Genomic DNA, 57671 nt, shown 5'->3' with positions numbered 1-57671 from the left:
TCACAGCCAGAGGTGAAGAAACTGCCAAAGCTAAGACTAAAACTTTGATGAGGTTTTTCATCGTATTTCCTAATTTCTGCTCGATGAGTTGATGATTTAAATATGCCAGTTACTTATGTCATTTGCTTGTTTTTGATATGGATTTTGTGTGAATTTGAGAAATTTGATCAGTATAAAAAAACTGCCGTTTTTCACAGCAGTTACTATATGCTACAGGGCAACATAGTATAAAAAACAAATTAGGAAAATAAATTTGAAATTTATCTGTTGAAGAATCTAGGATTTGGACAAAAGGTTAGATTTTAGAGTTAATACTGTAGCCTCCTGGAAAATTTTATTTAGAGAAATGGCTGATTAGTCTCCTCTAAAATGCAGATGAAAACAAATAAACATCTTGGAAGTTGAGAAGACTAAAGCCGGAGTAACCTTGAAGCTAATTACTTAGCGAGAATGGACATCTCATCAGTAACTTACAAACAAAACTATCGCAAAGCAGTGTGTCATTATTTTGTTCTGCATATAAATTTTCTGTGTCAAATTGGGCAAAAATGACCAACTGTTTACCACCTGGTTTCTAGATGCTTAAACAACGCTCACAGCCAATAACTGTTCTGACATATCAAAATTAGATGTGACATTCTGCACATCATCTAAGCTTTCTAGAGTATCAATTAATTTGAGGAGCGATCGCGCCTGATCAGAATCTGTAACTTCTACATTATTACTGGGAATCCAGCGCAATTCGGCATCAGTGACTTTAAAGCCTTTGTCTTTCAGGGTTTTGTTGAGAATTTCTAAATTAGCAACCTCGGTGAATACTTCCGCCGTTTCATCTTCGGTCATTTCATAAGACTCAGCGCCGCCTTCTAAAGATGCTTCTAAAAGCTGGTCTTCATCAACCACACCCTGGACAACACACACGCCTTTTTGGTCAAACATCCAGCTAACGCAACCAGTCTCACCCAAGTTACCGCCGTTTTTACTAAAAGCCACCCGTAAATCAGCCGCCGTGCGATTGCGATTATCAGTCAAGGCTTCAACTAAAATTGCCACACCACCGGGGCCGTAACCTTCGTAGCGAATTTCTTCCAGGCTATGGTTATCACCGTTAAATGTACCTGCACCTTTAGCGATCGCTCGCTCAATATTATCATTGGGGATACCCGCCGCCTTCGCCTTTTCAATCGCTGTACGTAGTTGAAAATTCCCCGCCGGGTCTGGTACACCATTTCTCGCCGCCACAATAATAGCCCGCGATAACTGCGTGAAAGTTTTTCCTCTTTTAGCATCCACTACAGCCTTTTGGCGCTTAATATTAGCCCATTTACTATGACCTGCCATAACTTGTAACTATTTCCGCTATCTCCAAAGATTAGGATATACAAGTGAAGTATGAAGTGTGAAGTCTGAAGTCTGAAGTATAGAAATTTAACTTTCATTCTTCAAGAGTTGCTATTCCCTGTTAAATTAATGATTCATCTTCTCCAACGAATTTTGGCACGATTTTTGCGTACTAGTCGCACATTTAGGCGCAGCAAAAAGAAATTGCCACAATATCTTCAGCAATCACTTCTATTACTGCTCATAGGCATAGTTGCTTTAAGTGGATGTCAAACTCTGCGTTCTAGAGTAGAAGCAGGTAAGATTACTCATATTACTTTATGGCATGGGGTGAATCCACCACAAAATCGAGATGTCTTACAAAAGTTGGTAGATAAATTTAACCAAACCCATAAAGATATTCAAGTCGAATCTTTATACATTGGGCAACAGGATCAGCAAACACCAAAAATTTTGGCTGCTGTTGTTGGCAATGCCCCACCGGATTTATTGTGGTACAACCCAACTATTGCTGGACAATTGGTGGAACTAGGGGCGCTAATTCCTGTAGATGAGATGTTAGCCAATTCCCCAGTTAAAAACGAAATTGACCCAACTTTATATGCGGCAATGGAATACAAAGGCCAGTTATGGTCAGTTCCCTTTGCTACCAATAACCTGGGCATTTTTTACCGTCCAAGTTTATTTAAAGCGGCAGGAATTACAGAAATTCCGCGCAATTGGCAAGAATTTCGCCAAGTGGCCCAAAAATTAACCCGTGATTTTAACAATGATGGGCAGATAGACCAGTATGGAATGTTTCTGCCCTTGGGTAAAGGTGAATTTACAGTTTTTAGTTGGTTGCCATTTATGTGGAGTAGTGGCGGTGAGTTGGTGACTGGTGATGCCCAAAATCCCGCAGGTGTGAGATTAACGGAAAATGCCGGAGCGATCGCAGCTTTACAATTTTGGCGTAACTTAATTACAGACGGTTCCACAATGTTATCTGCCCCAGAACGAGGTTATGAAACAGACCCCTTGTTATCGGGTAAAGTCGCAATGCAAATCAATGGCCCTTGGAATTTAGGTCAATTTCAAGATACTAATGTTGATTGTGGGGTGTTTCCCCTGCCAGTAAACCAAAAACCCGCTACAAATATTGGCGGTGAAAACCTCTTCTTATTCAAAACTACGCCAGAACGCCAAAAAGCAACCTTCAAATTTGCGGAATATGCCATGAGTGCTGATTTTCAAACAGAATTAGCCCTCGGAACAGGTTATCTACCAATTAACTTAAAATCCCGCCAAAGCGCCAAATATCAAGAATTTATCGAGAAAATACCACAATTACAAGTCTTTTTAGCACAGGCAGAGTATGGCCGGAGTCGCCCGATTTTTCCTGGTTACAATCGCATTTCCGATAGTATCGGACGGGCAGTAGAAGCTGTGTTACTGGGTAAACTTTCGCCAACAGAAGCACTTCAAACTAGTCAGCAACGGCTAGATTTAATCTTTAAATAACTCCAAAATAACCATAATCAAGGGAAAAATCTGAGCAGTGACATCTTCCGCTCAGATTCTGTTGGTGCTGTTCTGTGTCACTATTAACTTCAGCCGCATTCACCAACTTTACGCAAATTCTAAAAAAATAATCTGTAAATTTACTCAATTGACTCTCACATACCACAGAACTTACACAATAAGACGAAAAATCAATTACTTACTCAAACCCTTACCCAATTCTCCACAGACAACCTTTGTGCATATTTATATTGACGTTAGCCATATAAATAAATTATGATTTTAGATTGTCTGTCTTATTCCTGCTCGGATCAGGTAGACACACCACAAAGGCTAACCACAGCGATTCATCAAGTTTTGATATATCGCCTTCTCTACAAGAGATTTTTGTTAGCTACCTGTACGGCAACTCCAAGGACAATTTAATGACCTACGCAATTATTGAAACTGGTGGTAAACAACTTAAAGTTGAGCCTGGTCGTTTTTACGACATTGAACTGCTAACTGCCCAACCAGACGAAAAAGTTACAATAAATTCTGTACTACTAGTACAACATGACGGTGGACTCAGCATCGGTCAGCCTCTAGTATCTGGGGCAACTGTAGAAGGAACTGTATTGCGCCATTTCCGAGGACGCAAAGTCATAGTCTACAAAATGAAGCCGAAGAAGAAAACCCGCAAAAAACGTGGTCATCGCCAAGAAATTACCAGACTGTTGATTAACTCCATTACTCTCGATGGTCAGGTATTTACAGCATCGGAAGCGGCGGCTGTAGCTGATGATTCCTCTGCGGAAACCACTGCTGAATCATAGAAAAATAAGCATAACAAGGAAATTATGGCTCATAAGAAAGGAACAGGTAGTACACGCAACGGTCGTGATTCTAATGCCCAGCGTCTAGGTGTCAAACGCTTTGGTGGTCAAGTTGTGCGTGCAGGTAATATTCTTGTACGTCAACGTGGCACAAAATTTCACCCCGGTAACAATGTAGGTATCGGTAGCGATGATACTTTGTTTGCCTTAATTGATGGCGTTGTCACCTTTGAAAGAAAAGGCAAATCTCGCAAGAAAGTCAGCATTTATCCAGTCGCTGCACCCACTGAAGCCGTAGCCAGCTAAATGCTTGGTTATGTGATTAATTAGCCAGAATGGTTGATAACAAATGAGGGTTGGTCACTTCCACCCTCATTTATTTATCAATGAAGGCAGGAGTTAGGAGGTTATACACCGCACCAAATTTTTAATTTGGTGGCTATTATTCAGGAGGAGTCTGAATCCTATAGCTGAATAAAAACCTCCTGCCTTCTGCCTCCTTCAACGCATAGATGTGTATATAGCAAATTCCTCGTGGAGAATTGCACCGCAAGCTATACCTACCAATGAAAATAAGGATGTAATTAAAAAGGCTGATCTACCATTAAATCCGGCTGTGTAAAAATCAATTTTTGCTAAAATTGCCGCAGCAATAATGAGTAAGGTATCGAGAAAGAGGCGAAACCAAGCAACCATCAGGAAAAATAAAAATGCCCCAAACACGGCAATAAAAAAAGTTTTGATACTAGACTCAAAAAATACACTAGAGTAATTAGCCATTGCTAAAAAGGGAATAGCTAAACTTGATAGTAAAACTAATATCCCAACTACGATGACTATCCAAAGAGACAAAGGCATGTGTGCTTCTGATAACACCCAGCCCAGGGTACTATAACTAATCAGTACTAATAATAGTGATGTCCAGGGAAGGTTTTTGAAAATAGACATAAGTTGCTCTCATGATGAATAAGTAAAGTGATGCTTTAAATAAATTTTCCATGACCAAAAACTTCAACTGATGCAGCAGATTACCAGTCAGTAAACTATACAGGTTGAGTCATTAAAGCTAGATAGAAACCATATTCTGATTTCTGATGTATCATAATCAACTACTTGGTTTTGATATGGGTGCATCAGTGGGTAAAGCGCAAAAGCCTTGACTCTAATCTCCTGCGGTGTTGCTCATGTGTCTTTTAGCCGACATGACCATAGTTGTAGGAGTTGTGATGCTGGCGGGAGTAAAGGCGATCGCTTTCTTCCAGAAAGCTGGGTTAGTTTGAGTATATTTCGACGAGAATGACTTAGACTATATGTTTATCATCCTATTTTTGCCAAACGTAATCAATAGTCCGTCCGCAAATTCTCTAAATTTCCCAATAATTACGGTACAAACTAGTTAAATATTTTCGTAAACATTTGTAAACTGTTAGCAGCAGAGTAGCAAAGTATCACATCTGATTAAGGAATTGTCATGAAACAACTTGTTGTCGTTGAGCGTGTAAGCCTCATCGGTCATATTGTGTCAATGGTGTTTGGGTTAGTAGGAATATTATTGGTTGTACCCAATGCCGAACTCATTTTGAACTTGTCTGAATTTGGACAGACTGCCATGCAGTGGAGTATGGCTGGTGGTGGTGTAGTTTATATGATTTTGGGTGCAGCAGCTGTATTGTTGTATGCCTTGCGGACATTGGGTGTGGGTCGTGCTATGGCATTTCTGCTGCCTGCTGTATTAATTTCTTTAACTAGTGAATTATTAGGAACCAGTACAGGCTTTCCTTTTGGTCACTATCAATATTTAAGCGGCTTGGGATATAAAATAGGTGGTTTAGTTCCCTTTACAATTCCCTTATCGTGGTTTTATTTAGGCTGTGTATCTTACTTGTTAGCTCGTGCTGGCTTAGAAGTAGATACAAAACCAAGCTTGTGGCGGCATATTAGCGCAATTGGCTTGGGTTCTTTGCTGCTAACCTCCTGGGATTTTGTGCTAGACCCAGCCATGAGTCAAACTACCCTACCCTTCTGGTATTGGCAACAACCAGGCGCTTTCTTTGGAATGCCTTATCAAAACTTTGCTGGTTGGTTAGGTACTGGTGCAGTATTCATGACAGTAGCAGCATTGTTGTGGAAAAATCAGCCAATTAAATTTGAGCGATCGCAACTAAATCTACCTTTAGTAGTCTACTTAAGTAACTTTGGTTTTGCTACCGTGATGAGCTTGGCTGCTGGTTTCTCTATTCCCGTATTGCTGGGTTTAGTTTTAGGTGTTACCCCCGCGATTATCTTGTGGTGGAAAGCATCCGCAGCGAATAATCAAGTTACCCTTGAACCAGCAACTAAAGAAGTTTCTGTAGCCAGCATCGAAGTTGCTTTGAAGTAGTAAACACTTGGCAACAGGCGGGGATAAAGGGGAAATTCCTCTCAGTACCCCATCCTCAATCATTGACGAACAACTAGATCCCCGACTTCCTCAAGAAATCGGGGATCTAAAACTGATTAAGCATAGTTCTTGAGGATAAACATATTCTAGTTAATTTACTTAAAACCTAAAAATTACCGTCTTTGAGCATATTTAAGAGATTCATAGCTGAAAGTACAGATATTGTGGGAACCGTTCAATTATTATGGTCTATGATTGGCTTACTCCTAACAATGGGTGGCACATTTTTGGAAGCATATAGTATCACCTGGCCTTGGAGTTGGACTCAACATGGAATTCAAACCTTTTCTTTAGGTGTTAGCTTTCAAATTGGTGCCGTCTTACTAGTAGGTTGTTTGGGAGGGCAGAATGCTGGGGCGCTCTCACAAATTGCGTACTTAGTTATGGGATTAACTTTATTGCCTGTATTCTCCGAAGGTGGAGGTCTAGGTTATGTCAGACTGTCCCAGTTTGGCTATCTTTTAGGCTTTATTCCTGGAGCGTGGATTTGTGGATTTTTGGCGTTTCAAGCCAGGCCAAAACTAGAATCTTTGGCATTTAGTTGTATTTGTGGCTTGTTAACCATTCACTTCTGCGGTATTACTTATTTGACCATGAGTTACTTTTTTCAGTGGCAAGGTACAGAAAATCTCTCCTTAATCCAAGCAATTCTGAAATACTCGTGGTTTGCCGTACCAGGACAATTAGCTGTAGTTTGTGCTGTTACCTCAATCGCTTATTTATTACGCCATTTAATGTTTTATTAGTTATTAGTCCATTGTCATTTGTCCTTTGTCAAAAGCTAATGACTAATGACCAATGACTAATGACGCTGAATTAACTCACTATGAATTTAAAAAATCGCCTGTTTTGGATTGCTGCCTTTATCGCTTTTTTCTTAGATCAACTGACTAAATATTGGGTTGTCCAAACCTTTAAATTAGGAGATACATTACCACTCATCCCAGGGGTATTTCACTTTACTTATGTGACTAACACTGGCGCAGCTTTTAGCCTATTCAGTGGCAAGGTGGAGTGGTTACGCTGGTTATCTTTAGGAGTCAGTTTAGTATTAATCGCCTTGGGTTTGTTCGGCTCAATGCTCAGTCGTTGGGATCAGTTGGGTTATGGTTTAATTTTAGGCGGGGCGATGGGTAATGGTATCGATCGCTTTGTTTTAGGCTATGTAGTAGATTTTCTAGATTTACGGTTGATTAATTTTGCTGTATTTAATATTGCCGATTCATTTATCAGTATAGGTATTGTTTGTTTACTGATAGCCTCGTTTCAAAAAACACCCACTCCCCCCCGGAGAAGGTGATTTTAATTTCTAGCAAAAGACCGCAGGGGAGTAGGGGAGAGCTTGGTGTTATTGACCATTAACCAATGACGAATGACCAATGACTCTACTCAACCATGCTGTAAAAATTCTACTTTGGGTAAAAGAGGGTCAGTAACAATCGCTACTCCAAGAAAACCCCAGCGTTTGAGCAAGCTGCTGAGTTGGCTTTCAGGGAGAGACTCTACAGCAAAGCGGCTTGCTACCTCTGCTGCATGAGTATTGAGATAGCTTAAAGCATCAAAATTTTCTCGAAACAGTAATATGTAACCTAACTCTTCCGAGTTGGGACGTGCTGTTAAATAACGACCATCTGTTTTGGAACGCACTAGATAATAAACGTCGGAAAGCATATTGATAGTTCCAGACTTGATATCAGTCAATTTGAGAGCTAACGCTTCTGATACTCCACAACCAGTAAAACAGAATATAGGCTCTTAATGGGGAATAGCTTGCAATGCTTGATAGATAGCATCGGGATTAGCAGCAATGACTTTGAGGTATGCCTTTGCAGTCTGGTCTGGCTCACTGCGTCCTTGCTCCCAGTCCCGCAATGTGCCAAGGGGAATTTGATAACGCGCAGCAAATTCTTCTTGTGTCAATCGCAAGGCGCGGCGTATAGTTTTAACGCGGGGAACACGTCTAGCGTTGCTTAACTCAGTTTCTGTCATCGGACGAGCATCAGGGTCACTCACAGCTGCCGCATGAATTTCTTCTTCAGTCATATCACGCATAGGCTGTTCTGGAAATGGTCTTTCGCTACCGTCTGGCAAGACCTCAAGTATCGTCCCATCCTTGTGCATTTTCGCGGTAATAGTCGTTTCGTTCATGCTTCTCTGCCTTTCTGGCTGATATTAATCGGATGCGCTCTCCGCGCTCGGTATAAGTGATATGCAGCAATACTCCATCACACATACCAATCAGATTGATCCTCTCTTCTCCATAATTTTCACGCTCATCAAAGCGTTCTATGGCAAATGGGTCGTTAAACGCTTTGATTGCCTGAGAAAAACTAACGCCATGCTTCTGCCAATTGGTAATGGCTTTCTGATTATCCCATTCAAAGTTATCTGCATCATTCATCATATACGGGATATCAGTAGTTTAGTCAATCGTCTACTGGATAAGACAAGATGAACCCCTTAACAAATCAATAGGCTAATGACATAATTTTTGTTTATTTGTACCCTAATTCTTCGGCTTGTGTCATATTAGTTACCCAATTTACATGCTTAGAGGATTTATTTGAAACTACTGTTTGATAATTCCCATCGTAGTTAAGCATTTTTAAATTAATACGAATTAAAATATCGTGAAGATGCTTAAGATATCTAACTACATCTTCAAAGTCATATTTGCTATCAAAGTTAAAGTAACCTTCGTGAAATACAGCTCCTCTGTAATAAGATAAAATTCCAGCAAAAGATTTTCGACCATCTGTGCGCGGATTTCTATGATAATGGTCGTCGATGATAGTAGCATCTTGTAATTGAAATTCAGGACGATTGAGTAAATAAACAACGGCTAATCCAAAATCATTGTCTTTTTTTGTACTGTTTCTTATTCTCTCTGCAATTCTATTCAGAATATTTCTTTCGCTTCCTGATTCAGTAATACTTTTTATTTGTGTAACAACATCATTAATAATTGTATTCAATTGAGTCTTTTGAGCATCATTTAAACCACTGTTCAAAATTTGATTATTAACTTCATATTTTTTACACAAACTTTCTAAAGCTCGAATTAATAAATCTTTTCTATTTGATAAACGCTGTTTTGGATCTCCTGCCTGAATAGTCAACTCTAAACTACCGCGTAAATATGATTGTCTAAAATGAGATGAAGATAAAGATTTTTCTAGTAATGTTCCGATTCCACTATTCGGGTCAGGTTCATTACCTTTGATAGCAACATGACCTTTAATATATGGTAAAGGATATATATTATGGTGAATTCGTTTTACAAGTTTATAATTTTCATCTCTAAATTCAATCCAAGGCACTTGTACTTCTGTTCCCGTAGCTAATCCTAAAACATATAATAAATCAAAGGGAAAATTTCTTTCTACATCAGCAGTAGCAATAGACATAGAACCTACTTCACCAACCATGATTGATGTTATAGTACAATGCTCTTGTTCTAAATTTAATCTATTTTTTCTGTGGTCATAATCAGGTAAAGGTTCTATCCAGCATTGACTATTGTTATATTTAAAGTTGATTAAACGATGAGGATAAAATCTATTTACATCTGTTTCTAAAATTTCTCTTTGACTAAAATCTGTTATCAAGTTAGTCAAAGGTATTATCCAATATTTAGGCGTTAGTTGCTGATGTTCATGTGTTTCTACCTCAAATTTATCAGTTGATAAAATGAGATTAATTCCTTGACTACGTATTATATCAGTGAGATCATAATCTCTTGGTAAAATATAAATATTTGAATTAATACATATATCTTCTGAAAGAGTTTTAACCTGAATACTCTGAATTTTTTGATTTATCTCTGTATTCTGTAAATTTATTTCAATGTTACATTTGCCAGATTTTTCAACTTTTATTAGGCAATCAGTTTCAATTTCTGAAGAGTTACTAAAATGAATTTTAGCATTGCCTTGATAAGAAAAATCAGTTTGAAATGATTGACCTATTGGTGAATTAATCATCATTATAAAAGATTTATAGATAATTCTTTATTTAAAGATATAGCCGTAGTCACTTAGGTTAAGACAGTGTTGATTGATGAAAACCTTTTATCTACCTACTGATTGTATACTCAGCACTTAGCATTTTATGATTTGCTATACGGCATGATTCAGGAGTCAACTAAATAGACAAATGACTATTGACCATTGACTCAATATCTAAGCATCTAACTTAATTCGAGGATCGGCTGCTTTTAACATTAAATCTGCGAGTAAGTTACCGACGTTCAACAGCACCGCACTCATCACTAAACTCGCCATAACTAAGTATTGGTCTTTAGCGATAACCGCCTGTAAGGTTAATCTCCCTAAACCTGGCCAGTTAAAGAACTGTTCGGCGATGAATGCACCGCCTAATAAACTGGCTAACTCAAAACCCAGCAAAGTAATTAGGGGGTTAATAGCGTTACGGAGTGCATGAACGTAAATGACGCGATTTTCTGGCAGTCCTTTGGCGCGGGCTGTTTGGATATAATCTTGACGGAGAACATCTAACAATTCCCCACGGGTAATGCGTTGCAAACCAGCAAAACTGGTAACACTCAAGGCAATTGTGGGTAAAATCATGTGCCAGCCGATATCAACAATTTTACCAAACCAGGATAAATCAGCATGATTAATGCTGGTCATACTACCGACGGGAAATAAAGGCGAGGTAAATTGGGCAAAGATTAATAAAAATAGTGCCGTGATAAAGCTGGGAAAGCCTTGTCCGGCATAACTAATGACTTGTAAGATGCGGTCTGTTGGGCGATTTTGCTTCACAGCTGCAACAATGCCGAGAGGAATAGCGATCGCCCATGTCACAATTAAAGAAGCGATCGCTAATAATAAGGTTGCCGGTACACGTTCCCATAACAGGGAAGCTACAGAACGCTGATAGACAAAACTTGTACCAAAATCCCCTCTGGTAAATATCCGCCACAACCACAAGAAATATTGCTCAGGCCAAGACTTATCTAACCCAAACTGTCTTCTAATTTCCTCAATTCGTTCTGGGGAAATTTTGGGATTTTGTCGCAGAGTATCTACATAATCTCCTGGAGACAATTTGATGATGAAAAACGACAGCGCCGATGCCAAAAGTAAGGTAAACAACGCTTGTAATACCCGTTTCATCACATAAATAAAAGTTTCACTCGTAATTAGCCGAATTAGCCAATCTCGACTGGTCTCCAAGGAAATTTTTGTAGCTGTCATTTTTATTTTGTCCTCTGTCCTCTGTCCTCTGTCCTCTGTCCTTTGCCATTAGTCAAATGACTAATGACCAATGAACGCCAGTGAGGGAGTCGGCGAAGCCGACGACAGTCGCTTTAAGTCGGGAAACCCGCCCATCGCGCTGTCTCCCCAAAGCACTGGCTCCTAATGACCATTGACTAATATTCAATTAACGAGATAATCGGCAAATTAGGGAGATTATTCCGCCCTTGTAAATCCCGTAGCTCGATAATAAACCCAAAACCTACGAGTTCACACTCAAGCTTTTGAACTAACTTGGCTGTTGCACTGGCTGTACCACCTGTAGCAATTAAATCATCCACAATTAAAACGCGGCTCCCTGGATGCAACGCGTCTTGGTGCATTTCTAAACAGTCAGTACCGTACTCTAGTTCATATTCAATAGAGTGAACCGCAGCAGGTAACTTGCCTTTTTTGCGGACGGGAATAAACCCAGCCCCTAATTTATAAGCTAGGGGAGCGCCAAAAATAAATCCCCGTGACTCCATCCCAATCACATAATCTGCTTGAAATCCCGCTTCATTGCATTTTTCTGTGAAAAAGTCAATAGTGTATCGCAATCCGTCGCGATCGCGCAGTAAAGTAGTAATATCTCGAAATAAAATACCGGGCTTGGGATAATCGGGAATTTCACGAATTAGAGATTTTAAGTCCATAAACAGTTAGGGAATAGGGAGTAGAGAGTGGGGAGTAGGATTGGTCATGAATCAAGGCTAAAACCTGAAATTTCAGACTTTAAAGTTCATACTTGAGACTTTTCTCTTGCCAATTCCCATTCCCAGAAAAATCGTACACTATAATGTCATACGCTAGATTTGAGGCTCTAGTATCATCATCCATTGACGATAGTGAGAATCTACACCAAGCTTAAATTATGGAATGGTACTCAATACAAGAAGGTAAACTGATGCTGTAAAAAGGGAAATTTAAGTATATGAGAGCTTTGGAGTAGAACAAGTTAAGTCATGTATACGTCAGGTATTATGGCTACTGCCACAGGTTTAATGTTATTTTTTGGCTACTTATCTTAAATTTAGTTGTACTAGTGTATCTAGTCTGTTGGAAGCGCACAAGGTAATTTATAGAATGAATGTCTCCGCGAGCTTAACGCCGTTCAACAGTCCCGCACCTGCATCAACGCCTATGATTCTGGATACGTTACCAGATCCGGCGATCGCAGGACAAGGATGTCCGCCCAGAACTCGGCTACAAATCGACCTCATCTTATTGGCCATTGAAGCTTTAGAACTCGGTGGTTCCGAAGCAATTTTGGCCTTTGCAGAAGAGTTGGATTTAAAAGATATTATTAAAAATCGGGTAAATTTATGGCGGATGCGTAGCTCTAACCCCATGCGCCGCGCTAATATCCGCAGACCCTTAACAATTATAGAAGCCAAGGCTTTAGTAGTTATTGCTTGCTACATTGCACGGCGGTTAACCGTGGTCATCCGTCAGATGCTGATGATATATCAGCAAATGAATGAAAAACAAATCCCCCTGGAACAAAACTTGCGTTTATCTAATTACCTAGAACGCTTTCGAGTGCATTTTAAAAGCAGAATGAATGCGCGGCGCTCTGGGGTACTAGCATTAACATCTGATGAAAAATTAGATGAGTTAGCCATTAATTTGTTAGAAAAACTTCTATTTTGTACTGGTACGGCCGGAATGCAGCGATTCTGGATTAGTCTTTTTGATGGGGAAGTGGAATGAACATTCAACGGAAATACAGTTTACCTAACTGTACGTTGCTTTTAGAGGGTTTAAGCGATGCTTCCAGGGCAGCACATTTACAAGAACTCCGCCCAGAATTATCGATATTGGTCAATGTAGAATGCTATATATCTGGTTATAAGCAGCCTCTAGTGGGAGGTCGAGAATTTTTTGAAAGTTTGGTGAGGGCTGTGAGTGCTTATGGACAAGAATTTTTAAGCAATATCCCCAACCCCCAAGCCCATAACCAAGACTCAGAATTAGTAGAACTGCAAAAAATTGACCATAACCGTCATCGGCTAATTGTACATTCTGAAAGCAGTACTGAAGCTTTGGGTTCTCAGGCAAATAAATCACCGATTCAAATTGATATGAATACGGTGCAGTTGTTTGATTTAGTAGAAGCAGTAGATCAATTTTTTGCCGATACCCAAACCCTACCGGAGTTAGCCCTAGAATTACAACCAATACCCCGACGCTACAGTGGTGCTAGTGAACTTGTCGTCAAGCAAGCACTACCAGCCAGTATTGGAGTTGCGAGTGTAGCTGTTGCGGCGGTTGCTTTTAGTTTGATTCCACCCCCCCAAGTCCGCACACCAGAAACCCAAAGCAGCGCCACTCCCACACCAACGACAACTGCTGTTCCTACCCCCACCGCAGCAACAACTCCCGTAGCCAGCGCCACACCGACAGCGACACCCAGCGCCACTCCAACTACAGCCGCCACCGCACCCCCAACCACCGATTTAGAAGCCTTATTAAATACAACAGCCGAAATTACTGACCCATCTCAACTAAGGGCTTTAAATCGTCAGGTGTGGAATCAAATTGACCCGGCTTGGAGCGATCGCTCGACAGTCAAGGAAGATTTAGTCTATCGTGTTGGTGTAGCTGGTGATGGTGCGATCGTTGGTTATAAGGCAGTAAATCAAGGGTCAAATGAAGGCGTTAATTTCACTCCATTACCTAAACTGCTTTACAACCCGGCAAAACGTTCGGCAATTAATAATGAACCCATAGCCCAATTTAAAGTAGTGTTTACTAGCAAAGGGGTGTTAGAAGTTAGTCCTTGGCGCGGTTATGCTGGTACACCACAGGTAGTAGGGCAGAAAATTACAGATGCTAACACCGTTAAAGAATTAAACGAAAAGCTATACAACACAATTCGCCAAAATTGGAAAGGTACTCCCAGCTACACCAAAGATTTACGCTATCGAGTCGCCATCAATAAAGATGGCATCATCACTGATTATGAACCATTAAATCAAGTTGCCTTTGATCATTTCCGTGAAACACCATTGCCAAATATGTTTCAATCTGTTTATGGTTCCAATGGCGCAGCACCAAACAACCAAGAACCTCTGGCTCATTTCCAAGTAGTGTTTAATCCTAATGGCAAACTGGAAGTTACTCCTTGGAAGGGGTATCAGTGATAGGTGAGAGTTGATAGAAAAAATGAATGTAGGTTGGGTGGAACGAATATCCCACTCCCTACTCCCTACTCTCACCCTAAATTACTATCTTTGACTGCAACTAGGGATCAATTTCTACATTTTGTCCCTTGGGGAGTAGCATCAGGATAAAAAGTCACAATTGCTTTGTTTTTTCTGACAAAAACAGTAGGAAAGGTTGTACCTGTTTCTGAGTCACGAACATTATAAATACAAGCCCCTTCTTGATTTCCTTGTAATTTAAATGCTCTAGTGGCATCAATTAACATTTCTTCGGCATTGCTGAGATAACTATAGCCCTTAATTACATCTGTAACGGTTCTGTTATTTTGTTTAATCACTACTCCCAAGGTATAGATAACACCTGGAACAACTTCTTCCCGCCTTTGATTATTGGGTAATCTGCCAGCCATACCTGAGTTTTGGAGTTGCAAATATCTGCCAGCAAAATGTAACCCACCAATATCATTGGCGTTATAGATTTCACCACAAAAAATATGTTCAAATCCTTTATTCTTAAACCAAACATTAGTTAAATCTTCAAGAAATTGGTTTTGACTGCGGCGACCAGAACGGATTTCGCCACCACTAGCTTGTTGAATTTTTCGCAATACATTGGGATAAGATAATAGTAATTGTTTAAACTGATTGGGTTGGACTCTTGTACCAATCGCACCACAAGTTTTCAGAACCGAACCATCAAAAGCATTGAGTATAGGCGGTTTTGGCGAAATATCTAACTGCTGTCCTCTGGGAAATCCAACTGGAACTGGGTTATTAATATCATCAAAAAATGGCAAAAGTGCGGGAGTTGGAGACTGGGACAGGGCAGAATTTTGCACTCCGAATATGCAAGTTATTGCCAGTAAAGTTAATTTACTAATTATCAGGCGTGTTGGGTTCATATATTTAATGATTTGCTAATTCTGATAATTTATTGAGTACAGCTTGAGCATGACCTTTGGCTTTGACATTCGGCCAAGCATAAGCAATGATTTTATCTGGGGAAATGAGGAAAGTTGAGCGAACAATTCCCATATATTCTTTACCCATAAACTTTTTTAATCGCCACGCACCATAAGAATCTGCTAATTGGTGTTCTGGGTCACTCAACAAGGTAATTGACAAGTTATGTTTGTTGATAAACTTACAATGAGATTTAATAGAATCTGGGCTAACGCCGATAATTTTAGCTCCCAATTTGCTAAATTCTGAATTTAATTGGGTAAAGTCTTGGGCTTCTGTGGTGCAACCAGGGGTGTCATCTTTAGGATAAAAATAAAGGACAACCCATTGACCACTAAAATCATCTAAGCTGACTAAATTATCATTTTGGTCTGGTGTAGTAAAAATAGGGGCAGGTTGTCCAGCTTGGGGAATGTTGCTCATGGTATGACTAAAATCTTCACGTTATTGATTATGCCTGTTATGAATTTTTTTGCAATTATATTTAATGTAGATTGACTTACATATTGATTGCAATTTACTTACTTCATAAAAAATGGTTGCTACAGCGATCGCATTACTTGTGCATAATTGAATTGTAATTGCACCAGACATTTCCCTCACGCCAATGCTGAAGCCTGGGGTTTGGCAAAAATCATGCGTCCGGCAAAGGTTTGTAAGGCGCTGCTTCTACTGCTGCTGGTGCTGGTATGGGCGGTGGTGACTTCGATTACTAATACTCTTTAGTCACATATAGCATTTACCAGTCTGCTGAGGTACAAATTTATCTGCATCCATCTGCGTAGCCTGCGGCAAGCCGCCTCCACAAAGGAAGCATCTGTTTTTTGTCAATTTCTATATTTTCAGTTAAATTCTAGCTGCTAACATAGAATTTAATTGCCTTATTTTGAGGGTTTTTCAATATGACTTTGATTAATTATCAATCTAACTTTCAGAAATTAACCGAAATTGTCACAATATTAATTGATAATAATCCTATTTATCAAGAAAACTTAGATAAACGAGAAATGATTGAACTAATTAATCGTACTTTTGACCCAAGCTCTGTTCCAGATATTAATAGTATTTCTGAAGAAGAATTAACAAAACGGGTAAAAAGTATTTTATCTTTACATTTAGTTTCAGGAATGCTCAATGATTTTACACCAGAGCAAATGCAACTTTTTGATGAAGCTGTAAAACGAGGATAGATGGGTTATTTATTAGATACTAATATTGTTTCAGCATCACTAAAACAAAACATTCAAATAGGATTGAAAATTACAGAAATAAGGCGAAAAGGTGAATTTCTGGGTATTAGTGGCATAACATACTATGAAATTCAAAGAGGGTTGTTAAGTAGCAATACCATTAGAAAATTAGCTTTGTTTCAACAATTTTGCCAAGATTATCCTATTTTATTTTTGGATGATCTTAGAATTTTTCAAAAAGCCGCAGAAATTTATGCTGACTTAAAAGGCAGAGGCACAATTATTCAGGATGCAGATATTTTGATAGCTGCTACCGCTATAGTTAATAATTTAATTTTAGTTTCTCACGATTCTGATTTAAGCAGAGTTAAAGATTTACAATTAGAAAATTGGTTAACTTTTTAAGTTATCATATTATCTTAGTTGAATAGTTTTGATTTTCGCATATTAACAAATGTAGCTAGGCAAAGACATTAGAGTAAATCTAGCTGCGCTAGAGAAAAAGCAAACTGTTTTTAAGTATTATGAGGAATTGCCTAATTGGGTTTAAAAAAATGGAATTGTGCTGTATTATCACTGAGGCTTGATGTTTGAGTTAATGTTAGTTTGAAATTTGTTAACCAAACAACTTACAGAATCTTTGTGTCTGCTCAACAATCAGATATCAATATTATTGACTTTAACTTATTATCGCTAAACCAATTTAGCAAACCTCAAAATTCATTGAGTTTAAGCGATATTACAAATATAGGTAAAACTTGGGATAAACATAGAACTAATGCTGAACTGATTTCTAATTATTACGCTACAGCAGTTGATCATACGTTAAACAATTATGCTTGGCGAATCAAAACTTGTTCTGAGTTTTTAGAGTTTCAACTCTCTTCAGAAGAGGCGGATGGAACTGTCAAACTCAAGTTATTCCAAACAAGATTTTGCAGGGTTCGTCACTGTCCTGTTTGTCAGTGGCGGCGATCGCTCATGTGGAAAGCCAAAGCTTATAAAATATTGCCACAAGTTGTTACAGATTATTCCAAGTATCGTTGGTTGTTTATCACTTTGACAGTAAAGAATTGCCAAATTTTGGAACTCAGAAAAACCTTGGATGAGATGAACAAAGCTTTTAAGCGATTATCTGAATTGAAAGCTTGGCCTGCAAAGGGTTGGATTAAATCGCTAGAAGTAACTAAGGGTAGGGATGGAGTATCTGCACATCCACATTTACATATTTTGGCAATGGTGCAGCCTTCTTATTTTAGTCATGGCTACTTGTCTCAAGCCAAATGGGTGGCATTATGGCAGCAGTGCTTACGAATTGATTACCAGCCAGTCGTTCATATTAGCGCGATCGCAAAACACCATGACCCCAAAATATTAATTCCTGAAATTCTCAAGTATCAGGTGAAGGAATCAGACTTAGTAGCTGATAGAGAATGGTTTTTAGAGTTAACCCGCCAGTTGCACAAAACCAGAGCAGTTGCTGTTGGGGGTGTACTCAGACATTATATGCAGGAGTTAGAGGAAAATAACCAAGACCTCATTAATGGTAGTGAAGAGATGAATGAGGTAAATCAGGAAACTGTGTCTTTTAGATGGAATCGCAAATCACAGAAATTTAAAATAATGAGCGCAACTAACACAACCTTAAATTTAGTCTTTAATTTAGTCTTTAATTTATAAAACCAAAAAAAATAATCGGTGCAGGGTTACTACACCGATCGCATTACTTGTGCATGATTTAATTGTGATTGAACCAGACATTTCCCTCACGCCAATGCTGAAGCTTGGGGTTTGGCAAAAATCATGCGTCCGGCGGAGGTTTGTAAGGCGCTGGTGACTACTACCCGCAGTTCACCCCCGACATAACTACTCCCTTCTTCTACGACAACCATTGTGCCGTCATCTAAATAGCCAATACCTTGACTTGGTTCTTTACCTTCTTTGAGAATTTTGAGGTCGAGGTTATCGCCTGGTAAATAAGTCGGACGGACGGCATTAACTAAATCGTTGACGTTCAACACAGGTACTTTCTGCACGCTGGCTACTTTTGACAAGTTGTAGTCGTTGGTTAGTAGTGTTGCGTTGATTTCTTGGGCAAAGCGGACTAATTTCGCGTCTACGGTGGCAATATCATCGTAGTCGATGGGGTTAATTAAAATACGTTCTGGGTAAGCTTCTTTAATGCGGTTAAGAATTTCTAAACCGCGTCTTCCCCGGACTCGCTTTTGGTCTTTACTGGCATCAGCTACTTGCTGCAATTCTTGTAAGACAAATTGTGGCACGATGATTGGCCCTTCTAAAAACCCTGTTTCTAGTAGTGCTTCAATCCGACCATCAATTATGCAGCTAGTATCTAAAACTTTGGTATTGGCAGGTTTTAATGTACCTTCTGCTACCATTGTCTCCACAGTATTCGGATTAATTAATCGCAGTAATCCGCGTCCGTGGGTATCTGCCAAATTCATACCTGTAACAGCTAAAATAATACTACCAACAACTGCTACTAAGGGTTTAATAAAACTAAAATCTGGCGGTATAGGTAGCAAAAATAACGGAGCCAGCATTAAGTTTGCTAGTAGTAAGCCAATGACTAATCCAATGGCACGGGTTAAGATGGCTTCCAGTGGCATTTCCCGGACTTGTGCCTCTAGGCGACGATAAGTCGTCTGAAAACTCAGTCCAACTGCACCGCCAATAATGGCGGCAAAGACGGCAACTGTGAGGCGTAAAGCTTCTAGATTGGTCACTCGATCTAGCGTGCCATCAGGTAGCAGATCGGTGCTGTAGAAACCTATGCCTGCTGCTGCCAAAATGAATGAGAGAATAATAATGGCATCAAGCATGGTTGTGTTGTTTTCCTGCAATTGTTTTACCCGATGAAATCAAAAACATCTGACTTCATCGCTAAGAGACAACAATGAATATTGACTTAGACTAAGGGCGGAAGCAGGGAATATCTGCAAATATTATAACTAAAGAGCTTTATTTTAATATTTTGCATGGTTTTGTTGTGAAACGATAAAAAAACATAAACAAACTTTTTATTTTGGCAATTTGTAATGCTTTGTTAAGTTAAGTAATTATTGCTGACAATGAATCAAAAATTTGCTGTTTCTAGCATGGTCAGTTCTGCTTATGTACATATTCCTTTTTGCAGACGACGGTGCTTTTATTGCGATTTCCCGGTGTTTGTGGTGGGCGATCGCCAACGGGGTGAAACATCGGGTACAATCTCCCATTACGTAGAGGTGTTATGCCAAGAAATTGCCCATACACCTAGTTTTGGTCAATCTTTGCAGACAATTTTCTTTGGTGGTGGTACTCCTTCACTGCTATCAACTCAGCAGTTGGCACAAATACTAGAAGCTTTAGAAGAACGTTTTGGAATTGCGCCCCAAGTTGAAATTTCAATGGAAGTAGATCCAGGTACATTTGATTTGGCGCATATCTCTGGCTATCGGAGTTTGGGTGTAAATCGGGTGAGTTTGGGTGTACAAGCCTTTCAAGAAGAATTGTTAAAAGTAGCTGGGCGATCGCATTCCGTTAAAGATATCTTTGCAGCTGTTGAACTAATTCACAAAGTCGAGATTCCCGAATTTAGTCTAGATTTAATTTCTGGGTTGCCACATCAGTCTTTAGATCAATGGTCGGATTCTTTAGCAAAAGCCGTGGCGACCAACCCGACGCACATATCTATCTATGATTTAACCATTGAACCAGGCACAGCTTTTAATCGCTATTACAAACCAGGGGATAATCCTCTACCAACAGATGAAACCACTGTCAAAATGTACCAAATGGGACAGCAAGTCTTGACTGGTGCAGGTTACGCCCATTATGAAATTTCTAATTATGCCCGTCCTGGACACCAGTGTCAGCATAATCGCGTTTATTGGGAAAACCGCCCTTATTATGGCTTTGGGATGGGCGCAGCTAGTTACACTAACAAAAAACGCTTCACGCGCCCCCGGAAAACTCAGGAATATTATCAATGGGTACAAGCAGGCTGCAAAATTGACTGTGAAATCACTCCAGCAGTCGAGGTATTGTTAGAAACCTTAATGTTGGGGTTGCGCTTGGCTGAAGGTGTGAGTCTTTCCAGCTTACAAGCAGAGTTTGGTAAAGAGAAAATAGGGGAAATTTATCAATGTTTGCAACCTTACCTTGAGAAAGATTGGGTAAAAGTTACAGAAGGAAGGTTGCAATTAACAGACCCAGAAGGATTTTTATTTTCTAATGTAATTTTGGCTGATTTATTTAATCAGTTGGGTTAATTGTTTTTGTTAAGGTAAGGGATTAGGGAATAGAGGCTAGTTAGGTGATATCTGGAAAGATAATAGCTAATAGTAGAAAATTTCTACTCTCTACTCCCTAATCTCCACTTCCTATCCTTCTAAGTAAGTGTCTTTATAAAATTGCAGACGACCTACGCCGAGAAATTGACCAACGGTTTCTTGTCCAGATGGGAATGCTTTTACGCCAAATAAGTAGACACCATCATTAAAAGGATTACGGTAAGTCCGCAAACCGATGGTTACTGTTTGGTCTGGTGGTACAGGGTTAGCAAAGGTGACGGTGAAATTTTGTTTGTCGTTGCTAACCACCGATTTGAGGGCTAACTTTTCGCCACGGCGATCGCGTGTTCCCACAAAAGCAAATGTATCATTGGAATTAAATTCAATCTCTTCTGCGCCTGATATTTGAGTAAAAGTCACCTGTTGCAGAGATTCCCCGGCGGCGGCTGGTACTTTGACGGTAAAGTAGTATGTCGTATCCGACACACTCGTTTCATTGTATGGCGTACTAGCACTGACTAGAGTTGGTGGTTGAGCAAAAGCGATCGCACCACTACCCAAAGTAACTGCATTCGCTGCAAACTGAGGTAAGGAACAGATGCCTACACCAACAAACAGCGTGCTTAAAAGGCTGCTGATGTACTTCATAATTTTATTTTTTGTCTAACTCGTTAACTCATGAAATGGGTTGTCTTACCCATACCTAACCCTCAGCAACTGTCTATAAATTTGCTGAGTGATTTCTGTCTGTTTTCAATGTTTTTTCAGTATAGCAATTATTTTTTTATGTTAGTAATAGCTAAAAATGAGTAGTAATTATTCTAGATTTTCACGGGTTGTATGTCTCATAAGACGATAGTTTTAGGGGTATTCAAATATGTATAATTTAAGGAAATGCCTCTCCATCTGGGGTGTTTTACCTCAGTAAAATTACTTCAATTAACTACTATTGAATTGAGCTCATACACTATAATTTTTCTTTCCAAAAAACTAAAAAAATCAAGATAATACTAAATTTGTGAACCAAGAGATCCCCGACTTCTTCAAGATGTCGGGGATCTGAGACTTAATACCAGGACTTACACAGCGATACGCAAAATCTGGGTTTGAAAGGATGGTAAAGGGGTATAGGTAATTAAAACCCTTGCACCCCATACCCTTTCACCCCTACACCCATTCTCCACAAACAACCTGCGTGCATAATCTTTCAGCCTTCTGCCTGATTCCCCTATCTGCCACAGTCAACTTTCTCAATACAATCAGACTGCGACGATACCCAGAAGGTCTTAAAATATTGTTAATTTCTGCTAAACCCCTCGACCTTAAATTTACAAGTATCACCCCGAAATTACTATGGCTATTGGCTACGTCGCGCTTGTACTTCACGCACACCTGCCCTTCGTTCGTCACCCAGAAAGTGACTATGTGCTGGAGGAAGAATGGCTTTATGAAGCCATTACCGAAACATATATTCCTTTACTAAAAGTCTTTGAAGGCTTAAAGCGAGACGGCATCGACTTTAAAATCACTATGAGTATGACACCGCCTTTGGTGTCGATGCTACGTGATCCCCTATTGCAAGAACGCTATGATGCTCACTTAGCCAAATTAGAGGAACTTACAGAACTAGAAATTGAGCATAACGTTAACAATGGGCATATTCGTTATCTCGCGGAACACTACGCCACTGAGTTTAACGAAGCGCGGGAAATGTGGGAACGCTACAACGGTGATTTGGTAACTGCTTTTAAGCAATTCCAAGATAGCAATAACTTAGAAATTATCACTTGTGGCGCTACTCACGGCTACTTGCCATTGATGAAAATGTATCCCCAAGCCGTGTGGGCGCAAATTCAAGTAGCTTGTGAACACTACGAACAAACCTTTGGTCGTCCCCCTAGAGGTATTTGGTTGCCAGAATGCGCTTATTATGAAGGACTGGAGAGAATGCTGGCTGATGCTGGCTTGCGTTACTTCCTCACCGATGGTCATGGTATTCTTTACGCTCGTCCCCGTCCGCGTTTTGGTAGCTACGCGCCGATTTTTACCGAAACAGGGGTAGCAGCGTTTGGTAGAGACCATGAATCTTCACAACAGGTATGGTCTTCTGAGGTGGGCTATCCTGGTGCAGCCGAATATCGAGAATTTTACAAAGATTTGGGCTGGGAGGCAGAATATGAGTATATCAAACCCTATATCATGCCCAATGGTCAGCGCAAAAATACGGGGATTAAATACCATAAAATTACCGGACGCGGTTTAGGTTTATCTGATAAGGCACTATATGATCCATACTGGGCAAGGGAAAAAGCTGCCGAACATGCTGCTAACTTTATGTATAACCGCGAACGGCAAGCTGAACATCTTTATGGGATTATGCAGCGTCCGCCGATTATTGTTTCGCCCTACGATGCTGAGTTGTTCGGACATTGGTGGTATGAAGGCCCTTGGTTTATTGACTATCTATTCCGTAAGTCATGGTATGACCAAGGTACATATCAAATGACTCACTTGGCAGATTATCTCCGAGCCGAACCCAGCCAGCAAGTTTGCCGTCCTTCTCAGTCGAGTTGGGGTTACAAAGGTTTCCACGAATATTGGTTAAATGAAACAAATGCTTGGATTTATCCCCATCTGCACAAAGCCGCAGAACGGATGATTGAAATCTCGAAGTTGGAACCTGCTGATGAATTGCAATGGCGGGCGCTAAACCAAGCAGCAAGAGAACTGTTATTAGCACAATCTTCTGACTGGGCATTTATTATGCGGACAGGAACAATGGTTCCTTATGCAGTCCGCCGGACGCGATCGCACCTGATGCGTTTTAATAAACTTTATGAAGATGTCAAAATCGGTAAAGTTGACAGTGGTTGGCTAGAAAAAATCGAAGTCATGGATAATATCTTCCCCGAAATCAACTATCGCGTTTATCGTCCTTTATAAAGAGTGCTGAGTTGAAAGTGCTGAGTGCTGAGTTAAAAGATATGACATTTACCAAGTGGGAAAATGTTGAGTAATCTTTTACTGATTCAGTACTCAGTACTATAGTGGTTTGTTATCTTTCACCTACCAGAAATTCAAAAAATCATTTGCGGATGAATCAGTTTGTACCCCGCATCTTTGATTTTTTGATTCGATACATTGGCATTATATGGGCGGTTACTCGGTTTTGAACTATCCCATTGCACTGTCGGTAAATTGTGCTTTGCAAATAAAGTATCTAGTAATTCTTGGCTGGTTAAATGTGCGTCATCAACCAAATTATAAATACCATTTAAGTGGTGTTGACGGGCAAATTCAATGGCGCTGACAATATCATCTAAATGAATCCAATTCGTGACATCTTTGCCATTTCCGGGGCGAGTTGTACCAGATGCACGACTAAATATTTTAATCAGTTCTCGATTATTGCCATAAATTCCACCCAGGCGCAAAATACAAACGCGCAATTTCTCACTGGCGGCTGAGAGTAATACTTTTTCTGTTTCTCGCAGAATTACACCTGAAGCATGGGTTGGTTCGACTGGGGTATCTTCATCGACTGTAGCACCATTGCGATCGCCATAAACAGAATAACTGCCCGTGTAGATAATTTGGCGAATATTAGGTAGTTTCGGCAAAATTTCCACTAAAGTTCTCGCAGTTTCTAGATAAGTTTCTTCATATAAATTTGCGCCTTTTGCCCCCACACTCAACAAAACTACATCTTGATTTTGCAAAACTGATTGCATTGTGGCTGCGTCGTTTCCTTTAGCAATGACAACTTTTTGCGCTACAGTTTGAAGTTCTGGGATGCGTTCGGGTGTAGTTGTGGTGGCGGTAACAATAAAAGTCATCTTTTGCTGCCAATATTTAGCCACTGCACAACCTACATAACCACAACCAATGATAGCAACATTCATAGATAAATTTTATTTTTTGATAGTATGTTAATTTAAAGCGATACTCTTAATTACAATACCAAATAAGTAAACTAAAAATAAGCTGAAAAAAGGTTACAAGCCATTGAACAGGAAGAAATTACACCTATTCCTGGTGAACAGGTATTGCGATAACTACGTTCTAGTCATTAACTGTTAGAGCTAAGTCGCTCTCTTCTAAAGAGATATCATCATCAGTTGAATGTCTGATTGGTAATACGATCGCAAATGTAGTGCCTTCACCAAACTCAGATTCACAAATTAGTTGACCTTTGTGTTTTTCGACAATAATTTGATAGCTAATTGACAAACCTAAACCTGTTCCCACTCCAATAGGTTTAGTAGTAAAAAATGTTTCAAATATTTTTTGTTGATATTCTGGAGAAATACCAGAACCATTATCAGTAATTTTGATTTCTATCAAATCCGCATTGAGTTGTTGCGTAGAAATAACAATTTCTTGATATTCCTCTTCATTATGGGACTCTTCTAAAGCATCAATAGCATTAGATAAAATATTCATAAATACTTGATATAATGCGCCGCCATAGCCTTGTATATTGGGAATTTCGCCATATTTTTTCACTACATTAATTCTTTTTTTCAGACGATTATTTAAAATCAATAATGTACTTTCTATACAAGAGTGAATATCTACAGCATGAAATTCATTTTCATCTAACCGTGAGAAGTTCTTCAAGCTTAAAACAATTTCTTTAGCTCGGTTAGCTCCCACTTGCATAGATTGTAATAACTTTGGCAAGTCTTGTTTGACAAAATCTAAGTCAATTTCTTCAGCCAACTCATCAAGTTCATCATCTTGAATTTTGGCTTGGTAGGCTTCTAGCAGCATTAACAAATTTTGAAAGTAAGCATTAGTATGCTGAAGATTCCCATAAATAAAGTTGACGGGGTTATTGATTTCGTGGGCGACTCCCGCTAACATCTGTCCAAGGCTCGACATTTTCTCATTTTGAATTAATTGTCGAGATGCTTCAGATTTCTGTTCTGCTAAAAGTTGATTAACTCGTTGAATGAGTTGATTAAGTGAGTTGGCTAACATCCCCACTTCGTCGGCTGTGGTGACTGGTGCTTGTAAATTGAAGTTAGATTCCTGAGTTACCTTCAGCGCAATATCGTGAACGGCTTTGAGTGGACGTGCGATCGCTCGGCTGGTGTAGTGGGCTAGTATAATAGCGATCGCCACCGATGACAGCATACTAATAATAATAATTCTGTCTCGGACTTTTTCTGTAGCTAGTACCGCCACTTCTTTGCGTTGAAAAGTCCCCTCAGAAGTTTCGAGTAATTCTTCCAAAGCATCTGTAGTATCGTGTAATCTAAAATATATCTCACTCTGGGAAAATATTAATAGTTTTTCTTTTATATTGGCTATATTTTCAGCCTGTAAATTAGATGGATAATTTTGATTTAAGATAGCTATTATTTGTTGACTATATACTGTGGGAATATTTTGATAATTTTGTAAGAAGTTTGATATTTTTTTATTAGGATGTTGATTAACGTAATTTGTTAGTTCTGCCCACAGTTTTTGAAGTTCGGCAGAGTGCTGGATAAGATGAATGCGTTCGTCTTGCCAATGTTTTAAATCTGTAAAAACTACGATTTTACCTTGATGAGCTTGTAATTCTAATAAAACAGAGTTAAGACTACGAATTAACTGAATTTCTTGCCACTTTTCTTGTTTTTCGATGATTGCTTGTTGCTGATAGTAATCACCTAGCATAAATCCTGCGACTGTTCCAACAACAGCCGCACCTAGAGCTACAGTATAACCCCAAGCAATTTTTTGACTGATACTCAGGTTGTTAACTAAGCCAACAATCCAACTGGGATGATTTGACGATTGAGTTACAGACTCTTTTGTAGAGGAAGTTATAGTCTGATTATCTTTCACAGAAGTATTTTTAGCATTGGTAGAGCGCATATATATTTGTTATCCCCACACAAATGGCTTTAGCCTAACTTAAATCTTTAGTGTCAGCCATACTCAGCTAATTAATGTCAGCCGGAAAAATGCAGGAGATGTAACAAAAGTATTGATTGCTACATTTTCTGTGATAAATCTCAATTTGTAATTCGTTAAAATACGTAATTTTTATCTACAAATTTCAATTTGATGGTGTCGGTTAGCATAAGTTGAGAGATTTCCATTTTAGAGATTTATCCCAAGTTGCAATCAAAGATAGTAATTTGGGCTGGGAGTAGGGAGTAGGGAGTAGAAATACTATTTCTAAAATCCTTGAGAAGACGATGGTCGAGCGCAGCGATGCACTGAGCCTGTCAAAGTGTCGAAACCCGGTAAACTTAAGTTAGGTTTAATTTAGTCCTTCTACTTAGTAACATATCCCTACTCTATTCTCTTACTTTTTTGGCTGTGTTGCTTCTATACATGAAGTGTTGAGAAGAACTAAATTATCTGCTGCAAAAACTGTACAAGAATTGATCAATGTTGCTAAGATAGGCTGAGTCTTATTTAACTTGGCGATCGCCTGTTCTGCTGCTGGCTGATATTGTTGTAACCAAGAATTTTTAGCTATATATTCTGGGACAAACGCTGAACGCTCTAATAGCCAAAAACTTATGTGATATTTTTGAATAAAGTTGTTAATTTGGTTAATATCTTCACTATATTGGGCAGCAATTAAATCAAGCATCCGCCTGTGAAACTGAGCGTAATATTTGGTATGTATTGGTAAAGCATATTCTTTGCCTACTAAAATTTTTCTTTGAGCAAAGATAGGTATACTATCTGCTTCTTCAGATGTAGAGGCTATGACAATATTTTGTGGTTGCTTTTGCAAGAAATTATATAATTCTGGAACTTTAGCTTCTACATAAGGGGTTTTAGGAAAAACTTTCAAGCTACTAGGGTAAGAAATCAGCCCTATAAACAAAATTGCTATGGTACTCAAAATTAAATTCTTTCCGCCTCTTTGTCTCAACCATTGCCATACAGCATCTAAAATTAAGGTGATAAAAATTGCGGCGGCTAAAGCAAATACCATCTTAAAAGTATGATGGGTATAGCGGCTAGGCCAGTGCAGTTTAAAAGCAATTAAATGAGCAGTAAAAAACATGATTAAACTAGCTATTACTACCCTTGGTAAGATTTTGATTTTTGTTTGGATTTGCTGAGATAGGGGAAAGTGAGACTTGAATTTGAGGATGATTGGTAATAATAAGCCGAGTAACAATTGTGGAGGTGCAATTAAAGCGAAAAAACCGCTATCTCGACCGTCAAACCAGTAACTAATAATATTATGACTAAAAAAGCTGACTCTGCCTCCATCCCAGTAGTCTGGCATGGTTCTGGCAACAGCAGCAGTAATTACTGGGGCAAATTTTGATGATTGAATAGTATAAGGTAAAATTGTGATGCCGACAACTAGAGTAGCTGCTAAAAATAATATAAAAGATTGGCGGTTACGAGAGACATTTATCTGCTTGTTTCGCCAGTCAAATAAGGTCAAAAATACAATTAATAAATCGATAAAAGCTATGATAGGGTAAATTAAAGCTTGCAGGGCGATCGCAATTAATATACCCAACTTAGAAAACCTAATGAAATAATATAAAAATGCCAAAAACAAAGGATAAATAAAATCTCTGGGAGTTCCAGAAAATAAGTCATCATGTAAGCAGAGACTTTGATTTAATAATAATGATGCAATAAATCCCGTCATTGGTATGGGAAATATTTGCAGACAAACGAGAAAGCAATAACTAGTTGTAATTATGCCTAGAAATATCGGGAAAATTTTGCTAAAAAAAACTGGATCGATATTTAAAGCGACAACTATTTTATAAAGCAGCCCATATCCAATTGGGGTGATTGATTGAAAATAATCAGCAATTAAATCCTCAGAAAATAAATCTGAGTTAAAGTAACGATATATCCAAGAAATATATTCTCGTGCATCGTCGCTGACTATATATTTACTGCTGAAAGCTTGTCGCACTCCCAGCAGAATATAAATAATAGCAAAAGCTAGACTTAAGCTATACCAAAAAATGACAATCCATCGGGATTGATTTTGATTACTGTTTTGGCTAATGGGTGTTGTGAAAATATTTTGTAATTGTGTAATTAGCACGGAGCAGAACTAGTTAACTATGAGTGTGACCATCGGGCATAATCGCCCCTGCTAAATTAGCACCAATCAACTTCACTAACAAGCGATCGCCAGAACGAATTTTTGCCCCAGTCAAGTCAGCCCCCCGCAAATCAGCACCACTCAAGTCTGCACCAATTAAGTTAGCGTTACGTAAATTGGCTTCTCTGAGATCGGCTAGAAGTAGGTTTGCTCTAAATAAATTGGCTTCTGATAAATTTGCCCCCCGCAAAATTACTTTGTGCATAAAAGTATCGCTGAGGTCTGCACCCGTTAAATTGGCATAACTTAAGTTTCTTCCAGATAAATCTTTGTTACTTAAATTAGCCCGACTGAAATCTTTACCACTCAAATCTGGATTTTGGTTTGGTGTGTGATTGGGAGTTGGTGACGGTCTTTTTGGCTGGGGCGACTGATAGTGTGACGCATTATCATACTTACCATTCGGTTGAGGCGACTGATATGGTGATGCAGCATAATGCTTCCCATTTGGTTGGGGTGATGGATGGTGTGTAGCAGTATGATGCTTACCATTGGTCGAATGACCGTTAAAAGAACGCAATTTATCCCGCGCTTCATTAATGGCTTTGAGCTTTTCTTGAGCTTTTTGTTGCAAGCGGATATTATCTTTGGGAAGGCGGTCAGGATGCCAGACAAAGACTAAATCTTTATAAGCCTGGTTAACTTCGTCAAGTGTTGCACCAGGCTCTAATTCTAATATTCGATAATACCGCTCCAACTCGTTCATAGGATGTTGTTGATAGTCGATTGTCAGACAATTTTAGATTTGAGAATTTAGACTGGTGATTAACCCCACGGATATATTGAGAAAGGATGATGTTGGATTTGCGAATGATTTTACAGATAAATCTGGGGTTTGTACCATCCAGTAATTATGAGTCAGTAGTTATTGTCCCTTTTTATCTGTATCACCGTCATCTTCCTATTTCTCCATTTCGCCACCGATTTATAGCTCTGAAATATGCCGCAACAGGAATTTGATAAACCTCAACAATAATCCACAAAATGATTGATAAATGTGACAAAAAAGTTAATATAGTCCAGATGTATGGTATCCAAGTTAGGGGAGAATCCAGCGATGGGGGAAAATAAAAAGCCACAATGCCAATTAAAGTTGTAGGGAAAAATACAAAAGCGATCGCAGCAAATCCGTAACCCCAACCCAACTCCACACCTTCTAACTGCGCTTCTGTCCAGCTAAAGCCATTCCATCGCCAAACCAAAGGCGGTTGCCGCGAAGGCATTTTGATTTGTTGTTGCTCTATATTCACAGTAAAAATCTCTTGACAAAAATCACAAGCCATAGTCTCCATTAACGGCATTTGTGATATTTTACCGACTCGACAAACTGGACAAGGGTAAGCTTCATGGGTGTCAAAAGATTTGCTGAAGATTTTGGAACTGGGCATAATCAAACTGAGTTTTTCGCAAAAGTATATATGTTGGTGCTAGTTGAATAACCAAGCTGTTTAGGGTTGGCGAGAACGGCTTCGCCTCATTTGAATGTCCTAAAAGCCCTTGTTTCAGTTATCAACTAGCCACAAGCCTCCATTCCCAGAGTTGTAATGAGTCTATCGCTTTTTGATGTCCTGTGGTGCTTGACGTGAGCGATCGCTTTTGTTATCTTGAAGCTCAAGGAAGCTTTATATTCAATTTTGTATCTCATGCCAGCGTATATGTTCAGCAGCAATTACTACTTTTATTTTTGGCGTAAGGCGGTTCACCGGGAGTGAGTCATGTTTCCGATTGGAAACCGCCCGATGAACCGCAGAAGTCAGTTCTGCGGTTTTTTTGTTTTTAGGAGTATCTGTACAGACAGCACAAATGAAAAAACCAACTGTCACCTGTCACCTATTTTTCTCGAAGTATTGAACATGACGACTAATTTCACAAACTGGTTTTACAGCTTTTACTTTTGGCCTAGAGCAAACTCCGGGTAAATAGCGTCATGCCAATGAGCCAGAACGCGCCCGGAACACTCAGTTTCCGGGCTTTTTTAATTTCAGACTTCAGACTTCATAATTTTCAGAGAATCAAACCATGATTAACGCCAAACTAGCCTCCCAATCTCATCCCAACCACCAAACAATTGTGAAACTTTCCGAGACAGTCGCCTTCGGTGGTGAAGAATTAGTGATTATTGGCGGCCCTTGTACAGTGGAAAGCTTAGAACAAATGGAAACAGTTGCTCAAAAGCTATCATCTGCACCCGTACAAGCCTTACGGGGTGGTGTTTACAAACCCCGCACCTCGCCTTATGCTTTCCAAGGTATGGCTGAAGCAGGATTAGAAGTTTTAGCGAGAGTGCGATCGCTCTACAATATGCCAGTAGTTACAGAAGTAATGGCAATTTCCCAAATTGAAACTGTCGCCGCCTATGCTGATATGCTGCAAATTGGTAGCCGCAACATGCAAAACTTCGACTTACTCAAAGCCTTGGGACAAGTTGACAAACCAATCTTGCTCAAGCGTGGTTTAGCCGCCACCATAGAAGAATTCGTTATGGCTGCTGAATACATCCTCAGTCATGGAAACCCAAATGTCGTGCTGTGCGAACGTGGTATTCGCAGTTTCGACAATTACACCCGCAACGTCTTAGATTTAGGCGCAGTCGCCGCCCTCAAACAAATCACTCACTTACCTGTGATTGTAGATCCTTCCCATGCCGTCGGTAAACGCGAACTAGTCGCACCTGTCGCCAAGGCTGCTGTAGCTTGTGGCGCAGATGGGTTAATTATTGAGTGTCACCCAGAACCAGAAAAATCCGTTTCCGATGCCCGTCAAGCACTGTCTTTAGAAGATATGGTGAACTTAGTTGATGTTTTAAAGCCCGTAGCAGCAGCCGTTGGGCGCAGAGTATCAGAGAACACAGGGGTGGGTTTAAAACCTACCCCTATTTGTTACGCGGCTTAGGATTTTCAACGAACCACAGAGATACAGAGAGAAGTTGCGTGCGCGGGTTCCCCGCGTTGAGCAAACTTCGGGAGGACACGGAGAAGTAAGAGTTTAACTCCTCATCCTCTCCACGCCTCTGGTTACTGAGCGACTTGTACCGAGCGTTCGCGTAGCGTCTCCGTCAGGAGAAGTCGAGGTAAGTCGAAGTATGCGCCTCTGCGTGAGATAAATTATTCGTAATTATGCGAGGAAGTCTCAATGGTAAAAACTCCTACTCAACCCATCACGTTAGAGGAATTTCTCAAACTACCAGAAACTAAACCGAGCTTAGAATATATTGACGGTCAAATTATCCAAAAACCAATGCCACAGGGTAAACACAGCGCAATTCAAGGAGAATTTGTCCCTGCCATCAATAATATAGTCAAGCCAAAACGCATTGCTCGTGCCTTTCCTGAATTGCGTTGTACATTTGGCGGACGTTCAATTGTACCTGATATTGTAGTTTTTACTTGGGATAGAATTCCTCGTGATGAAAATGGAGAAATAGCTAATACTTTTGCTCTGCCTCCAGACTGGACAATTGAAATTTTATCTCCTGATCAGAATCAAACGAAAGTCACAAAAAATATTCTTCATAGCTTAAAATATGGAACTCAAATGGGTTGGTTAATTGACCCAGATGAGCAAACTGTCTTTGTTTATCAACCCAAACAAGAAACTACCGTATTTGATGAGCCAGATGCACTTATTTCTGTACCATCTTTTATGAGTGAACTTCAACTTACTGTGAGAGATTTATTTGCTTGGTTATTGTAGGGCGATCGCAATCTTTTGTAGATATGACAAGAACAGCAAGTTTTTCACCTAAATTTCAAATACAACGCCGCGATAAATTTCCGCTATTGGTAAATCAACACCAACAGATTCCAAAGCAATCGAACCCTCTAAACCTTTAAAATCACTCAGCAACCAACCTTGAGTTTGCTTGGTATATTTCTCAACAAAAGGCTCATCCTGTTCAATTAATAAATATTCACTAAAACTAGGAATAGACCGATACATCCGAAACTTATGTTGTCGGTCATAATCTGCGGTTCTAGGCGATAATAATTCAACAATTACTGTAGGATTCAATACTTCATCTAAGCGTCCTTCATTTACTTGTGGTTCGCCATCAAAAACCATCACATCTGGATATACACCCCGCCGATATTCAGGAATCCATAGGCGTAAATCGCTGTTAATTGGCTCAAATGAAGTATCGCGCAGCAAAAGCTAATATAAGTCAAAATGTTTCGACCTATGCGGCTGTGTTTGAGCGTTCCTCCTGGCATGGGGAAAATTTCGCCATCTCGATATTCACTGCGTCCTTCGGCTTTTTCTTCAATGGCGCGATATTCATCCAAAGTGTAACGGCGCTTGATTGTGGAAACCATAGTGCATCGTCTCCAGGATAATAAAACTATTTTGTCACAGAACAGTTTGGAATTTTTAAAAGAAATCAGCCATCCACGGCTCAGAACTAGTAAAAATTTCTGTCGCTGCTAATAGTGCTGTGTCTGGAGCTTCTAATTTTCCTGCTAATTTTAAAGTATGAGGGTTAAATAAACCCGTATACAAAGAAGCTAATCCTTGAATATCTATCTGTAATTCTCCTTTACCACCTTGCTTAACTTCACCTTTGCCATTAGCAATAGAAAGAATAAATTTATCATTATTAGCCGTTAATAAATCATCTTTAACTGCTAAATGTAATTCGGTTTCTACTCCTAATTTATAACCACGTAATTGTAATGCTTTGTATACATCTACAATCCGCAACATCCAACGATTTTGATGTTTAATTTTGGCAGTTTGTTCTGGTAATACTAATGTCAGAAAATCAATCACCGAACTTTGCCAAGTGACTTTTTTGATTGTAGAACGATGGTTAGCCAAAAAAGACCAGAAAGTTTGTGCCGCAGCATGACTCAAAACTACCCAATCTCGAATTTTAATCACTGTCTGATTTGCCTGAGAATGCTGACTCAAGATAATGTAGCCTTCGGGTTGGTCTTGGTTGCCCATTAAATAACCATAAACAGTTTCTTTTTCTTCTGATTGAGTTAACCTTTGCCAAATACTGGAATGTCGGTCTAAATAACCATGAATTAGTTGTGCCTGTTGTTGATATAGTTGACGCAAGATTTCACAATTCAGGTTTGCAATTGGTTGTAAAGCTAAAGGTGACTTGTGTAAGCGGATATCTTGAGTGGAAATTTCCCAACTGCAATAGTTACCAGCTTGTTCATATCCGGCTTTGCGGTAAAGTTGTTGTGTCGCGGGATAAAGAACGGAAATGGGGATTTCTTTTGCATAAAGTTCTTGCAGCATATTTTGGATAAGTGCGATCGCAACTCCACCACCGCGATATTCTGGCGCAATTCCCACACCAGCAATCCCCACCATCGGTACAGATTTACCCTCCAACCACATCCCCATCGGTAAAGTCGCTAATCCGCCAGCCACTTTCCCTTCTCGACAAATCACCCGGAAGTTCTCATACCCAATCGATTTCAAGAAACTTTCACTCTCACTAGCAGACGCAACAAAGGCTTGTTCCACAACCAAAGCCAAATGTTTTACGTCTTCCACATTCACAAGGGTCTTGTATTCCAATAAAGGTGTCATCACTTCCACCACAATTAGCAACAAGTTCCTAATATACTACAAAATTAGACAACATAATACAAAAGTGGATATAGCGTAATTGACACCAGGGAAAATAAAAGAGTTTAGGGGATATGAAATTTTCAAACTGATGCTGGAATTTCAATCACAAACTCAGTACCTTGACCGACAACAGAATGACAACTCAACTTTCCATTGTGGATTTCCTCGACAATTTGTCTGGCTATAGCTAAACCTAAACCTGTACCTTGACCCACAGCTTTTGTAGTAAATAAATGGTCAAAGATTTTTTGTTTCACTGCTTCACTCATACCGTTTGCGTTATCAGCAATTGAGATGTGGACATAATTATCTGCAATAAATGTTGTAAGAGTAATTATGTTAGGATTGGTGCTGATTTCCGCAAAACTACGCCCATGATTAGATTCTTCTAAAGCATCAATAGCATTGGCAATAATATTCATAAATACCTGATTTAATTGCCCTGGAAAACATTGAACTTGAGGTAAATTACCGTAGTTAGTGACAACTTCAATTGCTGGACGTTGTTCATTCGCTTTGAGACGATGTTTGAGAATTAATATGGTGCTATCAATGCCTTCATGAATATTAAATGGCACTTTATAGTCTTTATCAGCGCGAGAAAAAGTCCGTAGAGAAGTGCTGATATTTTTTAATCTATCGCAGGCCATGACCATTGCATCCATCATCTTCGGCAAATCTTCCAAGCTATAATCTAAGTCAATTTCTTCAGCATGTGATTGAATTTCATCGCCGGGATTTGGCAGTGCTTCTTGATATAGTGTAATGTGTTTACTCAAATCAGAAATTGTTGGTTGAGCTTGTAAGAGAGTAGCTGAAATAAAGCCCAAAGGATTGTTCATTTCATGGGCAACGCCAGCGACTAAATTACCCAATGCAGACATTTTTTCACTTTGGACAATTTGTAATTGTGCTTGTTGTAAATCTCGTAAAGCTTTTTCTAATTCTTGAGATTTTTGCCTAACAGCAGCTTCGGCTTGTTTACGTTCAGTGATATCTAATACCAAGCCATCCCAAATAATTGTTCCATCATCTTGTTTGATAGGACGAGAGACAGCTTGAATCCATTTTAATTTACCAGAAGATGTAATAATTCTACCTTGATATTGCCAAGGCTGTAAGGTTTGTGCAGAGATGGCTACAGACTCATAAAAATAATTTATTTCCTCTGGATGGATCAAAGAAATTAAGTTATTAGCATCTGCTACTGCTGCCTCTGGTAAAACTTCATAAATTCCATAGCATCCAGAACTTACATAGTTAAATGAAGTGATACCATCTACAGAAAGCTGGAATTGATAAATCATCCCTGGTAAATTTTCTGCAAGTCGTAAAAACCGAGCTTCACTTGTTTGTAAATTAGTGTATAGTTGGGCATTTTCTAGAGATATTGCCGCTTGAGTACAAAGTAAATTAATAACTTGTAACCGTTTGGCAGTAAATACACCACTTGTCAATTTATTTTCTAGATAAATAATCCCCACTAAATGACCTTGGTTAATAATCGGACTACATAATATACTCCGGGGTTGATGTGACAACATATATTTCCCGATTAAACCAGGAATATCTGTTTGACAATTGTCGATCACAACTGTTTGTTGGGTATTTTTGACATAGTGAATAATTTTGATGGGAATATCTGGACAATTTTCTAGTGATTTTGCCTCCAGAATAGTTTTTATTTCTTGATTTTCAGTTAAAGTAGTGGCTCGAACTAGCCAATTATCTTCTTCAGGAAGCAGTAGTACAGCTTTTTTCGCGCCAGAGTTTTCAACAATAATACGAGTGAGGCTAGTGATGAGTGTATTTAAATTCAGACAACTAGAAATAGCTTGAGCAGCTTTGAGAGCAGAGGTTAAATCTAGGACATCTGAAATACAGGTGCTGTCACTGCTAGAAGTAGGAGTTGATCGAGAAGTAGAATTACGGGAAATTGTGGCGATAGTTTCTAAAGGATTGAGATTAATTGTTCGCTGTTGCAGAATCAATTGGAGTAATTGGGGATAGTGTTTTTCTAAGTGATCGGTTTTGGCTTTTGCTCCCCAACGAGCGTAACAGTAGTATGCTTCTTGCATATATGTTTGGGCAATTTTTTCTTTACCCCATTCCAGGTAAAATTTAGCAGCGAGTTCATTTGCTAAGGCTTCATCTTGGATATATTCGTAGGTTTTCGCTCCTGCAATGGCGCGATCGTAGTGTTCGATGGCTTCAGTCCGTTGCCCTAAAACCCGATGGCGATCGGCCTCGATCAAGTCCCATCGGTGTTGATGGTTGAATGGAGCCAGAGTTGCCCATCGTTGCAGTTTATCCTGCTGCTGCTGCACACGGGTCAGAATTTGCGATTGCTCTGCTGGGGTAGACTGCTGATATTGCGCCAGTTGCAACAAGGCATCGTAAAAGGAATAGAGGACTAACGAGAAAGTTGCTAACCCACCACCCATATACTCTTCTACCAAGACAGATGTTTGCGCTGCCTGCTCGTATTGCTCAAACAGGTAGAAGAGAAAGGTTTGATTGAGATAAAAGTGGAAGCATTCAACTTGGTCTGGGTTGGATGTTTGGAGAGATAGGGAATTTTCGCTATAAGCAGAACCAGATAACTGCCAGGGAGCTTCTGTGTGTCCAAGGAGGTTGAGTACTACCTGTTGAGCCATTTCCAAATATTTGATAACCACCACCTGCTTGAGGGGATAAACAACCTGATGATAGGCTGCCATCTCGTTTGCCAGACTCGTTAATTCCTTCCCAGCAAAATAGGAGTAGTAACAGTAGGCATGGGCATTGAAGGCAATACATTCCAGATCGCCTGTTTCCAGACCGCTCTGATATGCCTCTCGCAAGGGCTGGAGGAGGTTGTGCAACGGTTCCTGCCAATGGCTAATGAAAAAATTAACGATATAGACAGCCCGGCTTTTGCAGGCTTTTGCCTGAAACTTTTCCATGACACCCAATGCCAGTTGACCAAAGGCATAACCCGATTCTAGATCGCCCATAACACTACAGAGCATCAATCCATAGTCACCGTAGGAGCAGGGCGAAATAGGACTATTACCAGATTGAATTGATAATTCCACTTGCTTGCAAATTAGCAGTGGCAAGAGAGCAGGCATCGCCCGAAAGGAAGATGGCACTAAAACGGTCATAATTTCCATTGCAGCTAAGTGATTGGGATCGCTCATGGCTGGTAAATCAAGCAAACTCAGGGGCGATCGCCCTTGCCATAATTGACCAGTAGTACCAAATGCCTGTCCAATCTCTGCGGGGGTCGGTTGCTCAGGAAATTCCACGCCGAGGGACTTTAAAACCTGCAAGCCAATCTGGAGTGACTCAAGAAGCGGCCCCTGGGCTTTAGCCCCCAGCAGACGGGTTTGCTGGACTGGAACGGTATCCAGCAAAGTGCGGGCGTGCTGCAAGACGAGGTTTGCCCAATGCTCCATCTGCTCAAAATCAGTGTTGAGATAAGCGGCTTCTGCCAGTGCAGTATGGATTGCTAAGGTGAGATTGTAGCGATTCTCCCAAGCATCGTTGGGCAACAGGGAAATGCCAGTGGCGAGATAGTTTACTGCTGCACTATATGCTGTCGAGGTTTTGGCTTTCCGTCCTGCCAGCAAGTTTAATTCTGCTAATTCTTCCCGTTCCTGCGGTGTGGTCAGGAGAGAATGTCCAATATTTAAATGATTAACAATTTCAAACAGTTGTTCTTCCCGCTCACGGGCGGTTGTTTTGCTTAACAAAAGTTGACCGATGTGCAGATGGGTCGCCTGTCGATGTTCTTCGGCAATGAGCGAGTAGGCAGCTTGCTGAATGCGATCGTGCAGAAACCGATAGGTGGGATTGATATTATTCTGTGTGCGAGTCTGTTCTGATTCCCCTAACTGAAAGAACTTATAAATTTGGCTGGTTGGTAAAATTAAGCCTTCCTGCAAGGCTTTCCACAGGACTTTTGCGATGTCTGTAGACGACTGCTCCGAGACGATCGCCAACGTTGCCAAGTCAAACGAGTTACCAATACAAGCTGCTAACTTCAGCACTTGTTGGGTTTCGGTGGGTAATTTCTGCAATTGCAGCGCCATAAACTCCACCACATCATCTGCGATTGTCAGTGCCTCAACTTGGGCAATATCGCATTCCCAATAATGGCGATCGCTGTTAAACGTGATGTAGCCCTCTTCATATAACGCCTTGAGAAACTGGGTGGTGAAGAAGGGATTTCCCTTTGTCTTGCGATCGATGAATTTGGTCAGGGGTTGCGCCAGTTGTGGCGCACAATTGAGCGTATCGGCAACGAGGTGGTTGGTGCTGTCAAATGTCAGGGGAGCCAGGGTCATGGTCTGGACGATCGCCTGAGATTTTTTGAGGTCTTCTACCGTCAAAATAAACGGGTGAGCAGGCGATACTTCATTATCCCGATAGGCTCCCAACACCAACAGATGGCCATTGTCCTGCATTAATAGTTTCAGCAATTGCAGCGAAGCTAAATCCGCCCACTGCAAATCGTCTAAAAAGATTGTTAATGGGTGATCGACCTTGGTAAAGACGGCAACGAACTTTTGGAACAGCAGATTAAATCGATTTTGAGCCGCACTACCTTCAAGTTCAAGCACCGGAGGTTGTTTTCCAATTACCTGCTCTAGTTCAGGAATCACCTCAATTAAGACTTGTCCACTCTCCCCGACAGCATTCAGAATCTTGGCTTGCCATTGGGCGAGTTGGTGATTGGATTCACACAGCAATTGTCCCATCAAATTACGGAACGCTTGCACAAATGCAGAGAAGGGAATATTACGATTAAACTGGTCAAACTTACCTTTGATGAAATAGCCGCGCTGTTTAACTATTGGTTTATGTACTTCATTAACTACGGCTGTTTTACCAATACCCGAAAAACCTGCCACCAACATTATTTCTGATGCACCCTGACTGACGCGATTAAAGGCTTGCAGTAGGGTTTCTACTTGGGCTTCTCTGCCATAAAGCTTATCAGGAAGAATGAAGCGATCGCACACATCCCTACTAGCAATTTTAAAGTTATGAATTTCACCAATTTCTTTTAGTTGATGTAAACAATTTTCTAAATCAAATCTCAACCCCAATGCACTTTGATAGCGGTCTTCAGCATTTTTCGCCATCAATTTGCCAACTATTTGTGATAGTACATCTGGAATTTGTGGATGAATTTCATGTACTAATTTTGGTGCTTTCGCAATATGAGAATGTACTAAATCCATCGCATCATCAGACTGGAATGGTAACTTGTCTGTGAGTAATTCATAAAAAGTTACACCCAGGGAATAAAAATCTGTGCGATAGTCAATTGGGCGATTCATTCTCCCGGTTTGTTCGGGAGATATATAGGCTAAAGTTCCTTCTAAAACATTGGGATTAACTAGGGTTTGAGTTTCTCTGGGTAGTAAAGATGCAATACTAAAGTCGATTAATTTAACTTGTTTAGTTTCCGGGTTAATTAAGATATTGCTGGGTTTAATATCTTTATGAATAATCCGCTCGTGGTAGAGTACATCTAAGGTGTTACAGAGTGCGATTGCCACTTGCAAAAACTCACCCAGCGACGCTACACAATTCTTAACAAAATAATCCTTGAGGGAAACTCCCCCAAAATCTTCCATCACTAAAATATAGCCATTTTGGAACGATTTCAGGTTATAGGTTTGGATGATTCCGGGATGGTTGAGATTTTTAGCAATAGTATACTGATTGCGGAATTGTACAAGTTCTCCAAAACTAGGATAAGGATTTTTCAGCAGTTTGATGACTACAGGTAAATTGTCAGTTTCTCGAACTGCTCGGTAAACTACAGTTCTCGAACCATCATAGAGTTTTTCGCCGACTACATACCCAGGAATACTGACTTGAGTGCTAATCATACTGCGTTCAAGTTGAAGAATTTCTTCTTAGTATTCCCAGATTTTTCAAAAAATTTGTGTGTTAGTTTGTTTTTTGTGTCATTTAAGCTACATCTATCCCCGATCCACAGCCCTTACACTCATTCTTAACAGACAACCTGACTCATTGCCCTACTGGATTCAACTCGCCAAACTTCGGACTCCACCAACCTTTAGCGGTACTAAAAAAAGCCACATCTTTATGCTTTTTATCTTGACGAGATGCAGCAGAACAACGCAGCATAGTTTTGTTTTGTCCGTCTTTGGTGTAGCTATATTCTTCCAGTGGTTTCTTGCAAACTGGACAGGGATATGAGCTTAATTTCGCAGGCGTTTGGGAGTGATTTTCTGGCTTGGTTTCTTGGGTGCGTGGTGGTTGCCAAGACTGGCTGAAGTCACTCCAAAATAGGACTATATTTGCACAGCCATTAGTGCATTTGAGGAAATATTTTTTCTTAACTTTGTTGCTGGGAATTTTAGCGAGAAAATTATTACATTCAGGGCAGCGAGTTTTAGAAGTATCATATTTGCGTTCAGCTACTGAATTTTTCGTATTTGAAGGACTTACAGCAACAGTTTTGGCTTTTGCTAAGGCTGGGACGAAGTAATTTTTATTCCAAGTTGTTAAGTATTGCTGCCAGCCTTGTTTACCTTCTGCGATCGCATCAAGGGCGCTTTCCATTTTGGCTGTGAACTCTGCTTCTAGTAAATCTGGCAAAGCTTTCTGTAAAAAATCATCAACTTCTAGCCCTAGCGTTGTCGGTTGCAAATTTCCCTTAGTTAACTGCACATAACCCCGCTTCTTTAAGGTTGCAACTGTGGGAGCGAATGTACTAGGACGACCAATACCTTTACGCTCCATCAGTTGTACTAATTTCGGTTCACTGTAACGTGGTGGCGGCTGAGTTTGTTTTTTCTCGAAATTGGCATTTTCTAGAGTTAATCCTTGTCCCTGCTGCACAAGCGGTAACACGGAATCTTTGCTGAGGTTATTCCAATAGCGAGCGTAACCGTAAAATTCGATTACTTGGCCTCTAGCTTGCCATAACACCGAATTAGACTGCGTGATAATCTGAGTTTTGCGGAGTTGAGCAGATTTACATTGAGAAGCGATCGCTCTTTTCCAAATCATCACATACAAGTCAAATTCTTCAGGCGGTAATTCTTGACGTAGCTGGACTGATGGACGAAACACATCGGTAGGGCGAATCGCTTCATGAGCTTCTTGGGCTGTTTTGGCGCTGCGATGTTTGGCAAGCTGCTGTGGTACATTCTGCGGATCATGTTCTTCCAACCACTTACGAGCCGCCGCGCAGAACTCAGGACTTAACATTACTGAATCTGTCCGCATGTATGTAATTAACCCAGCTTCATACAGCTTTTGGGCTAAAACCATCGTTTTGTCGGGAGCTAATTTCAGCTTAGAACCGGCTGCTTGTTGCAGCGTGGAAGTAATAAATGGTGGCGGTGGTTGACGATAAACGGTTTTACCTTCAACATGAACGACTTGATGGGGATGCTGACGTGCTTCTTCAACTAAACATATCGCTTCTGCTTCCGAAAGAACCCGCTTTGACTCTGGCGCTTGGGTGTTATTACCTGCTGCATCGTCGTGGGTTTCCGTTTCTGGTTCTGGCGCATCGCTGAGAGAATTGGTTGTACCTTTGTAAAAAGCCCGGAATCCTTCAGCGTAGTCTACCCACACACTCCAATAATCTTGGGGTACAAAGGTGACTATCTCTCGTTCTCGCTGACATATTAGATGTAAAGTCGCACTTTGAACTCTGCCGACACTCTTCGCACCATTATTTAATGCCCAAACTAAGGGACTACCTTTATAACCAACCAGCTTATCGAGACAATCGCGGCAAAGTCCAGCGCCGACTAAGTTAGAGTCTAGCTTGCGAGGATTTGCGATCGCACTTCGTACCGCCGATGCGGTAATTTCACTATAAATAACTCGTTTCGGTTCTCGCAGTCCCAGCACTTCTTTTAAATGCCAAGCAATTGTTTCACCTTCCCTATCTGGGTCTGTGGCGAGAACAACTTCATCAACTTGCTTACTAACTGCCTTTAGCTGCTGGATAGTTTCTTTAGAGCGTTGGTCACGGGGTACATAGTTGCACTTGACACTACCATCATCAATGACGAAACCCAAAGAATCTTCCCCCGTATCACTCAGTTCGCGGATGTGACCACAACTAGCTCGCACAATCCAATCAGAACCCAAAATCTGACTGAGCTTTTTGACTTTCCCAGGAGATTCAACAACTAGAAGGCGTTTCGGCATAGATGCTTTTGATACTGCAAAGTGCTGAGTGCTGAGTGCTGAGTAATAACTAAGTATTTTCAAGAGTTTCAGACACAAACATAGTCCTAAACTATGCTTCGACTGCTATAACAGAGATTCTAGTTTTTGATATAGTAATACGATTTGATTGCGGAACTATCAATCAGCACGCCTTACTTAAAAAAATGCAATAAAATTAAACTCCTTCTCCCCTCCGCGCCTCTGGTTACTGAGCGAAGTCGAAGTATGCGCCTCTGCGTGAAACAAATTCATCTCGTATTTTACTTTCTTATTGAATTAAAATAATCGCCTCTTGAACTTTCGTAGCCAGTGCTTTTTGCAGCCCTTGTTCAACTTTTTGGGTGAGTTGTTCAAAAGCTGCTTGATTATTAGTTAATTGTTCTCGAAAGACATTTTCTAATTCTGGTTTGATTTGAATGCACATATCAGCGATTTTCTGATCGTTCATCAAATTAGAACGAATCCAACTGGGGATATCGAAATTTTTCTTGATTGTTTCTTGGACGGTTTTACGATTCAGTTCCATCCCTGCGGCCATGACAGAAGCACCGTAGACTAATGCGATCGGCCAAGTCAAGTGTCCTGTGAGAATGAGGGTAATCAGACTCGCTACAGTACCGCCACCAATGACGACATTGACGATAAACGCCACGGTGTCAGCTAAAATTGCATCGCCAATTCGTAATTCTGGATTAACAAAAGCGGGTTCGATGCTATCTTCAAATCTTAAACTACTTCTGGGTATGTGAAACCTGCGACAGATGGGATCTGTAACTGCGGCTAAGTCTGGTTGAATTTTGTTGTTAAACCAACGAATACATTGATTGTTAATTATCTGCTGGGCAACATTACTTTTTAACCATTGTTCTGCACGATTTTTCATGGATATTTCTAAATCTGCCAGAGTACGAATTTTGTTTGTTTGCCATTCTTTTACCCCAGGCCTCACGGCTTGTTCAATCAAATTATTGGCTAATGGTTGAGCCAACAATTCAATTAACTCTGGGATATGTCTAGCAATCAATTCTTTGAGTTTTTGGGAATCTAATAGTTGATTAACTTCTTGTTGAAAAGCCGTCGCCCGTAAATCCCATCTTCCGACTCGTGCTAAACCCAGTGCAATGCAGCGTTCCGGTTCAGGATCGGGGCGCAGTTGGGTTGCTGGTTCGGGAAACATTTGCTGACAAATTTGGTGGGTAAATTTCATTCGGGATGCACCACCAGTCATCAGCACTAACTTAGGAACTGTATCAAGTTGTTCTAATTTGGTTTTGGCTTCGCTGACAGCATCATGAAAAGCTTGAACCCAACTTTTATTCCCCAGTTCGGCTAAATTTTGATGCAGAATTTCCTCCATCATCAATTTGTTGACTTGGGGAATAAAATAAATCTGTTCGTTGATGGACTCAAAACCACGGGCAAAAGATTGTGGGTCGTTATATAACTGTTCATTAGAAAAATAATCTTCTTTGGCTTTACGACAAGCGAGTTCACAACGCGCTTGATGATGAGGATATTCTTGAAATACTTTTTCTAGTAATTGTTTTTGTTCGTGTTTAGCAAGAGTTCTGGCAAAAATTGCTTTATCAATTAAAGATGCGCCTAAAGCATTACTTCCGAAATCTAACGGAATTTCATGTAAGCTTTTTACTAAGGTAAAATCTGTAGTGGAAGAGCCAATATCAACAATCAGCACCGATGCGAGGAGTTTTTCATATTCCAACTTTCCGCCTTCTTTGGCTTGCATGAAAGCTGCGCGGGATTCTGGTATAACGTTGAGGTGAGAAATACCAGCTTCTTGAAGTAATTTTTGGTATGCTTGGCGATCGCTCATTGACCATCCTGAAGGACAACCAATGTAAAAATAACTACTTTCACCGCCTTCTATTTGTTTGCTTTCTTGCAGTTTGTCATAGTAAGTCGCCAGAAAAGTTAAGATTGTTTTTCTGTAATTGGCATCGTGGTTGGGTTTTTGCTTGAATGAGATTGTCAGTTGAGTAACACCAGCTTGAATTAAGGCTTGTTCCCCTACCAAATAACCAAGTTTGGGATGCCAACCTAAAGCGGTAATTTGATTTTTCTTATTATTAATTTCCAACATTTGGGGTGGTTCGATGCTTTCGACTATGGCTTTGGCTACGGCTGTCTCACCATGTCCCAAATCAAAACCAATTGTTTCTGAAATTTTCATACTTTTATTGTCTGCTATTCTCTTGCCTCAGAGTACGCTGGCTCAATCACTCGGCCACGCCGGAGTAAGCGATCGCCTTTTAACAAGGCAGGTGTGATGGTAACGTAATCTTTGGTGTCAGGGTCGATACTGGGTTCAAAGTCAAAATATTCTCGCTCATTTTGTGGTGCTTGCTGTTGGTAAATTTGAGCGCGGATTCCTTGAGACATGAGAATTTGCGGGAGGAGTTTTGTTAAAGCGATCGCCATTTGCGGTTGTTCGAGAAATGACGCACCCATCAGCCTTTGCAGAAAATTCAGTAACTCTGGTAATTCTTCTAAGGTGCGATCTTCTTCTAATTTGTTTCCTTCGGCAAACCTAGCCACTGCTATATCAATAGTATTCAGTGCATCAGCTAAGTTATCTAAAAGCAGTTTGCTATCCACCCGCAGCACAGGTTGAGAAGTCTCTAATACTTCCGTGGAGTTAACATTACTTTTGTCCAGTTGCAACACAACTTCTAAACCAAGAAGCAGCGAAGTTAGTAAGATACCCATCCAAGCATTGAAGTTAATTTTAGTTAAAGAAAATAAAGAACCTAAAATGCCTACATAAATCAGCGCCTTGAGCAGTTTTAGGATTAATCTTTTGGGGGAAACTTTTGTAGTTAAATTACTAATTGGCTGTTGTTCTGGTGGTACAACTGAAGACTGATTAACTACAGTCAAATTACCGACTGACTGTCGCAGCATCTCCACAAAAAATGATGCTAAACGTACTTGAGTTAAATTTAGCTCGCTAATATAAATTCTTTCTAAATTATCGAGTCGATTTTGAACTAGTTTAACGACTTGTTCAACACTAGTTATATTATCAATCTCTATCTGTAGTTGGTTACGTTCTGCGTTAAACAGTGTGCTGATAGTTTTCATTCGTTAATTTGATTACTTGCACCTCAACCTTTATAAATCTAGCTTATAGTGCTTTTTATATATCAGGACTTACGCAAAAGTATGAAGAAACGAACCACAAAGGACACAAAGGACACGAAGTTATAAGAGTGAGAGAGAGTTCTTGCGTAAGTCCTATATATGTTCCTACTCCCTACTCCCCATTCCCTGTCTACACAAATAGATTCGGAAATCAAACCTCCTATATTGATAAAGTAAATCTTAAGTATGATGCGTCAGGCTGAAATCATCAACACATCGTACTTAAGACTTACTAAAAGTGGGGAGTTGTTGTCACTGCTCACTTCTAGTTTTTCACCCGTTGTAGATAATTGGTAGTTGCTGTAAAGACAAGATGTAAAACTTTTATTTAATTAACCAAACCATTGAGAAGGTTCACAACCAGGCTCAACTGTGCTACATAGATGATTGTTAATCCAAGCTGATTTATCTTGCATGATGGCAAAAATGCCTTGATGAATCAAGTTTTGTAAATGTAATTTCTGTTCTAATGGACTACGGGGAAATTTCTGTTCTATAGGAGCATCTTTGATGATATTTTGCAGGGGAAATTCTCTGTCCAACTCCTCATTATAAAAACAGGGAATGCGGCTGATGACAAAATCAATTAATTCTTGACGTAATTCAGGAATCGCAAAGGTTTCTTGATAAGGATAGTAGGCATAAGTATCTAAAACACTTTTGATTTCGCTGACTAACGATTCTCTGGTTAAATTGACTACTGTTCTCATAAGGTTTTATCTCCATTGAAATACGGTTGAGTTTTGTTTTACAGACTCACTGAGGGCTACTAATCTGCCAAAACCGCTTCACGGAACTGGTTTTTATACATTGAATTTAACTTTGATTTCAGTACAAAATCAGGCTTTTGGTTATGGTTTTTAAGTTAAATTTTATACTAGTAAACTCTGGATTTTGTCTATAAACTTCAACCAACTATTACAGTAACAAAGCTGTAGATCCACACTGCCAATTATTTCAAATTTCTACCTTTTTGGGGAAAATCTACACAAAACGCAGCATAAATATTCGGGGATCAATTTTAATTTTTTATTAACAACATTCTGGAGAATGAAATATTGAGGTAATTAAAACTTAATAAGTAATGTAAATTACTTATTAAGTTTTAATTACCTATTATTTCTAAATTATTTTTTAGCTTGCTCTATGTATTCTAGATAACAAATTTTTGAGTTCAAAATGTAGCAAATCTTGAGAAAAAAGATATGGCTACACAAAGCAACCAGTCTAACGACAGATGTTATGAAAAGGTAAGATTTTTGAAAAAGTTCACATTAGCGAGAGTGACTTGGTTGAGATGATGATTAATTGCAAAGGCGGCAGCCAGTCCAGAAAGCATTGCACCTTCAACGAGATTACCGCCGCACCAATCGCCACAGCACACCAAAGGTAAGGAAGCACTTGCAGATAAAATGTTTTCTGTCCAAGGATGGCTAGAAAAGGCATAACGCCAACGGTGTATTTGTAGCCATTCTGGTGTCTCTAGCCAAGGTAGTGCGAGAGTTTGGGCGGCGTGCTGTAACATTTTCTGCCCTACAGGTTGTAAATCGGGGGACTCTAGATGCAGTTGGGCAAAATTTCCACTACTTTGGACGACAAATACAGGTTGTGGCGGTTGGGGGCGCTTGCTACTATCTAAACCAATCCAGCCCAACACAGAATCATCTGTAAAACTTTGGGCTTGCCAATCTGGTAGGGGTGCGGAATTTGGATAGCCTGCGATCGCACTAAGACAAGGCGTAAATTCCACCGCCTTTAAGTTATTTAAAAAGTCTGTTCCTAATAAGTTTTCACCCAAGGGGTCTAATAAAATCACAGCTTGGGGTGCAGGAATCGCCACTACAACCGCCTTGGCTGTGATTTCTGCATTGCCAGATTCCAGCGTCAATTGCCAAGTATTTTCGGGGGTTGGGTGAATGGCGATTACCCGTTGATTGAGTAGTATATCCAAACCTGGAGCGAGAAATTTAGCGATCGCACTCATCCCCCCAGGCGCAATATAACGCGGTGGGAGTTCGTCACGATTCCAAACTGTGATAACTTGGCGATCGCACAATAAATCAATAAACTCTTGGAAAAATTCACCTTTGGGTTTGAGATAACAAGTGCCATGATCTGCCCAAGTATCATACAAGCGACGTGTGGCCATTCTTCCCCCCAAGCCACGGGATTTCTCCACAACTAATACTGAATATCCCGCTTGCTTTAATTGCTGGGCGCAAACTAACCCTGCCATACCAGCACCAATTACAGCAACGTCTATCATTAGTTAATAGTCCTTTGTGTTAAGTCTTTGGTTATTATTAAACAGAATTCAGGAGTCAGGAGTCAGAATGTAGAGATGTTCTAGGAACCTTACCGTAGAGGATTCTGGCTTCTGAATTCTTGATTCAATGACAAAATACAGATGGCGAGGATAAAAAGACTACTAAAGACCGCCAAAAGCTAATAGTAGAATAAAGTACAGACAAGCTGCACGGAAGGGAGGAAAGGAACATTGGATGAACTCAGGGCGGCCTTAGAACTAGCAACAGATGATGAATTGCAAGATTTAACGGCAATTTTGTTTAGTCGAAAGTTCAATCCCCTAGATTATGTTCAGACACCTGAACCGATCGAAGTTCAAAGTCAGAGCCGCCAAGCTTGGTTAGACTCGTTAGAAGAGCGTTTCCGGTTTTTGGCTGCTGATGGAGTAACAGTGTTGCGGGGACGCACAAACCAAGTAACTTACCGTCAAGCCTTAATTCAAGTTTGTAAATATTTAAAAATTTCTTATTCCAATCATTTAACAACTGTTGATTTAGAAGCAGAAGTATTTTTACATCTGCTGGGACAAGTGTGGAAAAAACTGCCAGAAAAAGAAAAACAAAAATTGACTGTCAGAGTCCAGCGTCATTTGGTGAAAACAGAACTTAAAGAACCATTACCATTAATGTTGCAGCGTGACCCCTTGGGATTGCTGTTTAAGGGTGGTAGTGCTTTAGCTGTTACTTCTGTCATTCAACCGTTTATTCTCAAACAAATTGCGCGACAATTTGCCTTGCACTTTGCTACTTATCAAGTAGCCAAACAAGCGGCGGTTACAGGTTCAACAGTAGCCAAAACCCAGTTTGAAACTTATGTGGCGATGCAAATGGCGCGGCGGGGTATGACGTTAAGTGCAGCCCGTTATGGCGCAGTTCGCACAGTATTTGCTTTTGTCGGCCCGGCTATGTGGACGTGGTTTTTAGCTGATTTAGGTTGGCGAGCGATCGCTACTAATTATGGTCGCATTATCCCGACTATTTTTGCTCTAGCACAAATTCGTCTTACTCGCACAGAATGTTGGGAGCCAGCTTGAACCTCGCTTTTGATCATCCCAACCCAAAAAGCCAATTTGCTTGGAATACTTTCCAAATCGGGCTATTGATTTTTCCCCTCAGTCCATTTGTTGGGGTGGTGGCGATAATTTTGGCATCTTTATTGACTTGGCTGCAACAATACCGCCAAATTATTCGCCGCCCCATCAATCGGGGCTTTGCGATTTTGACATTATTACTGTTGATTACGTCAGGATTTGCCACTTATAAAACCGATGCTTTTTTAGGTTTATTTAATTTAGTACCTTACTTTTTAGTTTTTGCTGGTTGGGGTAACTTGATTCAGACAATTGCTCAATTGCGCCAAATAGCCTGGATTTTGGTAATTGGGGCTGTACCAGTGATTGTGATTGGCTTTGGACAGTTGTTTTTAGCTTGGGCGTTAAAATTACAGTTTTTGTGGATTGTTTTAGATTGGGCAGTTGCACCGGGAGGGGAACCACCAGGACGAATGGCGGCTTTATTTATGCACGCCAACTTATTGGCTGCTTATTTAGCGATTATTTTTACTGTCGGGGTAGCTTTGTTACTCGAACAATGGCAATCCAGAAAAAGAAAAAAATCTCTGATTGGCTTGTTGACGCTAATACTGATTGCCAGTTTTGCCGCCTTGATTTTAACCAATTCGCGCAACGGATGGGCGATCGCGATGATTGCCTGTTTAGCCTACGCACTTTATCAAGGTTGGCGCATCTTGGTTGGCAGTGTGGTTGGGGTAATTTCTACTATTTTGTTGGCTGCTTTTGCCCCTTCCCCCATAGCCCAAGTTTTCCGTCGCGTAGTTCCGGCTTTCTTTTGGGCGCGGTTAAACGATGAAATGTATCCCGATAGACCAGTAGCTTTAATGCGAAAAACTCAGTGGGAATTTGCTTGGTCTTTGGCACAACAGCATCCTTGGACTGGTTGGGGTTTACGTAGTTTCTCCGCACTTTATAAAGCCAAAATGAATATTGATTTAGGTCATCCCCATAACTTGTTTTTAATGTTATCTGCGGAAACCGGATTTCCTGCTACTCTGTTATTTTGTGGTTTACTCACTTGGATATTAATTGCAGGTATGCAATTTTTACGGCAATCTAATTCTTTGGTTAAAGCAGATAGGTTATTGTTCTTCAGTTATCTTTTGGTATTCGGGGAGTTGATCTTATTCAATACTGTGGATGTAACTTTATTTGATTTTCGTGTCAATACCCTGTTTTGGTTATTTTTAGCAGCAATTTGCGGACTTGTATTTTACCCAGAGCAAAATCACAAGACCTTGGCAAAAGAGAATTAGATATTCAGAAAATGCGATCGCCTACTCCCCAGCCCCGGTTTGTACAGATAATTTTGGTTCATATATCTGTATCAGCATTTCTGCTCAAAAATAGCATTTTGTTTCTTAACGCTTTTTCCGTGGTTACACTGTCGGCATTCGTATTTCTTAGTTCTTAAAATTACAGTATTCACATTTGTGATTTAGATAATTTCTAGTTATCTAATTAGAAATTATCTAATGTTGCTGATAGTTGGGAAGGTGTAAGGACAACCCTTTTGGGGGTTTCCTACATGACGGGCATCTAATCTTTAGATGCCCTTTTATATGTTTAATTTTTCGGCAGTTAAGCACTATTTTTTATTTCATTCATCAGGGAAATCTACTATATGAAATCACCTAAGAAAAAGGGTGTATTATTTGCATTGGCAATTGCGAATTGGGAATTGGTATTATTTTGGTCATCTGTCATAAGACAAATGACCAATAACAAATGACCCTAAATTAAATTCTTGAACGCACAAATTTCTCTAATCTATCCAAGCCTTTTTCGATTGTGGCTAAATCGGTGGCGTAGGAAAGGCGAATGTTATTATCTGCACCAAAAGCAATTCCGGGAATGACTGCAACTTGATGTTCTTCAATCAATGCGTCGCAAAATTCTAGAGATTTAAGTCCGGTTTTGCTGATGTCGGGGAACAGATAAAAAGCGCCGTCTGGTTTGGGACAATATAAACCGGGAATGGCATTGATTCGCTCTAGCATGACTTGTCGCCGCTTGGTGAAAGCTTGCAACATTTCAGCTACACAGTCTTGAGATTCTTCTAAGGCTGCGATCGCACCATATTGAGCAAAGGTACACACATTAGATGTACTATGCCCTTGAATGGAGTTGGCAGCTTTAATAATCTCGACTGGCCCGGCTAAGTAACCCAAGCGCCAACCTGTCATAGAATAAGCTTTGGCAAACCCATTACTAATAAAGGTGCGCTCAAAAATTTCTTGTCCCAGGGAACCAATGCTGATATGTTCTGCACCGTCGTAGAGAATTTTTTCGTAAATCTCATCGGAGACTACATAGATATCTGCATCAACTATTACCTGTGCCAAAGCTTTTATTTCCTCTGGCGTGTAAACCATCCCCGTCGGGTTGGAGGGGGAGTTGAGGACAAATAACTTGGTTTTGGGGGTGATGGCTTGGCGCAGTTGTTCCGGTGTAATTTTATAGCCTGTGGAAGCATCTGTGTTGACAATCACGGATACGCCACCTGCTAAAGTTACCATTTCGGGATAACTCAGCCAATAGGGAGCCGGAATAATCACCTCATCACCCGGATCGATGAGTGACAATATCAAATTGTACAAAGAATGTTTACCGCCATTGGTGACGATGACATTTTCTGCTTTGTAATCTAAACCGTTATCAGATTTCAGCTTTTGGGCGATCGCTTCCCTTAACTTTGGTTCTCCAGGTGCTGGGCCATACTTGGTTTTACCTTCTGCCAAAGCTTTTGCTGCTGCGGCTTTAATATGTGCTGGGGTGTCAAAATCCGGTTCACCAGCACTAAAACTACAAACATCTATACCTTCTGCCTTCATCGCCTTAGCTTTAGCTGCGATCGCTAAGGTTAAAGAAGGTTTTACCTGACTTACTCTTGCTGCCAGTTTCATTCTTACTTATTCTTTGGCAAATCTCTCACTTATCTTAGGATATCCCAGAAACCCTACCAAGATTTGCCTTTTGGGTAATTCCTTTTCATCTTTATATTTTTTGTTCTACTTTACACCAGAATGTTCAATAATCTCTTAGGGATTTACAAATATCTGTCTCCCCTGTCTCCCTTGTCCTCCTTGTCCCCCCAGTCTCCCTTGATTCCCTTACTGAGAAGCTTGCTTGGCAAACACCATCAAATGCTGTTGGGGTAACAGGTTCTTAGTCTCGCGCCACACTAAACCAACAGCCTGCATTTCTTTCTGCACTTGTTTTTGTGTCATTTTATGCAGGGTTTTAATCATGATGAAGGGATTTTCACCCCGGTATTCTACCAATACGACTCTACCCCCTGGTTTCAGTGCTTTGACAATTCCTTGCATCACTTCGTAAGGATATGCAAATTCATGGTAAGCATCTACCATTAAAGCCAAATCAATACTTTGTGCTGGCAAATTGGGATGATCAATGGTTGCTAAAATTGGTTCAACATTAGTAATTTTTTTCTGTTGTTTGCTATCTTGAATTATCTCTAGCATTTCTGGCTGAATATCTACCGCCAAAACTTTTCCTTGGGGTAATAAAGGTGCAATTAAAAAACTCAGATAACCTGTACCAGCACCAATATCGGCAACTACATCATTGGGTTTTAAATCCAAAGCACTAACTATTTTGCTTGGCTGTTCTTCTAACTCGCGGCTAGGACGTTCTAGCCAACCTGCACCTGTGTGTCCCATAACTTTAGCTATTTCTCGTCCCATATAAAATTTGCCAATTCCATCGGGACTATGATTAACTCTTTGTTCATAAATTTTGCTAGAGTCAACATTTGTAATTTCTGGTTGATTTGCACTCAGCCACCAAGCAATTACAGCAATCAAAATAATTCCCGCAATCGATACAAAACTAAATTTACGGATTTGATTTGGCAATATCAGTTCCAATCTTTTCATAATATGATGCAAATCTTTGATGTAGTATCCAACTGATATTACTACATCCTAGTTTTTTGTAACAATTGCTAGTACAACTTTAGTGCAACAACATTATAAACATTTCTCCCTTGTCTACCGTGTCTACCTTTTCTACCTTGTCTCTTTCATTCATTTATCAAACAGGACTACTATTGTTAGCCGTGCATAACATTTGGGTACTCTAGACAAATAAATCTCAAGGAGGCGTGACCATGAATCGCATAAAATATAATGCCACAGAACTATTTGCCAGAATTACTCTTGTTGTGCTGTTAATTTCGGTTGTGGGTGCTATTTTATTTGATTGGTCAGATAACATCAAAAAAGCACTGATAGCATTTTGGATTGTTATGCCACCCTTATGGTTATGGTTTGAGTTTTGTTATTTATACGAACGAGGAATTACGCCATTTGCCAAGGATTTTGAAAAGTATAAATATAGTCAGGAACTTTCCAAAAATCTCTGGTTAGCAATATCAGCAATTCTGTTATTTATCTATTTTGGTAAGTTACCAGGTTTTCAGTAGTTAAATTTAGTTAAAATGTAGTCATAGAAATTATTTGCTCTAACCAAATTCCGTTGTTAGTATATAACATCGAAAAGCAGGAGATTGCCCAATGGATAAATTAAATTTGTATCGTCAACTAATTCAAGAATTGTTAATAGAGAGAGCAAAATTGCGTTCTCCAAGTGACCCAATCAAAAGTCAAACAATTTTTGATCGGGATGGTGATCACTATCAACTTGTCAATTTAGGCTGGAAAGATAGTATTACTCGCATTTATGGTTGTGTGCTGCACGTCGATATCATAGATGGAAAAATTTGGGTTCAACATGATGGAACTGAAGATGCAATTGCAGATCAGTTAGTGGCGAAGGGAGTACCAAAGCAAGATATTGTGTTGGCATATCACGCGCCTTATGTGCGAAAATACACAGAGTTTGCTGTGGGTTAATACACATAATTGAGGTATAAAAAATTATTACATCTCAAAACACATCGACTTTATCTGTTTTTTCCCAGGGTAAATCTATATCCATTCTTCCTACATGTCCATAAACTGCGAGTTGGCGATAAAAACCGCCTGGATTAATTGTGGGTAAATGTCTTAAATTAAATTGTTTAATAATTCCTGCCAAACGGAAATCAAAATGCTTTTCTAATAGATTAGTAATTTCTTCATCTGATATTTTACCTGTACCAAATGTCTCTACTTGAATACTCACGGGACGAGACAAACCAATGGAATAACTGAGTTGCACTTCACATTCGTCAGCAAGTTTGGCGGCGACTATATTTTTGGCTGCATAACGGGCAATGTAAGCGCCGATTCTATCAATTCTAATTGGGTCTTTACCACTCAAAGCTGAACCGCTATGTTTAGAATATTCGCCGTAGGTATCGATCGCATTTTTTCTACCAGTTAACCCTGAATGTACTGCTGGCCCGCCTTTAATAAATGCGCCATCAGGATTAATAAATATTCTAGTTTTGGCATCGGGGCGAATTTCTTCATTCTCAAACACAGGATTAATCACTGTTTCTCGAATATCATCTTGTAATTGTTGGTAATCTGGTTTACCTGCTTTATTTTGACTGGCAATGACGGTAATACTATGGATTCGATAAGGACGGCGATCGCGGTATTCTACTCCTACTTGGGTTTTACCATCAGGTGTTAGATATGGCAAAATATTTTTGTGTCGGACTTCGCTTAATTGTCTGGCTAATTTATGCGCTAACCAAATTGGCAAGGGCATGAGAGTATAGGTTTGATTACAGGCAAAGCCAAAGACTGTAACTTGATTGGTAACTGTAATTTTTTCTATCTCTTCATCTGATAAATTATGTTCATCAAATAAGTGAGTTTGACTGGCGGGTAATTCTCGCAAGCTGGTCAAAATACTACAAGTTTTACCGTTAAATTCTTTTTGTTCGTAACCAATTTGTTCGATTACTTGTCTGGCAATATTGGTAAAGTCTACGTTGGCGTTGGGTTCAAATCGGGCAGCAATAAATAATATGCCTGTGGATGCAGCACATTCGGTAATGACTCTGGCGTAGGGGTCTTGTTGTAAGAATCTGTCTACTATGGCATCGCTGATTTGATCGCACAATTTATCAGGATGTCCTTCGGTGACTGATTCTGATGTGAACATGAAGTCTTTTTTCATAAGATTTAGTGTCTTGGCGCGACATTTTTTTTAACGAACCGCAAAGGACACAAAGGAAGAAGATTAAGTAATATTAGTCTTCATACTTGAAATTAGTAATTTATCCAATTTACCTTCTGAGTTAAAGCAATGCTATTCCTCTGCTTTTCCTCTTTACTTTGCGAACTTTGCGTCCTTTGCGGTTCGTTTTTTCCAGTTAACAAAACTCTAGCGTTGTGGATTATTATCTGGCATAAGTAATGGTGGGACACCATTGATATTTGGCTGAATATTTTTTGTTGATTCACTTAACAATAAAGGCCACAATGCACTACCAATAATGACGGCAGTATCGACAAAGTTAATTGGGGTAATCTTTAAAAGGTTTCGCAATGGTGGTAGGGCGATCGCTAAAATTTGAATAGCAAAGGAACCGATAAGGGCAGCATTTAAATAGCCATTCCGTGGGAGTTTTTCTTTACTAAATAGGCTGTGGTGTTCAGAACGACAGCTAAATGTATGCAGCAATTGGCTTGAGGTTAGGGTGAAAAAGGCAATGGTACTGGCTTGGGGGCTAAAACCATATCTGCGAATGGCGTAGGCGTAAGCGAGTAAGGTACTCATAGATAAACCAGCAGACTCAAAGACAATTCGCCCAAAATCGGATTTTTTAATGATTGGTTCGTCGGGGTTGCGGGGTGGCTGACTCAAAACGTCTGGTTCTGGGGCTTCCATTGCTAAGGATAAGCCGGGGAAGATGTCGGTTACTAAGTTTAGCCAGAGTAGTTGAATTGCATTTAAGGGTTCGCCAATACCTGCGGCGGTGGCTACTGTCATTACCATGATTTCGCTGAGGTTGGTGGCGAGGAGGAAATGTACAGATTTGCGGATGTTGTTATATATTGTACGTCCGCGACTGACGGCGACAATCATGGTTTCGAGTCGGTCGTCTTCTAAAACAATATCTGCAACTTCTCTGGCGACATCTGTACCACCTTTACCCATAGCTACACCAACTTGGGCGGCTTTTAAGGCGGGTGCGTCGTTAATTCCATCACCTGTCATGGCGACGACTTTCCCGGCGGCTTGCAAGGCTTGGACTATTTGCAGTTTATTGCTGGGACTGATGCGGGCGAAGACATCTACTTTGTCGCTGAGGGCGGTTAAGGCTTCGGGTGTGAGGTTATTTAGGTTGCTAGAGTCAAGAATTTCTAATTGTTGTTCTTGACTTAATTCTAATTCTTTGGCGATCGCATAAGCTGTGGGGCTTTGGTCGCCGGTAATCATCACGGTAGCAATTCCGGCTTGATGGAAGTCGTGAATTAGTTCTTTTGCACCTTTCCTAATGGGGTCAGCCATCCCAACTAAACCTAACCAAATCAAGTCTGTTTCATGGTTATTGTTGGTTGGCGAATCGTTAATGTGGTTATAGGCTATCCCTAAAACGCGTAATGCTTTCCCGGCCATGCGATCATTTTCTATAGCGATCGCTCTTTTATCTGCTGGGGTTAATTCTACTATTTGCCCATGTTTTACCCATGTTTGGCAAAGTTCCACCACTTCGGCGGGGCTACCTTTGACGGCGACAAATTTATTACCATCATCAGTCTCGTGAATTGTACTCATCAGGTTGCGATTTTCTGACCGCAAGTTGGTTTGCACTAGGGGATATTTTTGTTTGAGGTCAATAATATCTACCCCAGAACTAATACCCATATAAATCAGGGCGTTTTCTGTAGCGGAACCGATGACTTCATATTGACCATTTCCCGTGCGGCTGACTTGGCTTTCGTTGCAAAGAACTGAGACATGAATTAGTTTTAATAGTTCATCATTACTGTAGGGGTTGATGGTTTTTTCTCCGGTGATAAATTCCCCGTCCGTAACTTTAATGTTGTGGGTATTGCTTTGAATTTCGACAACTGACATTTTGTTTTCTGTCAATGTGCCGGTTTTATCCATACAAATTGTTTGAACTGAACCCAAAGCTTCAACTGCACTCAGGCTACGTACAAGGACGCGGTTGCGGCGCATATCACGAATACCAAGGGCGAGGGTGGTAGTCGCCACGGTGGGTAAGCCTTCGGGAACCGCCGCCACAGCTAAAGATATGGATGATTTCAACATCTGTACTAAACCATATCCCCGCCACACGCCCAAACCAAAGACGACACCGCAA

49 protein-coding genes and 1 pseudogene (2 of these 50 running past the window's edge) are annotated in these 57671 nt (G+C 40.1%); 19 read left to right on the top strand and 31 right to left on the bottom strand.

Annotated features, from left to right (window positions below; genetic code table 11):
* Nucleotides 1-61: the start of a hypothetical protein gene (locus H6G79_RS19085; RefSeq protein WP_190592667.1), read on the bottom strand. 224 nt of this gene lie to the left of the window's left edge; only the first 61 of its 285 coding nucleotides appear in the window; it begins with the start codon at nt 59-61; the stop codon falls past the left edge of the window.
* A gap of 521 nt (nt 62-582) precedes the next feature.
* On the bottom strand, nt 583-1341 hold the full coding sequence (locus tag H6G79_RS19080; protein WP_190592668.1) for a YebC/PmpR family DNA-binding transcriptional regulator: 759 nt from the start codon (nt 1339-1341) through the stop codon (nt 583-585).
* Nucleotides 1342-1470: 129 nt separating this feature from the next.
* Here H6G79_RS19080 and H6G79_RS19075 point away from each other — a divergent pair, with 129 nt between their 5' ends.
* The 3 genes from H6G79_RS19075 (at nt 1471) to rpmA (ending at nt 3962) form a co-directional block, all read left to right on the top strand.
* Entirely contained in the window at nt 1471-2841 is a 1371-nt protein-coding gene (locus tag H6G79_RS19075) for an ABC transporter substrate-binding protein (protein WP_190592669.1), read from the top strand.
* A 425-nt stretch (nt 2842-3266) separates the two neighbouring features.
* The gene (gene rplU / locus H6G79_RS19070) at nt 3267-3656 is read left to right on the top strand and encodes a 50S ribosomal protein L21 (protein ID WP_190592670.1); all 390 of its coding nucleotides are present in this window, start codon (nt 3267-3269) and stop codon (nt 3654-3656) included.
* 24 nt (nt 3657-3680) lie between these two features.
* The gene (gene rpmA / locus H6G79_RS19065; RefSeq protein WP_190592671.1) at nt 3681-3962 is read left to right on the top strand and encodes a 50S ribosomal protein L27; all 282 of its coding nucleotides are present in this window, start codon (nt 3681-3683) and stop codon (nt 3960-3962) included.
* A 195-nt stretch (nt 3963-4157) separates the two neighbouring features.
* On the opposite strand, the gene H6G79_RS19060 is transcribed toward rpmA, so the two are convergent.
* On the bottom strand, nt 4158-4604 hold the full coding sequence (locus H6G79_RS19060) for a hypothetical protein (RefSeq protein ID WP_190592672.1): 447 nt from the start codon (nt 4602-4604) through the stop codon (nt 4158-4160).
* A 523-nt stretch (nt 4605-5127) separates the two neighbouring features.
* On the opposite strand from H6G79_RS19060, the gene cruF reads away from it, so the two are divergent.
* The 3 genes from cruF to lspA all read left to right on the top strand — a co-directional run bounded on the left by cruF (nt 5128) and on the right by lspA (nt 7396).
* Nucleotides 5128-6036, top strand: a complete 909-nt coding sequence (gene cruF / locus H6G79_RS19055; protein WP_190592673.1) for a gamma-carotene 1'-hydroxylase CruF — start codon at nt 5128-5130, stop codon at nt 6034-6036.
* A gap of 251 nt (nt 6037-6287) precedes the next feature.
* Nucleotides 6288-6842, top strand: coding sequence for a biotin transporter BioY (locus H6G79_RS19050; protein WP_190592674.1), 555 nt, complete (start codon nt 6288-6290; stop codon nt 6840-6842).
* An 80-nt stretch (nt 6843-6922) separates the two neighbouring features.
* Nucleotides 6923-7396, top strand: a complete 474-nt coding sequence (lspA, locus tag H6G79_RS19045) for a signal peptidase II (RefSeq protein ID WP_190592675.1) — start codon at nt 6923-6925, stop codon at nt 7394-7396.
* 89 nt (nt 7397-7485) lie between these two features.
* Here the strand turns inward: lspA and H6G79_RS19040 are convergent, their stop codons facing one another.
* The 7 genes from H6G79_RS19040 to H6G79_RS19015 form a co-directional block, all read right to left on the bottom strand.
* Nucleotides 7486-7767, bottom strand: a complete 282-nt coding sequence (locus H6G79_RS19040; protein WP_190592676.1) for a hypothetical protein — start codon at nt 7765-7767, stop codon at nt 7486-7488.
* Nucleotides 7768-7851: 84 nt separating this feature from the next.
* Nucleotides 7852-8244: a DNA-binding transcriptional regulator gene (locus H6G79_RS19035; protein WP_199334057.1), complete on the bottom strand. Its 393-nt coding sequence runs from the start codon at nt 8242-8244 to the stop codon at nt 7852-7854.
* Entirely contained in the window at nt 8192-8500 is a 309-nt protein-coding gene (locus H6G79_RS19030) for a BrnT family toxin (protein WP_199334058.1), read from the bottom strand. Before H6G79_RS19030 ends, H6G79_RS19035 begins: the two co-directional genes overlap by 53 nt.
* Before the next feature lie 91 nt (nt 8501-8591).
* On the bottom strand, nt 8592-10082 hold the full coding sequence (locus H6G79_RS19025) for a hypothetical protein (protein WP_190592677.1): 1491 nt from the start codon (nt 10080-10082) through the stop codon (nt 8592-8594).
* Between the two features lie 195 nt (nt 10083-10277).
* Nucleotides 10278-11318 carry an ABC transporter permease gene (locus H6G79_RS19020; RefSeq protein WP_190592678.1) on the bottom strand — a complete coding sequence of 347 codons (1041 nt, stop codon included), beginning with the start codon at nt 11316-11318 and terminating at the stop codon, nt 10278-10280.
* Between the two features lie 52 nt (nt 11319-11370).
* On the bottom strand, nt 11371-11505 hold the full coding sequence (locus tag H6G79_RS37375) for a hypothetical protein (protein ID WP_277877276.1): 135 nt from the start codon (nt 11503-11505) through the stop codon (nt 11371-11373).
* On the bottom strand, nt 11495-12013 hold the full coding sequence (locus H6G79_RS19015) for an adenine phosphoribosyltransferase (protein ID WP_190592679.1): 519 nt from the start codon (nt 12011-12013) through the stop codon (nt 11495-11497). Before H6G79_RS19015 ends, H6G79_RS37375 begins: the two co-directional genes overlap by 11 nt.
* A 430-nt stretch (nt 12014-12443) precedes the next feature.
* On the opposite strand from H6G79_RS19015, the gene H6G79_RS19010 reads away from it, so the two are divergent.
* Entirely contained in the window at nt 12444-13070 is a 627-nt protein-coding gene (locus tag H6G79_RS19010) for a DUF3038 domain-containing protein (protein ID WP_190592680.1), read from the top strand.
* Nucleotides 13067-14503: a DUF4335 domain-containing protein gene (locus H6G79_RS19005; RefSeq protein ID WP_190592681.1), complete on the top strand. Its 1437-nt coding sequence runs from the start codon at nt 13067-13069 to the stop codon at nt 14501-14503. The genes H6G79_RS19010 and H6G79_RS19005 overlap by 4 nt, the downstream gene beginning before the upstream one ends.
* 107 nt (nt 14504-14610) lie before the next feature.
* Here H6G79_RS19005 and H6G79_RS19000 read toward each other — a convergent pair whose 3' ends face one another.
* On the bottom strand, nt 14611-15426 hold the full coding sequence (locus H6G79_RS19000; protein WP_190592682.1) for an EndoU domain-containing protein: 816 nt from the start codon (nt 15424-15426) through the stop codon (nt 14611-14613).
* Nucleotides 15427-15430: 4 nt separating this feature from the next.
* Nucleotides 15431-15910 (bottom strand): thioredoxin-dependent thiol peroxidase, encoded by a 480-nt coding sequence (bcp, locus tag H6G79_RS18995; RefSeq protein ID WP_190592683.1) that lies wholly within the window; start codon nt 15908-15910, stop codon nt 15431-15433.
* A 479-nt stretch (nt 15911-16389) separates the two neighbouring features.
* Here bcp and H6G79_RS18990 point away from each other — a divergent pair, with 479 nt between their 5' ends.
* The 3 genes from H6G79_RS18990 (at nt 16390) to H6G79_RS18980 (ending at nt 18357) form a co-directional block, all read left to right on the top strand.
* Nucleotides 16390-16677, top strand: coding sequence for a hypothetical protein (locus H6G79_RS18990; RefSeq protein ID WP_190592684.1), 288 nt, complete (start codon nt 16390-16392; stop codon nt 16675-16677).
* Nucleotides 16678-17082 (top strand): type II toxin-antitoxin system VapC family toxin, encoded by a 405-nt coding sequence (locus H6G79_RS18985; protein WP_190592685.1) that lies wholly within the window; start codon nt 16678-16680, stop codon nt 17080-17082.
* Nucleotides 17083-17319: 237 nt separating this feature from the next.
* On the top strand, nt 17320-18357 hold the full coding sequence (locus tag H6G79_RS18980) for a protein rep (protein WP_313933931.1): 1038 nt from the start codon (nt 17320-17322) through the stop codon (nt 18355-18357).
* Between the two features lie 86 nt (nt 18358-18443).
* On the opposite strand, the gene H6G79_RS18975 is transcribed toward H6G79_RS18980, so the two are convergent.
* Nucleotides 18444-19520, bottom strand: coding sequence for a PIN/TRAM domain-containing protein (locus H6G79_RS18975; protein WP_190592687.1), 1077 nt, complete (start codon nt 19518-19520; stop codon nt 18444-18446).
* Nucleotides 19521-19769: 249 nt separating this feature from the next.
* Here H6G79_RS18975 and hemW point away from each other — a divergent pair, with 249 nt between their 5' ends.
* Nucleotides 19770-20951 (top strand): radical SAM family heme chaperone HemW, encoded by a 1182-nt coding sequence (gene hemW, locus H6G79_RS18970; RefSeq protein ID WP_190592688.1) that lies wholly within the window; start codon nt 19770-19772, stop codon nt 20949-20951.
* 111 nt (nt 20952-21062) lie between these two features.
* On the opposite strand, the gene H6G79_RS18965 is transcribed toward hemW, so the two are convergent.
* Complete coding sequence (locus H6G79_RS18965) at nt 21063-21620, bottom strand: DUF2808 domain-containing protein (protein ID WP_190592689.1); 558 nt, start codon at nt 21618-21620, stop codon at nt 21063-21065.
* Between the two features lie 705 nt (nt 21621-22325).
* On the opposite strand from H6G79_RS18965, the gene H6G79_RS18960 reads away from it, so the two are divergent.
* Nucleotides 22326-23915, top strand: a complete 1590-nt coding sequence (locus H6G79_RS18960) for a glycoside hydrolase family 57 protein (protein WP_190592690.1) — start codon at nt 22326-22328, stop codon at nt 23913-23915.
* A gap of 134 nt (nt 23916-24049) precedes the next feature.
* On the opposite strand, the gene H6G79_RS18955 is transcribed toward H6G79_RS18960, so the two are convergent.
* The 5 genes from H6G79_RS18955 to H6G79_RS18935 all read right to left on the bottom strand — a co-directional run bounded on the left by H6G79_RS18955 (nt 24050) and on the right by H6G79_RS18935 (nt 30458).
* Nucleotides 24050-24874, bottom strand: coding sequence for an SDR family oxidoreductase (locus H6G79_RS18955; protein WP_190592691.1), 825 nt, complete (start codon nt 24872-24874; stop codon nt 24050-24052).
* A 160-nt stretch (nt 24875-25034) separates the two neighbouring features.
* A complete protein-coding gene (locus tag H6G79_RS18950) occupies nt 25035-26840 on the bottom strand; it encodes a sensor histidine kinase (protein ID WP_190592692.1) in 1806 nt (601 codons plus the stop codon).
* A gap of 436 nt (nt 26841-27276) precedes the next feature.
* Nucleotides 27277-29010, bottom strand: coding sequence for a hypothetical protein (locus tag H6G79_RS18945; protein WP_190592693.1), 1734 nt, complete (start codon nt 29008-29010; stop codon nt 27277-27279).
* A gap of 13 nt (nt 29011-29023) precedes the next feature.
* Nucleotides 29024-29776: a pentapeptide repeat-containing protein gene (locus H6G79_RS18940; protein WP_190592694.1), complete on the bottom strand. Its 753-nt coding sequence runs from the start codon at nt 29774-29776 to the stop codon at nt 29024-29026.
* Nucleotides 29777-29963: 187 nt separating this feature from the next.
* Nucleotides 29964-30458: a hypothetical protein gene (locus H6G79_RS18935; protein ID WP_190592695.1), complete on the bottom strand. Its 495-nt coding sequence runs from the start codon at nt 30456-30458 to the stop codon at nt 29964-29966.
* A gap of 631 nt (nt 30459-31089) precedes the next feature.
* Here H6G79_RS18935 and aroF point away from each other — a divergent pair.
* Nucleotides 31090-31962 (top strand): 3-deoxy-7-phosphoheptulonate synthase, encoded by an 873-nt coding sequence (aroF, locus tag H6G79_RS18930; RefSeq protein WP_190592696.1) that lies wholly within the window; start codon nt 31090-31092, stop codon nt 31960-31962.
* Between the two features lie 240 nt (nt 31963-32202).
* Nucleotides 32203-32763, top strand: coding sequence for a Uma2 family endonuclease (locus H6G79_RS18925; protein ID WP_190592697.1), 561 nt, complete (start codon nt 32203-32205; stop codon nt 32761-32763).
* 48 nt (nt 32764-32811) lie between these two features.
* Here H6G79_RS18925 and H6G79_RS18920 read toward each other — a convergent pair.
* The 8 genes and pseudogenes from H6G79_RS18920 to H6G79_RS18885 form a co-directional block, all read right to left on the bottom strand.
* A pseudogene (locus tag H6G79_RS18920) lies at nt 32812-33383 on the bottom strand (Uma2 family endonuclease).
* Between the two features lie 55 nt (nt 33384-33438).
* On the bottom strand, nt 33439-34617 hold the full coding sequence (gene eis / locus H6G79_RS18915) for an enhanced intracellular survival protein Eis (RefSeq protein WP_190592698.1): 1179 nt from the start codon (nt 34615-34617) through the stop codon (nt 33439-33441).
* 122 nt (nt 34618-34739) lie between these two features.
* Nucleotides 34740-40547, bottom strand: coding sequence for an ATP-binding sensor histidine kinase (locus H6G79_RS18910; protein ID WP_190592699.1), 5808 nt, complete (start codon nt 40545-40547; stop codon nt 34740-34742).
* A gap of 142 nt (nt 40548-40689) precedes the next feature.
* Nucleotides 40690-42855, bottom strand: coding sequence for a type I DNA topoisomerase (gene topA / locus H6G79_RS18905; RefSeq protein WP_190592700.1), 2166 nt, complete (start codon nt 42853-42855; stop codon nt 40690-40692).
* A gap of 289 nt (nt 42856-43144) precedes the next feature.
* Entirely contained in the window at nt 43145-45067 is a 1923-nt protein-coding gene (locus H6G79_RS18900; protein ID WP_190592701.1) for an Hsp70 family protein, read from the bottom strand.
* A gap of 14 nt (nt 45068-45081) precedes the next feature.
* Nucleotides 45082-45978 carry a hypothetical protein gene (locus tag H6G79_RS18895; protein WP_190592702.1) on the bottom strand — a complete coding sequence of 299 codons (897 nt, stop codon included), beginning with the start codon at nt 45976-45978 and terminating at the stop codon, nt 45082-45084.
* A gap of 392 nt (nt 45979-46370) precedes the next feature.
* A complete protein-coding gene (locus H6G79_RS18890; protein WP_190592703.1) occupies nt 46371-46748 on the bottom strand; it encodes a hypothetical protein in 378 nt (125 codons plus the stop codon).
* A 530-nt stretch (nt 46749-47278) separates the two neighbouring features.
* Nucleotides 47279-48304 (bottom strand): NAD(P)/FAD-dependent oxidoreductase, encoded by a 1026-nt coding sequence (locus tag H6G79_RS18885; protein ID WP_190592704.1) that lies wholly within the window; start codon nt 48302-48304, stop codon nt 47279-47281.
* A 231-nt stretch (nt 48305-48535) separates the two neighbouring features.
* Here H6G79_RS18885 and H6G79_RS18880 point away from each other — a divergent pair, with 231 nt between their 5' ends.
* Together H6G79_RS18880 and H6G79_RS18875 are read left to right on the top strand one after the other, a co-directional pair.
* Entirely contained in the window at nt 48536-49378 is an 843-nt protein-coding gene (locus H6G79_RS18880) for a YaaW family protein (protein WP_190592705.1), read from the top strand.
* Entirely contained in the window at nt 49360-50673 is a 1314-nt protein-coding gene (locus H6G79_RS18875) for an O-antigen ligase (RefSeq protein WP_190592706.1), read from the top strand. The genes H6G79_RS18880 and H6G79_RS18875 overlap by 19 nt, the downstream gene beginning before the upstream one ends.
* A 483-nt stretch (nt 50674-51156) precedes the next feature.
* Here H6G79_RS18875 and H6G79_RS18870 read toward each other — a convergent pair whose 3' ends face one another.
* Both H6G79_RS18870 and H6G79_RS18865 read right to left on the bottom strand, forming a co-directional pair.
* Nucleotides 51157-52323, bottom strand: a complete 1167-nt coding sequence (locus tag H6G79_RS18870) for a pyridoxal phosphate-dependent aminotransferase (RefSeq protein ID WP_190592707.1) — start codon at nt 52321-52323, stop codon at nt 51157-51159.
* 207 nt (nt 52324-52530) lie between these two features.
* Nucleotides 52531-53316, bottom strand: coding sequence for a class I SAM-dependent methyltransferase (locus H6G79_RS18865; protein ID WP_190592708.1), 786 nt, complete (start codon nt 53314-53316; stop codon nt 52531-52533).
* A gap of 233 nt (nt 53317-53549) precedes the next feature.
* Between H6G79_RS18865 and H6G79_RS18860 the strand changes: the two genes are divergently transcribed.
* Nucleotides 53550-53864: a hypothetical protein gene (locus tag H6G79_RS18860; RefSeq protein WP_190592709.1), complete on the top strand. Its 315-nt coding sequence runs from the start codon at nt 53550-53552 to the stop codon at nt 53862-53864.
* A gap of 91 nt (nt 53865-53955) precedes the next feature.
* The gene (locus H6G79_RS18855; RefSeq protein WP_190592710.1) at nt 53956-54294 is read left to right on the top strand and encodes a XisI protein; all 339 of its coding nucleotides are present in this window, start codon (nt 53956-53958) and stop codon (nt 54292-54294) included.
* A gap of 34 nt (nt 54295-54328) precedes the next feature.
* Here H6G79_RS18855 and metK read toward each other — a convergent pair whose 3' ends face one another.
* Together metK and H6G79_RS18845 are read right to left on the bottom strand one after the other, a co-directional pair.
* Nucleotides 54329-55513 (bottom strand): methionine adenosyltransferase, encoded by a 1185-nt coding sequence (gene metK / locus H6G79_RS18850; RefSeq protein ID WP_190592711.1) that lies wholly within the window; start codon nt 55511-55513, stop codon nt 54329-54331.
* A gap of 207 nt (nt 55514-55720) precedes the next feature.
* Nucleotides 55721-57671, bottom strand: partial view of a cation-translocating P-type ATPase gene (locus H6G79_RS18845; protein WP_190592712.1) — the 3' portion only. 1076 nt of this gene lie beyond the right edge of the window; the window shows 1951 of its 3027 coding nt (coding positions 1077-3027); the start codon falls outside the window, past its right edge — the gene reads right to left on this strand; it ends in the stop codon at nt 55721-55723.

Source organism: Anabaena sp. FACHB-83 (genome assembly GCF_014697485.1).
In the GTDB taxonomy this organism is placed as follows: Bacteria; Cyanobacteriota; Cyanobacteriia; order Cyanobacteriales; family Nostocaceae; genus Nostoc_B.
Note: the sequence above shows the minus strand (reverse complement) of the source record. Positions and strands in the feature narration are given on the sequence as shown.

What these genes read in the sequence shown, in the direction of transcription:
- H6G79_RS19015 (WP_190592679.1), bottom strand. Translation starts at nt 12,013, where the DNA reads ATGGACTTAAAATCTCTAATTCGTGAAATTCCCGATTATCCCAAGCCC.
- H6G79_RS18940 (WP_190592694.1), bottom strand. Translation starts at nt 29,776, where the DNA reads ATGAACGAGTTGGAGCGGTATTATCGAATATTAGAATTAGAGCCTGGT.
- H6G79_RS18910 (WP_190592699.1), bottom strand. Translation starts at nt 40,547, where the DNA reads ATGATTAGCACTCAAGTCAGTATTCCTGGGTATGTAGTCGGCGAAAAA.
- H6G79_RS18900 (WP_190592701.1), bottom strand. Translation starts at nt 45,067, where the DNA reads ATGAAAATTTCAGAAACAATTGGTTTTGATTTGGGACATGGTGAGACA.
- H6G79_RS18870 (WP_190592707.1), bottom strand. Translation starts at nt 52,323, where the DNA reads ATGAAACTGGCAGCAAGAGTAAGTCAGGTAAAACCTTCTTTAACCTTA.
- bcp (WP_190592683.1), bottom strand. Translation starts at nt 15,910, where the DNA reads ATGAGCAACATTCCCCAAGCTGGACAACCTGCCCCTATTTTTACTACA.
- H6G79_RS19020 (WP_190592678.1), bottom strand. Translation starts at nt 11,318, where the DNA reads ATGACAGCTACAAAAATTTCCTTGGAGACCAGTCGAGATTGGCTAATT.
- H6G79_RS19050 (WP_190592674.1), top strand. Translation starts at nt 6,288, where the DNA reads ATGATTGGCTTACTCCTAACAATGGGTGGCACATTTTTGGAAGCATAT.
- eis (WP_190592698.1), bottom strand. Translation starts at nt 34,617, where the DNA reads ATGACACCTTTATTGGAATACAAGACCCTTGTGAATGTGGAAGACGTA.
- H6G79_RS18890 (WP_190592703.1), bottom strand. Translation starts at nt 46,748, where the DNA reads ATGAGAACAGTAGTCAATTTAACCAGAGAATCGTTAGTCAGCGAAATC.
- H6G79_RS19030 (WP_199334058.1), bottom strand. Translation starts at nt 8,500, where the DNA reads ATGATGAATGATGCAGATAACTTTGAATGGGATAATCAGAAAGCCATT.
- H6G79_RS18955 (WP_190592691.1), bottom strand. Translation starts at nt 24,874, where the DNA reads ATGAATGTTGCTATCATTGGTTGTGGTTATGTAGGTTGTGCAGTGGCT.
- hemW (WP_190592688.1), top strand. Translation starts at nt 19,770, where the DNA reads ATGAATCAAAAATTTGCTGTTTCTAGCATGGTCAGTTCTGCTTATGTA.
- lspA (WP_190592675.1), top strand. Translation starts at nt 6,923, where the DNA reads ATGAATTTAAAAAATCGCCTGTTTTGGATTGCTGCCTTTATCGCTTTT.
- H6G79_RS18885 (WP_190592704.1), bottom strand. Translation starts at nt 48,304, where the DNA reads ATGATAGACGTTGCTGTAATTGGTGCTGGTATGGCAGGGTTAGTTTGC.
- H6G79_RS19000 (WP_190592682.1), bottom strand. Translation starts at nt 15,426, where the DNA reads ATGAACCCAACACGCCTGATAATTAGTAAATTAACTTTACTGGCAATA.
- H6G79_RS19075 (WP_190592669.1), top strand. Translation starts at nt 1,471, where the DNA reads ATGATTCATCTTCTCCAACGAATTTTGGCACGATTTTTGCGTACTAGT.
- H6G79_RS18960 (WP_190592690.1), top strand. Translation starts at nt 22,326, where the DNA reads ATGGCTATTGGCTACGTCGCGCTTGTACTTCACGCACACCTGCCCTTC.
- H6G79_RS19025 (WP_190592677.1), bottom strand. Translation starts at nt 10,082, where the DNA reads ATGATGATTAATTCACCAATAGGTCAATCATTTCAAACTGATTTTTCT.
- H6G79_RS18860 (WP_190592709.1), top strand. Translation starts at nt 53,550, where the DNA reads ATGAATCGCATAAAATATAATGCCACAGAACTATTTGCCAGAATTACT.
- topA (WP_190592700.1), bottom strand. Translation starts at nt 42,855, where the DNA reads ATGCCGAAACGCCTTCTAGTTGTTGAATCTCCTGGGAAAGTCAAAAAG.
- H6G79_RS18925 (WP_190592697.1), top strand. Translation starts at nt 32,203, where the DNA reads ATGGTAAAAACTCCTACTCAACCCATCACGTTAGAGGAATTTCTCAAA.
- rpmA (WP_190592671.1), top strand. Translation starts at nt 3,681, where the DNA reads ATGGCTCATAAGAAAGGAACAGGTAGTACACGCAACGGTCGTGATTCT.
- H6G79_RS19010 (WP_190592680.1), top strand. Translation starts at nt 12,444, where the DNA reads ATGAATGTCTCCGCGAGCTTAACGCCGTTCAACAGTCCCGCACCTGCA.
- H6G79_RS18935 (WP_190592695.1), bottom strand. Translation starts at nt 30,458, where the DNA reads ATGCCCAGTTCCAAAATCTTCAGCAAATCTTTTGACACCCATGAAGCT.
- H6G79_RS19040 (WP_190592676.1), bottom strand. Translation starts at nt 7,767, where the DNA reads ATGCTTTCCGACGTTTATTATCTAGTGCGTTCCAAAACAGATGGTCGT.
- H6G79_RS19035 (WP_199334057.1), bottom strand. Translation starts at nt 8,244, where the DNA reads ATGAACGAAACGACTATTACCGCGAAAATGCACAAGGATGGGACGATA.
- H6G79_RS18975 (WP_190592687.1), bottom strand. Translation starts at nt 19,520, where the DNA reads ATGCTTGATGCCATTATTATTCTCTCATTCATTTTGGCAGCAGCAGGC.
- rplU (WP_190592670.1), top strand. Translation starts at nt 3,267, where the DNA reads ATGACCTACGCAATTATTGAAACTGGTGGTAAACAACTTAAAGTTGAG.
- H6G79_RS18990 (WP_190592684.1), top strand. Translation starts at nt 16,390, where the DNA reads ATGACTTTGATTAATTATCAATCTAACTTTCAGAAATTAACCGAAATT.
- H6G79_RS19080 (WP_190592668.1), bottom strand. Translation starts at nt 1,341, where the DNA reads ATGGCAGGTCATAGTAAATGGGCTAATATTAAGCGCCAAAAGGCTGTA.
- H6G79_RS18875 (WP_190592706.1), top strand. Translation starts at nt 49,360, where the DNA reads ATGTTGGGAGCCAGCTTGAACCTCGCTTTTGATCATCCCAACCCAAAA.
- cruF (WP_190592673.1), top strand. Translation starts at nt 5,128, where the DNA reads ATGAAACAACTTGTTGTCGTTGAGCGTGTAAGCCTCATCGGTCATATT.
- H6G79_RS19060 (WP_190592672.1), bottom strand. Translation starts at nt 4,604, where the DNA reads ATGTCTATTTTCAAAAACCTTCCCTGGACATCACTATTATTAGTACTG.
- H6G79_RS18895 (WP_190592702.1), bottom strand. Translation starts at nt 45,978, where the DNA reads ATGAAAACTATCAGCACACTGTTTAACGCAGAACGTAACCAACTACAG.
- H6G79_RS18950 (WP_190592692.1), bottom strand. Translation starts at nt 26,840, where the DNA reads ATGCGCTCTACCAATGCTAAAAATACTTCTGTGAAAGATAATCAGACT.
- H6G79_RS18985 (WP_190592685.1), top strand. Translation starts at nt 16,678, where the DNA reads ATGGGTTATTTATTAGATACTAATATTGTTTCAGCATCACTAAAACAA.
- aroF (WP_190592696.1), top strand. Translation starts at nt 31,090, where the DNA reads ATGATTAACGCCAAACTAGCCTCCCAATCTCATCCCAACCACCAAACA.
- H6G79_RS18865 (WP_190592708.1), bottom strand. Translation starts at nt 53,316, where the DNA reads ATGAAAAGATTGGAACTGATATTGCCAAATCAAATCCGTAAATTTAGT.
- H6G79_RS18965 (WP_190592689.1), bottom strand. Translation starts at nt 21,620, where the DNA reads ATGAAGTACATCAGCAGCCTTTTAAGCACGCTGTTTGTTGGTGTAGGC.
- H6G79_RS19005 (WP_190592681.1), top strand. Translation starts at nt 13,067, where the DNA reads ATGAACATTCAACGGAAATACAGTTTACCTAACTGTACGTTGCTTTTA.
- metK (WP_190592711.1), bottom strand. Translation starts at nt 55,513, where the DNA reads ATGAAAAAAGACTTCATGTTCACATCAGAATCAGTCACCGAAGGACAT.
- H6G79_RS18855 (WP_190592710.1), top strand. Translation starts at nt 53,956, where the DNA reads ATGGATAAATTAAATTTGTATCGTCAACTAATTCAAGAATTGTTAATA.